Source organism: Adlercreutzia equolifaciens DSM 19450 (assembly GCF_000478885.1).
In the GTDB taxonomy this organism is placed as follows: domain Bacteria; phylum Actinomycetota; class Coriobacteriia; order Coriobacteriales; family Eggerthellaceae; genus Adlercreutzia; species Adlercreutzia equolifaciens.
On record NC_022567.1, the window covers coordinates 1785133 to 1841666 of the forward strand.

The window sequence follows — 56534 nt, forward strand, 5'->3', positions numbered from 1 at the left end:
TTCAAGGGGCCGGCGGACAGCAGCTGCTTGCAGTAGGGACCGTAGGCGGGGTTCGCCGCGATGGCGTTCACCACCTCGGCCAGATCCAGCGAGTCCGGGTACACCGTGTTGTCCACGCGGGGGTAGGAGATGTAGCCGTCCATGTACAGGCTCTCGGCGATGCGCATGCAGCGGGCGGGGCTGATGCCCTCGGCGGAGGCGGCGGCCATGAGCGAGGTGGTGTTGAAGGGCACCGGCGCCGGAACCTTGCGGCGCTTCTTCTCCACCGAGGCCACCCGCGCGCTCACGGCGCCTTCCACGCGGGCCATGGCGGCCGCAGCCTCGGCCTCGGCCTTGAAGCGGGCCGTGGCGTGGGGCGCCTCGAAGGCCTCGGGGCCGTCGCCGCCGGTAGGGCCGGTCGCAGCAGCGCCGTCAAAGGCGCCGCGGATGACCCAGTAGTCCTCGGGCACAAACGCCATGCGCTCGCGCTCGCGCTCGACGATGATGGCCAGCGTCGGCGTCTGCACGCGCCCGGAGGAGCGCACGTTGCCGTAGCCGGCGAACTTCACCAGCGTGAGGTAGCGCGTGAGCACCGCGCCCCAGATGAGGTCGATGTCGCGGCGCGACCCGCCGGCGGCGGCCAGGTCGTCGTCCATGGGCACGAGGTTGGCGAAGGCGTGGGTGATCTCCGGCTTCGTGAAGGCGGAGTAGCGCGCCCGCGACACCGGCGCCGTGGCGTTCACCTCGCGGCAGCACGACAGCGCATCCGAGCCGATGAGCTCGCCCTCGCGGTCGAAGTCGGTGGCGATGACGATGGAGTCGGCCTTCTTCGCCAGGTTCTTCAGAGAGCGGATGATGTCCTTCTCCTTGGGCAGCTTCTCGATGGGCGCGTAGATGAGATACGGCAGCGCCTCCATCTTCCACCCCTTGAGCTCCACGCCGTCGGCGGTGAAGGGCTTCTTCTTTTTGAAGGGGGGCTTGGCAAGGCTGTCCGGCACGACAGCGGGCAGCATCTCGCCCTCAGCGGTGACGCCCTCCCAGCCGCCGCGCTTCTTGTAGGTAAGGCTCGGGGTGAAATCGGGCTCCAGGATGTGGCCGCGCAGGCCGATGGTCACCCACTCCTCCCCTTCGACTTCGAACCGGTAGACCGGCGTGTTGAACACCTTGTCGGCTTTGGGCTTGGAAGCGCCCAGAAGATCGGCGATCTTCACCGCCGCGTCGTTCTTCTCCGTAACGACCAGTTTCACGGAACCATCCTCCTTCTCGGCCGCATGATGCGGCCCTCACGTTCGCACGATTTACCCCACCTTGAGATTTTTACGTGCGCGGGGTTTTGTCTGAGCAGCCGCGCCGCCCTGGGGCCGCGCGAATGCGTGGGGCCTAGGATACACGATTTGCCGCGAAGCCGTGCGAGAAAGTCGTTAAATCTGCGCGTCCCCGCATGCGGCTCCGTTTCGCGCTCGCGCGCCCCGCGCCTGAGATCCTTCGCCTGCACCGCATTCGCGCACGAAACCGCCCTCGCAAGGTTCCCGTAAGGTCGATGACCGTTTCATGGGCGTCCCGTAGTCGATTTATGAAGACGGATCCTGCGGGTTACCATAGATGCCGGACGCCGTCGAATCGCAGCATTCGACCCGCGAATACCGAGCATCAACGTACCCCCGGCGGCGCCTTCGCGCAACGTGACCCACCCCGAGGAGATTCCGTGGACAGCAAGATCATCAAAGCCTTCATCGGCCTCATTGCCGCCTTCATCCTCGTCATCGCCGTTTTCGGCATCCTGCCCCAACTGGGCATGAAGGGCCCCTTCGAGAACTTCCAGAACCCCCTGGCCGGCCTGTTCGAGGGCGGCAAGAACGCCGCGGCCAATGCGGCCCTGGACGTGTCGGGCCTGAAATCGAAGGCCGAGAGCGCCCTGCGCGGCAACGCCGATCGCATCGCCGAGGCCACGGGCATGTCCTCCTCCCAAGTGGACGCCGCCATCGACGCGCTGGACGTCCAAAGCTGGGAGGTGACGAGCCTGCCCGAGGGCGCCGAGAAGACCGGCTCGGCCAACGTCAGCTACAGCGGCACCGACGCCACCATCACCACCTACGACGACCCCTCCGTCGTCACCGTCACCGCCATGGGCCAAGACATCACCCTCGCCGTCCCCGATTCTGCCCAGACTTACCTGCCGTTTCTGAGCTATTTGGGATAGAGTGAAAACGCCGGGCGCGGTCGCCAAAACCGCAGAACCCGGTTAGTGCCGCCCGATATCGTCCGCAGCAATCCAGCTGCGTTCGCCAACTCCGCGAAATCAGGAGAGCATCACCTGAGATTGCCCCAAGCAACCCAACCGCGTTCGCCAACCTCACGAAATCTGGCAAGTTTTCCCCGGTTTGCGACATCGATCCTCCCAGAAACACCCCGATCAGGCCCGAATCGTCTCCGCCCATAATCCTGACCTGGCAAAATGCCACGGTAGCCCCGACGAACCTCCTCTCATCCCAGCCCCTCACGTCGAAAATCTCTAAAAACTCGCCACCCCAAGCCCCTCAAAACAGCACGCATCAAAATGGGTCACCCGCCCACAAGCGACCCACTTCCTCAGAGAACTATCTTTTTGCAACCGTCAGAAGCTCTCTTTCGCTTTTAGAACAGAACGGTGAACACCATAGTTTGCTGGCTTTCGCGGTAGCACTCTTCTTGCAGAGACGTACCGATCGACACCTTCAGCCCCCTCAATGCCGAGTCTATCTCGCTGGCACGAGTCTGAGCTAGCGTAGCAGATGACCGGCAGTCAATGTTCACCACATAATCCTGTATCGCATTCTTCGAGGCACCCGAGCAGCGCATTTCGATGAGGCCATTGATCTCCTTGTCGTTCCGATACCAGTTCAGCGGCGGACGCCTGACCTCATCGCTCCCGGAAAAATGACGCTCGAAGAGCATATACCTGTCTTCTGAAACTTGTTCACTGCGATCAGCGGAAATGCCCTCTGATTCTGAAGCCACAGCCGTCTTCTTCACCGAAGCCTTGATTTGCCTAGCTTGTTTCGAATCGGATACTTGCGTCTCACGCATCTCAAGCTTGCAGTATTTCGCTCCCAAGCAATAGGCGACATGCTGAAGCTCGGACATCTTCTCCTTTTGAATCTCCTGGTACAGGCTTTCAAGGTCGAGAAAACGATCCAGCCCGGATGGGTCGCGAACGTAGACTGCGCCCATCTGGGCAAATGGATGGAACGCCAGTCCGCTTTCCTCGGCAAAAGCATGGTACAGATGGAATATCTCCATCCCGTTCGATGCCTTCGTCAACCACCCGATAGCGCCTTCGCACACGTCGATGCCCTTACGTTTGTCCTCGTCTTCAATGATCACCATATTTGGTAGATCATAGTCTGGGCTCCAGAACTCGTCGGGGAATACGGGGGCATACTTGCGTCTCCGAGCTTCTAGCTGCGCATCGGCCGCCAAACGAGCCCCCTCCTTGGCTCGCTCCGCAACCGTCCCACCAGCAGCGGCCACCTTGCCGGCAACGGTGCCGCCAGCCTCTGCAGCCACCTCCGCCACCGACTCGCCCAACTCCTTAGCCTTATCCGCCACGTTCCCTAATTTGCTACGAATACCGCCCATAGTCTTTGATTCCTTCCTCTGCCTTGCGTCCAGACTAGCAGTTTTCCGTTGCCGTCCGCATTAGCTGACAGCTAACCAAATCTGCTATTCCGTCGTCTGGTTCTGCGCCGCCGAGCTGACTTCAATCGTGTACCCCTCCGGAAGGGCGGCACCGAGTAGCGCTTCAATGGACGAGACGGCGTTCTCCTGGGCCTCGTTGAGCACCTCGCCGCTGATGGCGGCAGCCTCCGCTTCTTGGCGCGACTCGTCGATGTACTGCGTGACGTCCTCGACGCCGATGGGGTTGAGGAAGTTGTTCTGTTCGTGCAGCACCTTGAAGCTGGTCGTGTCGATGGCATCCGACAGGATGGTCGCCTGCGGCAGCGACACCTTCACGGTCGTTCCCTCCAAAGCGACCTGAGCCTCATCCAAATTAACGCCCGCCTTCAACTCGCCCATATAGGTGAGAATGAAGAAGTTCTCCGAGAAGGGAATGTCAATAGTGTCGAACAGCTTGCTGTTGCTCTCAACTTTCTCGACGACGGTGTAGGTTTGAGAGGCGGTAGCCAGTTCGTTGATCTGCGAGATCTCGCTCATGAGAACGGCGACGTCAACATTGGGCTCCTGCTGCTTGTCCGGCGGGTTGTACGTGAGCAGCATGAAGACCGAGAAAGCGCCGACTACCAAGCCAATCGCCGCCCCGATTCCAATGAGCTTCGCCTTCTTCGAAAGGTTTGCGCGCGAACTTGCCATGCGGCCTCCTTCTTTCCTCGTCAGTCTCTCCATAAGCTTGTGGCTTCATATTTGAAGTCGGTTCGTTAATGGTAGCACATATGCTTTCCCCATGAACATCGAACAGAAAAGACAGGCCCTGGGAAAGCGTATCCGCGCGGTACGCGAGGAGCAGGGGCTTTCCCAAAGCCAGCTGGCCCTCATGATCGGCAGCAGCAAATCCCACATCTGGCGCATCGAGACCGGCCGGGTCGGCGTGGGCATCGACGACTTGGGCCGCATCGCCGACGCCTTGGGCTCGCCCGTGCGCGACCTGCTGACTTTTTAGCTACGCTCAGAGAAGAGCTCGACCTCTCGAGCAGCTCGAGCGGCCCTCTCGAAAAACGCTCCGTCGACAGCGCTTTCTCCGTCGGGATCAATGAGCGCCATCGTCTCCTCGTCTTCCAGGGCACTCCTCAGATACCCCGCCACCGTTTCGAAAAATTCCACCATGGTATCCCACTCGTCGCCATCGAGCTCCGCAGCCTCCGGGACGGGGTAGCCGCACGAACGGCAGACGAAATCGACGAGGGAAACCGCCCGGTTCTCAGAGAAGGACGATCCCATATCGTCCCCGGCCCCGGCCCCGGCTTCGATCATCGCCGAGAGTTCCAAGATCATCGACTTCAGCCACACGAGAAACACCGCCGACTGCAGAAAACCGGGAGTCGCCTCTCCGCCCACCTCGCCGGCGAACTCGGCCTCCTCGCTGCCATCCTCGAAGAGCGTCCAAATGCCCAGCAGGTCAAGATCGTCGATTTCGAAGAAATACGTGCAGAACCACGCCCTCAGTCGTCGCACCGTAGACTCTATATGGGCGAAGGGATCCTCGTCGTCGCCTCCCAGGAAATCGACGATGATCGCGCCCAGCTCGTCCCATAATTGCTCCAAGCCCGCATCGTCCATAGATTCCCACCCGATGGCTTTATCGGCATAGGCCGGCGAGCTTCGCATGAGCTCGGCGAACGCATCCACTTCGGAGGTGCCGAAGGCCAAGGTTTCGAAGAGGTCGTCGCCGACGATTTCGGCATAGCGCGCGAACAAGATGAGATGCTGCAAGTAGCGCTCCTGAGCACGCAATTCCTCGATGCGCTCTGCCAACGCGTCCGTCAGGCTCCTCTCGCCATCGAGAATCGGCGGCATATCCTTGAGCTCGAATCCATAGGAGCCGAGCACCACGATCTGCTTGAGCCGGTCGACGTCCTCGGGGCTATAGAGCTTGCGGTTGTTGGCCACGCCCTCCCCCGAACGCCTCGGGCACAGCAGGCCCTTTTCATCGTAATGCTGGAGCGCCCTCGTCGTCACGCCCGTCAGCTTCGACACCTGGCCCGCCGTCATGGGCCACCCGTAGTTCTCGCGTATCAGATCGTTGCTGGCTTGCATCTTCGGTTTGCGCGGCATAGTCTTCGCCCTTCGTTTCCTCTACCGGACTTCCGCCGCACAGCATAAACCTCAACCCGACGTTGAGGTCAAGAAGTTTTCTTCCCTACCGCGCGCCCTTGAGGCGGCGCTGGTAGGCGCGGACGATCTGCGACAAAGTGAAGCAGACGAAGAAGTAGATGAGCGCCATCAGGGCGAAGATGGCGAAGATCTGCACCGTGGAGTTGTAGCTGTTCATGAGGATCATGCCGCGGCCCATCAGCTCCTGCAGGGCCATGGCGCCCCACAGATACGACGTGTCCTTGATGGTGGTCACGAACTGCGAGAGCAGCGCCGGTACCATGTTGCGCAGGGCCTGGGGCAAGATGATGTACAGGTACATCTGCGGCGCCGAGAACCCCTGGGAATGGGCGGCCTCGTACTGGCCCGCCGGCACGCTCGCCAGGCCGCCGCGGACGATCTCGGCCACCGAGGCCGCGGTGAACAGCGTGAAGGCGAGCACCGCCGCGGGCAAGGGCGGCAGCTGGGCCACGAAGAACGTGAACATGATCCACAGAAGCAGCGGCGTGTTCTTGAACAGCTCCACATAGGCGATGGAGAAGCCGCGCAGCATGCGGGAGGAGGATCCGCGCATGATGGAGATGACGGCGCCGAGCACAACGGAGCAGGCGATGGCCAGCGCCGAGATGACGAGGGTGAGCCCGAGCCCTTCCAAAAGGAAGCGGATGTTCGTCCAGGTGAGCAAAGCGGCGATGTCGCTCATTTCTGGCCTCCTCTCCGGCCCTTGCCCTTGCGACGGCCGCCGGTGCGGCCGATGGCGCCGCGCACACGGGCGATTCCGCGACGGTTCCGCGGCGTGCGGGGCGCCACGGTGCGACGGTCGGGCCACGCCGGCGCGTCGATGCCGTAAAGCTCCGCGTACGTGAGGTAGCGGCCCTTGTCCATCACGGGAGGCACCAGCGTGCTCGTGCCCTCCACCATGGTCGTCACGCCGGCGGCCATGGCCTGGGCGGCCGCGTGCCCGGTGATGTCGTGGGTGCCCGGCGTCACCTCCAAAGCGTCGGCCGCAAGCGCCTCGGTGGCGTCACCGGTGGCCACGTGGCGGTGGGCGCCCATGCGATGCTCAAGATACACGGCACCGCGCGAGAGCGGGAAGCAGATAGCGAAATACAGCACGGCGGCGGCCACGTAGGCCGGCCCGTAGTAGCTCGTGTCCCCGGCGAAGGAGTTCGCGAAGTACATGAGCTCGCCGCCGGCGATGAGCGCGAGCACCGAGGTGTTCTTCACGAGGTTAGCGGCCTGCACGGCCAGAGGCGGCAAGATGATGCGCATGGCCTGGGGCAGGATGATGAGCGTCATGGTCTGCACCGGCGAGAAGCCCTGGCTCTTGGCCGCCTCGAACTGGCCGCGGTGCACCGAGCCGATGCCGCTGCGCACTACTTCCGACATGTAGCCGCCATGGTAGGCGCCGATGGCGATGACGCCGATCCAGAACGAGGCGATGGTGAGCCCGATCAGCGGAAACACGGCGTAAAGCACGAACACCTGCAGAAGCAGCGGAATGTTCTGCACCGTCTCCACGTAGACGCGCGTGAGGGCGCGCAGGATGTGGAAGCGCGACACCGCGAACACGCCGAAGACGAAGCCCAAAACGAGCGCGATGACGAGGGCCAAAGCCGAGATGGCCGCGGTCATGCCGAAGGCGGCCAGGATGTCGGGCCATCGCGCGAAGAGCGCTTCCCACTTGTAGGGCGCGAATATCTCCGTCATCGGGACGCGCCCCCTTCCGCGCCGCTCGCGCCCGCAGCGCCTTGGCCGCTCGCATCCGCGGCATCATCAGCGGGCGCCTCGGTGCCCGCAGCTCCCCCGTCGTCGGCCGGATCCCCCGCCCCCAGGCCCGTGCCGCCGGCGCTCTGCTCGGCTTCCACATCGGCCTCGGTGACCAGCGACAGGCCCCAGCGTTCCTTCAGCGCTCGCAGCGTGCCGTCGACCTCCATGGCCGCGATGGCGTCGTCGATGGGCTTGGAATACTCGCTGCCCTTCTTCGTGGCCACGCCGTACTCCTGGGGCGCGAACTGCGTCGGCAGCAAGTAGGTGGTGTCGTCCTGATAGCCCAGAAGGATGGAGCTGTCCACGGAGAACGCGTCCACGCGCCCGGCCACGAGCGCGATCTTGATCTCGGGATAGGTGGCGTACTCGGCGAACTTCAGCGTGATGCCCGCCTCGGCAGCAGCGGCCCCCAGCTTGTCCTTGGTGGTGGCCGACAGCGCCACGCCCACGGTCTTGCCATCGAGGCCCGAAAGATCGGTGATGCCCGACTTCTTCAGCACGAGCACGCCGATGTGATCGATGTAGTAGGGCCGAGAGAAGTCGTAGGTTTTCTTGCGCGCGTCGGTGATGGTGAAGGTGGCAAGCGTTGCGTCCAGGGTGCCGTTGTCCAGCATCGCCCCGCGGGTGGTCACGTTCACGCCCACGATCTCCAGGGCGTTCGCATCGCCTTTGAGCCGCGCGGCCAGCTCGCGGGCCACGTCCACTTCCAGTCCCTCCACGCTTCCCGTCTCGGGGTTCTGGAAACCGAAGCCGGGCACGTCGATCTTCGTGCCGACGCGCAGCACGTCGCCTGTGGGAGCGCAGCCGGAAAGCGGCAGCACCGCACTACCCAGGGCCGCACCCACTGCAGCGGCGCCGGCCAGCCGCACGAAGGCGCGCCGCGTGAGGCAGGCCCCGCCTGGCGCGGCCGCCCCGCTCATCCCGACCTTCCCGTCTGCCAGGCTCGTCACGTTCATCGCGCACCCCCTCACAGTATTTTGGAGAGAAACGCCTGCACGCGCTCGTTGGAATCGGGGCCGAAGAGGTAGGCCGGCGTGCCCTCATCCACCACGAGCCCGTTTTCCATGAACACCACCTTGTCGGCGGCATCGCGCGCGAGTCCCATCTCGTGGGTGACCATGACGATGGTCATGTTCGTCTCCGCCAGCGACTTGATGACGTCGAGCACCTCGTTGACCATCTCCGGGTCCAGGGCGCTCGTCGGCTCGTCGAGAAGCATGATCTTCGGGTGCATGTTCAGCGCCCGGGCGATGGCCACGCGCTGCTGCTGGCCGCCGGAGAGCTGGTCGGGGTACTTGTCAAGCTTGCTGGACAGCCCCACGCGCTCCAAGTAGGCGCGCCCCGCCTCCTCCGCCTCCGCCTTCGGCACCTTCAGCACCTTGATGGGCGCGAAGGTGACGTTTTCCAGCACGGTCTTATGGGGGTAGAGGTTGTAGCCCTGGAACACCATGGCCACCTCGCTGGCCAGCTTACGCGTGTCCACCTTCTTGGCCATCATATCGATGCCGTTGACGGTCAGCTCGCCGGAGTCGGGACGCTCCAGGCCGTTGATGGAGCGGATGAGCACGCTTTTGCCCGAGCCGGACGGCCCGATGACGACGACCTTCTCGCCTTCCGCCACATCGAGCGAGACGCCCTTGAGCGCCTCCACCTTGCCGAAGTTCTTCTTCAGATCCCGAGCGGAAATCAGCGGCTCCATGTTCCCACGCTCCTATCTGGGCCGTCGTTCCGAATAGCTACGTGGGAATTTTAACGTTCAGTCAATTTGTCGTGGTTTCGCCGGCGCTACGGGTTTGTCACAGCTTAGTGACGGCCCCGGCGGAAGGGAGCATGGCGGCGCGGGTCAGGAAGCAGCGGGCACGGGCTTTGCGGCCGTCTTCGCCTCCTCGGCGTCCTCGCGGGCGAGCACCGCCTGCATGGCGGCGATGGCGCACTCCATCTGGGCATCGTCGGGCTCGTGGGTGGTAAGGTACTGCATCTGCATGCCGGGCCAGAGAATCACCTTCACGAGCGGGTTGTCCGGGTGACTGCCGGCCCACTTCACCGTGATCTCATAGGAGATGCCGGCGATAACGGGCATCAGCACGATGCGCGCCACAATGACGAGTACGAGCTTCGGCAGCCCGTCGGGCACTCCGAAACCGGAGATGATGGCATTGAGGGGGAAGATGGTGTACACGAGAATGGCGATGACCATGACCATGATGAGGAAGGCGGTGCCGCAGCGCACGTGCAGGCGCGGGAACTGCCGGGCGTTCTCGGGGGTCATAGGCAGGCCGTGCTCGAAGCAGTGGATGGCCTTGTGCTCGGCGCCATGATACATGAACATGCGCTTGATGTCCTCCATGCGGCCGATGAGCCAGATGTAGAACACGAACACGGCCACGCGCAGAAGGCCGTCCACAATGTTCCAGGCCAGCGTGTGATCGTCGTACTCCCCCACGATGAGGTTCGTGATGGCCGCCGGCGCCACGATGAACAGCACCACGCCCAGCACGAGGCCCACCACCATGGAGATCACCATCTCGCGGTGCCCGAACTCCTCGCCAGCAGAAGAATCGCTGGATGCGTCACGCTTCCCCTCATCGCCGCCCTTCGCGGCCGAGGGGCGACCAAGGTCGCCCCCTACGGGATCATTCCCGGGATTGTCCGTAGGGGCGGTGCTTGCGCCGCCCTGGGCCCCGACCTGCGGCCGAGCCGGTGCGTCAGCTCCGCCCACCACCTCGAGGGTGCGCTGAGCACCCAGGCCGTCCACCATCTCGTCGGGGTTGCCGAAATCGCGCTTCCAATCGAAGCCGTCGCGGCCGGCAGCGCGTTCGCCGCGCTTCTCCTCCTCGGCCGCCACGGCCGCCGCGCCCTCAAGCTCGGCCTCCGCTTCCACGAAGGTCGCCTCGGCGGCGGCCTTCTGCTCGCCCTCCTCGTCGCCGAAGGCATGCAGGGCGGCAATCTCCAGGGCCTTGAACCCTAGCATGAGCGACTCCACGAGCGCCCGGCAGCCGCGAACGAGCGGCCAGTACATCCAGCCGTTTTTGTCCTTGCCGGAATTCAGGTCGTGCTCCTCCACGTAGATGGCGCCGTCCGGCTCGCGCACGGCCACGGCCCAGTTGTACTTGCCGCGCATCATGACGCCCTCGATGAGGGCCTGGCCTCCCACGTGGGTCTTTATCGCCCCGTCTTCGGAAAACGCGCGGGACAGATCGCTTTTCTGCTTGGTCATACAGCCGTCCTAAGCGTCGAGCTGCGAGCGGTCGACGCGCGGGTAGGGATTGCCGCAGGTCATCTTGCCCTCCGGACAGGTGCCGTGGATGCAGGGCGCGCCGGCATCGGCGAAGATGTACGGCGCCGTCGGACGGGCGAGTTCCAGCATCTTCCACGCCATCTCGCGAATCTCCCACTGGGCGCGGTTGCAGCAGCGCAGCTCGAAGAAGTGCAGAAGCTCGCGCACGTTCATGGTGATGACGATCTTCGTCTCGCAGGCGTTGGGCAGAAGATAGCGCGCGTCCTCGGCGGGAATGCCCGCCTCCACGAGCGCCCGGTAGGCCTCGGCCACGGCGGCGGCGGCCTCGTCGAAGAGGCGGTCGCACTCGGGATCGGCGGCCACGGTGGCGGGCTTCACCATGGGGATATCGCCCTTGAACTTCACGTAGCGCTGGGACTGCTGGTTGAAGCTGGCGATGCGATGGCGCACCAGCTGGTGCGTGAGCGCACGGGACACGCCGTCGACGGCGAAGGTGTAGCTGGCGTGCTCAAGCGTGGAGAAATGCCCCGAGCCCATGATGGTGGAAAGCACGCTGCGCACCCGCTCGGGCGGCATGGTCTCCATCAGCTCGCTCGCGCCCACCGGCGCATAGCACAGCCGCGCCGCCGTGGCGATGGCGCGCTCGGGGTCGGGCGTATGGTACAGAAGCTCTACCTGCATAACGTCTCCTCGCATCTCGATTTCGTTCCAGAGAAGTATAATGGCTGAACGACCGACGACACGGCTTGGAGGCCCCATGCACGACGAATTTACACCCTTGCTCACCGCAACGGATTGGAACGAGGAGTGGAAAGAGCTCCAGAAGGTGCGGCGCCATGCCGATGACGCGGCGTTCTGGGACAAGCGCTCCGCCACCTTCACCACCAAGGACGCCCCGAACCTCTATGTGGAGAAGTTCTTGGAATACGCGGAGATTCGCTCCGGCGAAACGGTGTTCGACATGGGATGCGGCACCGGAGCTCTGGCCGTGCCGCTCGGCGAGGCGGGGCACAAGGTAGTGGCCGCCGACTTCTCCCAGGGCATGCTGGATCAGATGCAGGCGCGGCTCGACGCAGCCGGCGTGCGCACCGTCTTCCCCAAGCTCATGAGCTGGGAGGACGATTGGCCGGCCTTCGGCGTGCGCGAGGGCATGACCGACGTGGCCATCGCCTCGCGCTCCATCGCCACGGCCGATTTGCGCGACGCCCTTTTGCGCCTGACGGAAGTGGCGCGCCGGCGGGTGTGCATCACGCTGGCCACCGGCTCCTCCCCCCGCGTCGACGAGCGCATCCTGGCCGCCGTGGGGCTGCCCTCGGTGCTCGGCCGCGACTACCTGTACGCGTTCAATATCTTGGCCAATGAGGGGATCAAGGCAGAGGTGCGCTATATCGACAGCACCCGCGACGACACATTCGCCACCCCCGAGGACGCCTACGAGAAGTTGATCGCCATGATCGACGACTCCGCAGCCGTGCGCGCTTCCGACGAGGAGCGCGAGCAGGCGCGCGCCAACTTGCGGGAATGGCTCGCCGCCAACCTCGTTCCCAACGAGACCGCCGGCGCTCCCGACCGCAAGGGCGTCCCCCAGCTCGCCTGGCGCCTCGCCGAGCCCCGCACGGTCACCTGGGCCTTCCTCGCCTGGAATACCCACTAGCAGCAAAAAGGGCCCGGGATTGCCCCCGGGCCCTTGGCGTCATGTCAGTTTCTAAAAGTTAGATACGTTCCACGTTGCTCGCCTGCAGCTTGCCGTTCTGGCCCTCGGTCACCTCGAAGGTAACGGCATCGCCCTCGTTGAGGGTCTTGAAGCCCGACATCTTGATCTCGGAGAAGTGGACGAAGAGATCCTCGCCGTCATTCTGGGAGATGAAGCCGTAGCCCTTCTCGGGGTTGAACCACTTGACAGTGCCTTCCGCCATGATACTTTCCTCTTTCCTCCCGCTCGTCTGACGAGCGGGTATAGCAATACGGGCGCGAAGCCCAGCTCCCTTTTGGGAGCGCGCTATAACTATACGCTAACTTCGGCCAATTTCCTCGGGGAATTTACGCTTCTCCATCACTTGCGGTCATAAGCGCCTCCAGAGCCTCGTCGCTGACGGGGTCGGATCCCAGCTCATGCCCGAAGGCGGCGGCAACAGCGCGACCCTGGGCGCGTCGCAGCTCGGCCATATCCGCACGTCCCGCCTCACCGTGGTAGCGGCCGGAGAGCATGAGGCTGCGGGCAATATACTCCGTAAGGTGCGGGTCGACCCCCGACACCTGCAGCACCGAGGCCAGCGATTCGGGCGCGAGGGAGAGCAGCGCCTCGCCATCCAGATCGGTGGCATCGCCCAGGGCCATATCGAGGGCCCGGGCGGCTCCGTCCGGATCCTCCTCGCCGGCCGCCCGCTCCATGGAGCGCCGAATGGCCCCCAGAAGCTGAGCGATGATGCGCATCAGATAGTCTTGCTCGAACACCGTTGTTCCTCCAATCCCTCCGTAGGGACAGACCTTGGTCTGCCCTCCCGACAGCGTCAACGCCGCGGAAAGGGGCGACCAAGGTCGCCCCTACGGAAACGACGACAGTCGAAATTGCCTCAGCTACGGCTAGCATCCCTCCGGCGGCACGAGGCCCAAATGCTCCCAAGCGCCGGCGGTGGCCTGACGGCCCTTAGGGGTGCGCATCATGAGGCCCTGTTGCATGAGGAAGGGCTCGTACACATCCTCCACCGTGTCGGGATCCTCCGCCAGCGCCGACGCCAGCGTGGTCAGGCCCACCGGACGGCCGCCGAACTGCACGCAAAGCACTTCCAAAAGGCGGTTGTCCACGGCATCGAGCCCCAGATGATCCACCTCGAAGAACGTGAGCGCCTCGGCGGCCACGTCCTCGGTAATGGCACCGTCGCCGCGCACCTGGGCCCAGTCGCGCACGCGCTTCAGCAGGCGGTTGGCCAGACGCGGGGTGCCCCGGGAGCGACGGGCGATCTCAAGCGCGCCCTCCTCGTCGATGGCCACGTTCAGAATGGAAGCCGAGCGGCACACGATGAGGGAGAGCTCCTCGGGCGTGTAGTACTGCAGGCGGAAGGCCACGCCGAAGCGATCGCGCAGAGGGCCGGTGAGCAGGCCCGTGCGCGTCGTGGCGCCGATGAGCGTGAAGCGCGGCAGATCGAGCCGGATGGAGCGGGCCGCCGGGCCCTTGCCCACAACGATGTCCAGCACGAAATCCTCTAGCGCCGGGTACAGCACCTCTTCCACCATGCGGTTCAGACGATGGATCTCGTCGATGAACAGCACATCGCCCTCTTCGAGGTTGGTGAGAATGGCCGCCAAGTCCCCTGTGCGGGCGATGGCCGGCCCCGAGGTGGTGCGGATGGAGGCGCCAAGCTCGTTGGCCACCACCGTGGCGAGCGTGGTCTTTCCCAGCCCCGGAGGGCCCGAGAACAGGATATGATCCGCCGGCTCGCCGCGCCCCTGGGCCGCCGCGATCATGATGCCGAGGGATTCCTTCACCTTCGTCTGGCCCAGATAGTCGTCGAGCCTTTTGGGGCGCAGGGAGAAATCCAGCTCCAGGTCGTCCTCGGTGAGCGTCGGGGCCACCGCGCGCTCGCGCCCCGGCGCCGACGCCGAGCCCTGCGCGCCCGTGCTGTCCCGTGCGGCCTCGAACACCATGCCCTCTATGTCCAGATCGAATGCCATGACTTCCTATCGACTTCCCAAACGTTTCAGGGCATATTGTAGCAGCGCGCCCTCGCTCGCGCCCTCGGGAGCCCCCTTCAGGGCGACCTCGGCTTCGGCGGAAGTGAAGCCCATGGAGAGAAGCGCCTCGGTAGCCCCCTGCACCGCCGCACTGCGCGCGGGTTCGGACGCGCCCTGGCTGAACAGCGATTCCATGCCCGCTTCCAACGTGCCCTTCAGCTCCAGGATGATGCGCTCGGCGGTCTTCTTCCCCACGCCGGGGATGTGGGACACCCGCGCGATGTCCTGGGAGGCGATAGCGTCGGCGAGCTCGGCCGGCGAGAACGTGGAAAGGGCCGCCAGGGCCATCTTCGGCCCCACTTTCGACACGCCGATGAGCTTTTCGAACAGCACTTTCTCTTCTTCGGAGAGAAAGCCGAACAGCGCAATGCCGTTCTCGGTTACGGACAAGTAGGTGAGCACGCGGGCCGTGTCCCCCACGGCCAGCTTCCCCAAGTCGCCCCCAGGCATGGCCACCGCGTAGCCCACGCCGGCGACATCGATATAAGCCGTCTGCGGGGGCAGCACCGCCGCCACGGTTCCGTTCAGAAATGCAATCATGAGAGCCTTCCGTTCTCGTGGGTCGTATAGCATATGGCCGCCGCCAGCGCGTCGGCCGCATGGTCGGGCTCCGGCGAGCGATCAAGGGAAAGCAGGTGCCGCACCATGTACTGCACCTGATCCTTCTCGGCCGAGCCCTCCCCCACCACGGCGAGCTTTATCTGGCGCGGGGTGTACTCGCCCACGGCAAGGCCGCCCTCGGCGCAGGCCACGAGCGCCGCCCCGCGGGCCTGGCCCGTGGCGAAGGCAGCCGTGACGTTCTGCCCGAACCAGACCGTCTCGATGCCGACGCACTCCGGACGGAAGCGCTCGACCACCGCGCCGATCTGGTGGTGGATCTTCATGAGACGCTCGGCCAACGGGCGGGACGCCGGCGTGGCCACGCAGCCGTAGGCCACGCACGCCAGATGCGGCCCGCACTGCTCGATGACCCCCCAGCCCGTATGGGCGAGCCCGGGATCGATCCCCATCACGATGCGCGTCTTGCCAGCCAAAAGATAAGCCCCACTTTCCAAATTCGAGAGGGGCTCATTTTAGAACATATGTTTGTGAAAGGCAAGCAGAATTACGGGCGCTGGCCCATGCCGCCTTCCAACGTGAGGGTCTCGCCGCTCATGAACTTGAAGTCAGGGCTGGCAAGCTGCACCACGACACGGCCGATCTCGGTCTCCACGTTGCCGTAGTGGCCCATGGGGGGCATGTGCACGTTGGCCGTGAAGGCGTCGGGATAAGCTTCCTGGAAGTTCTCCAGAGCGGCCGTCCAGGCCAGCGGGCACACCACGTTCACGTTGATGCCGTCGGGGCCCCATTCGGTGGCGGCCACGCGGCTCATGCCGCGGATGCCCTCCTTGGCGGCGGCGTAGGCGCACTGGCCGAAGTTGCCGAAGAGGCCTGCACCGGAGGCGAAGTTGATGACCGAGCCCTTGGTCTCCTTCAGGTAGGGATAGCACGCCTGCATGTAGTAGAAGGTGGCGTACAGACCCGAGTAGATGGCCAGGTCGAACTGGTCGGTGGTGTGGTCGGCCAGCGTCACGCCGGAAGCGGAGGCCTGGGCGTTGTTCACCAGCACGTCGATGCGGCCGAACTTCTCGATGGCCTGGTCGATGACGTTCTGCACCACGGCCTGGTTGTCGGCCCCGGCATTCACGTCGGCGGCCACGCAAAGCACCTGGATGCCGTATTCGGCCTCCAGCTTCTCCTTGGCCGTCTCCAGCTTCTTCACGTTGCGGCCGGTGATGACCAGGTTCGCGCCCTCCTTGGCGTAGGCGGTGGCGATGCCGTAGCCGATGGAACCGGCGGATCCGTCCTTGAGCGCCGCGAACCCAGCGCCGGTGATGATGGCGGTCTTACCTTCGAGAAAACCCATGGAGCCTCCCTTTTCGTCCTGCGCGGGGCTCCCTCGCTGCTGCACAAAGAGCCTATCGCGCGCTTACCTAAGCTTCACCCTATCAGATTTCCTCGCGACTATGTTTCCAGAATGTTGCGCGGCCCCGTTACGTCCCCGAAAGGCAAAAGGCGCCGAGCCCTGCGGCCCGGCGCCTTCCCTAGCGCGATTGGCTTTAACGCTCGCGAAAACTACTCGTCGAGCGCCTCGGCGATCTCGTCGGTGATGTCCATGGTGTGGTACACCGCCTGCAGATCCTCCAGCTCCTCCAGCTTGTCGATGAGGCGCATGACCTTCTTGGCGTCGGCCACCGACACCGCCGACGGCGTGTTGGCGATCATGGTCATCTCGGCGCCCTTCACCTGGATGCCCTGGGCCTCGAGCTCCTTCACCACGGCCATGAGATCGCCCGGCGCGGTGTAGACGATCCACTCCTCGTCGGCGTCCTCGTAGTCGTCGCCGCCGGCCTCGGCCACGGCGAGCATGAACTCCTCCTCGTCGGCAGCGGCGCCGTTCGGGCCGATGGGGTTCTTCTTGTCGCCGGTCTCGACCTCCTTGGACACCATGATCTGGCCCTTGCGATCGAACTGGAAGGCCACCGAGCCGGAGGTGCCCAGGTTGCCACCGGAATGGGAGAAGGCGGCGCGCACGTCGGCGGCGGTGCGGTTGCGGTTGTCGGTCAGCGCCTCGCAGAGCACCGCCACGCCCGCCGGGCCGTAGCCCTCGTAGACGACGGTCTCGTAGTTGGCGGCGTCCTTGCCGGAACCGAAGGCCTTGTCGATGGCGGTCTTGATCTTGTCCTTGGGCATGGAGTAGCCCTTGGCCTTCTCGATGGCGGCGGCCAGCGACGCGTTGTTGTCGGGGTTCGGGTCGCCACCCTCCTTGGCGGCCACGGTGATGTTGCGAGCCAGCTTGGAGAACAGAGCCGAGCGCTTAGCGTCCTGCGCGGCCTTGCGATGTTTGGTGGTTGCCCACTTAGAATGCCCTGACATGAATACGTCCCTTCGAAACACGAATACAACAGCGGCTTATGGTACCACAAGGGATAAACGCGGGAAATACCCGCCCATTTCCCCTGCACGTTTTTTCTACGGGGGACAAAAGCGAGCGGGCAGCGGGGCGTCCCACGCGCAGGTTGCGCCGCTACTCTTCGCTCACCTTCGACACGAGCTCCTCACGGGAGTTCACGCCGAGCTTCTTGTAGATGCTCTTCACGTGGGTGCGCACGGTGCTCTCCGATATCACGAGCGCATCAGCCACAAAGGCGATGCCGTGACCGCGGCCCAGATACCCCAGGATCTCGCCCTCGCGCGGGGTGAGGCCGCAGGCGCGGGCCAGCTCCTCGCAGCGGGCGGCCACATCGCGCACGGGCGCGGCCTTGGCAGCATCGGCGCCCTCTTCAAGAACGATATCGCCCCTATCGCGCTTCCATGGGGCCAGGAGGGCCGAGGCAAGCAGGTACACGAAGTACAAGGTGCTCACCACAAGCAGCGCCGGGCCGCCGCCCTCAATCTGGAACAGAACCGTCTGGGCCGCTATCACACCGAGCAAGGAGCAGCCCGAAAACCCGGCCACCGTCGTACCGAAGATGAGGCCCGGAGAGAACTCCGAGGCGTGAGCGGCCGCCACGAGACCCGCCAGCGCCAAAATGGCCACGGCGCCGTAGAACACGTAACTCATCCAGGCGGCGAACCACAGGGGGCCGGTCGATGCGGGAAAACAGTTCAGGAAGATGAGCAGCAGCGCGAACAGGGGCACGAGCACTCGGTAGATAAGCGGCATGAGCGGCACGCGCGTGCGCATGAGACAGATGGGAAGCACCACCACGGCGCCCAGCACGCAGCCGAGCACCTCCATATGCACCACGTCGAACAGGACGAACTTGCGCGCCCCCATCATGAAGGCGAACACCATAAGGCCCACAAACGGCATGGCCACCACCTGCGCCATCTGCCTCAGCTGGGCCATGGCACCGAGCGTCGGCGCCGACCTCGATTCCGCCTCCCCTGCTTCCCTGACCGCAATCAAACGCCCGCGCCATGCCAACCAGCAGGGCACCAAACACGAAAGCGGAACGAGCACCGCGAACACGATAAGCCCCACGGCGAAGGTGACCGATGAGAGCAGCAGCTCCACCAGCGCCGCCACGCCCACCATAACCGCCAGCCACAAAAGCGCCTGGCGCAAGTTGAACTGCGCAAGATAGGCCCCCCAAGCAACTGAGAGCACCACCGTAGAGACGGCAAGCAGAAGCCCCGCCGTTACGCCAAAAATCGGCTGGGCAAAGCTCTCGAGCCCTGCAGCCAAAGCGAACAGCGCATAGCCCGCAACGTAAGCCACCGATGCGGCCAGCACGACACCCCCACGCAGGATCACGGCCAAGCGCCCACGCGCCGAGACGATAGCCACCGCGACGCCAAGCACCACGGAAGCGCCCAGAAGCGTATTGGCAAAGGCCGGCATATAGGCCGCTCGTTGCAAAAGTTCCGTTTCGAACAGCAGCTGGTTCGGAGAATAGATGGGCAATGTGGCCAGAAAGGCCGCGAACATGAGCGCCTCTGGTTTGAAATACTTGGAAATCTGCAACGCGGGACCCTCCCTGCCTCGACGCGCTTTGCGTGGGGTAAGTATATCCGATTCGCGCGCGCTTCGAGCACCGTAACCGAACCGTTATTTTCGAAGAGTTTATCTTGACCTGGGGTTTATCTGCGTCTACCCCATTTCCGCGAGGGAAAAAGCCCTCGAAATCCCCCAGCCCGACGATTACTCGCGCGCCCCTTTGGCACTTAGGATGGCACTGCGCGCCGGCCCCAAGGAGGCCGAGGCCGCCACCAAGGAGGGGCGAGCCGCAGCGCGCGTATTTGTTCCCCGAGACATGGGAGGATTAGGGATTATGAGCAAGGCAACGAATCAGGGCATGTCCCGCCGCTCGTTCATCGGTATGGGCGCCGTGGCCGCCATGGCCGCCGGCGCTGCCGGGCTGGCCGGCTGCGCGCCGTCCGGCAGCAGCGCGGGCGGCAGCGAGAGCGCAGGCGACGCCAACACCCAGGCGACCGCCCAGGGCGCCGGCGCGTCCGACGTGCACATCCACAACGTCACCGACACCAGCTGGATGACGCCGCCGGCCGAGGTCACCGACTTCGCCAAGGAGCTGACCTGCGAAGCCGTCGTCTGCGGCCACGGCTTCGCCGGCATCACCGCCTGCCGCGAGCTGGCCGAGCAGGGCAAGAAGGTCATCCTCATCGAGAAGCAGCCCGAGGACACCTACGCCGCCGTGGGCAACGAGTTCGCCGCCCTGAACGCCAAGATCCTGCAGGAGCGCGGCGTGCCGCACATCGATCCAGTAGAGTTCTACCAAAACTTCATGAAGATTACCTCCAACATGCCGAACCCCACGCTCGTCATGAAGTTTGCCCAGAATTCTGAAGAGAACTCCAACTGGTATCTCGACCGTTTGACCGAGGAAGATTTCGCCACCATGACCACGGCCTTCTTCCCGCCCACCGAGCATCAGCTAACCGAGCTTTCCGGCATCAAGTTCTGGCCGAGCGTCTGCTCCTTCTACGGCGAGTGCAACCAGACGAAGATCCAGATGTACAACCAGGCCGCGGCCGAGGAGGCGGGCGCCGAGTTCTACTTCGGCACCACCGCCGAGTACATCATCATGGAGAACGGCGCCGTGGCCGGGCTTGTGGCCTCCGACGCCGACGGCTACGTGAAGATCACCTGCAAGGCCGTGGTCTGCGCCTGCGGCGGCATGGGCGGCAACCCGGACATGATGGCCTACTTCATGCCCGATATGGCCCAGGCGCTCGTCGAGGGCGAGTCGCTGAACTCCATGTCGGCCAACGACGGCCGCGGCGTGCAGATGGCCTACTGGGCCGGCGCGCACCTGGAGACGACCCCCATCCCCGGCATGAACATGAAGGGCCTCTCCGTCCCCGGCAAGATGAACTGCCTGCCCCAAGCCGTGTGGATCGACGAGAACGGCAAGCGCTTCTGCAACGAGTTCTACCCCACCAGCGAGCAGCGCGGGTATCAGACCACGTTCATGAGCCGCAAGACGAAGTACGCCGTGTGCGACAACAACTTCACCGAGTACCGCCAGTACACCCTGCCCCAGCACGCCGGCTTCAACGCCACCGAGGAGAACATCGCCGCCCTGCGCGAGTCGCTGGACAAGGCCTACGCGAAGTTCAAGGGCACCTACGAGGAGCCCGAGCAGACCGAGGGCGAGGGCGGCCCGGGTGGCCACGGCCCCATGACCGAGGTGGAGTTCATCGCCGACGACACCCTCGAGGGCCTGGCGGGCCAGCTGGGACTCACCGGCGACGCCGCTGCCGAGTTCGTCGCCCAGATCGAGCGCTACAACGGCTACTGCGAGGCCGGCGCCGACGCCGAGTTCGGCCGCGCCGCCGAAGTGCTCTTCCCGGTGAAGGACGGTCCCTTCTACGCCTGCACCTTCGACCCGGTTCTCGGCGAGACCATGGTGACCATGGGCGGTATCATCACCGACGGTGACATGAACGCGCTCGATGCCAACTACGAGCCGATTCCTGGCCTGTACATGGCCGGCAACGACTGCGGGCGCCGCTTCGGCACCGAGTACATCACCCCTATCCCGGGCGTGTCGCTCGCCTTCGCGCTGGTGCTCGGCCGCGAGTGCGGCAAGTCCGTGGCGAAGTTCCTCGGCTAGTCGTCCCTACATCCTTCCCGCTGCGGGCCTGATCCCTCCCGGCTCCGCAGATCATCAACAAAGCTCCCGGCCCTCCCCTCCCTGGCCGGGGGCTTTTCTCTTACTCTTCGCGCAACCAGAGACCGGTCTTGCCGCCGTCCTTCTTCAGCAGGCGCACGTCGGCGATCTCCATGCCGCGATCCACCGCCTTGCACATGTCGTACACGGTGAGGCACGCCACACTTGCCGCCGTCAGCGCCTCCATCTCGATGCCGGTCTTACCGGTAACCCCGCAGGTGGTGATCACGTGGATGCCCACGCGGCCGTCGGCGCGCTCGCCCTCGCGCACCGGCTCGCACTCCACCTTCGCCTTAGTGATGTTCAGCGGATGGCACATGGGAATAAGATCGCTCGTCTTCTTCGCGGCCATGACGCCGGCCACCCGTGCGCAGGCGAGCACGTCGCCCTTGGCTGCCTTGCCCTCCACGATGAGCGCCAGCGTCTCCGGCTTCATGGAGATGAAGCCCTCGGCCACGGCCACGCGCTCGGTGTCGGCCTTCTGCGACACGTCCACCATCCGCACGTCGCCGTTCTCATCGATATGGGTCAGCTGTTCGGTCATAGGGTGCTCCTTGCTCTTTCTTCGGTTGGGAGGGCAGACCAAGGTCTGCCCCTACGGTTTCAACGCGACGCCCTTGGGGCTGCGATCTCTTTAGCCGCCGATCTGGCTCATCTTGCGGTCGGTGCCCACTTTGTCATGGTGGTCGTCGGGCTTGGCGCCGAGAGCCGTCAGCAGCACGTCGCGCACTGCGGCGTCATCGCCCTCGCGCAGGGCCGTGCGCACATCGTACTCGGTATCCGAGAACAAACACGGGCGCACCTTGCCGTCGGCGGTCACGCGCAGGCGGTTGCACTCGCTGCAGAAGTGGCGCGACAAGGGGCTGATGAAGCCCACGGTGCCCAGCGCGTCGGGGAACTCGAAGTAGCGGGCCGGCCCCCAGCCCAGAGGCTTCGTCGCCCCGGCCGGGCGAAGCGCGGGCAGCCCCGCAGCGGCGGCCCGCTCGTTGATGATGTCGAACAGCTCCTCGGAGGGGATGACATCGTCCTTGCCCCAGCCCGTGCCGGCATCGACGCTTGTATCCCCCACGGGCATGTACTCGATGAAGCGCACGTGCAACGGGCGATCGATAGAGAGCTTGGCGAACTCCAGGAAATCCTGGTTCAGGCTGCGCACGGCCACGGCGTTCACCTTCACCGGATTCAGCCCCGCCCCGAGAGCCGCATCGATACCGGCGAGCGTGTCCTCTAATCGTCCCGTGCGCGTGATCTCGTGGAACTGGTCGGCGTCAAGCGTATCCAGCGAGATATTCACGCGCGAGAGCCCCGCCGCCTTCAAGTCATCAATCATACGGGGCAGAAGCACCCCGTTGGTGGTCATGGAGACGTTCTCGATGCCCTCGATACCGGTGATGGTATCGACAAGATCGACCACCCCCTTGCGCACCAAAGGCTCGCCCCCCGTGAGACGGACCGAGCGAATGCCAATCCCAGCGGCCACGGCCACCAACCGCTCGATCTCCTCGATGCGCAGGATCTCGTCATGGGACATCGCGCACACGCCCTCCTCGGGCATGCAGTAGACGCAGCGGAAATTGCAGCGATCCGTCAGCGATATGCGCAGATAATCGATAGTGCGACCATGCGAATCTTTCAAGTCAACCCCTCATAACGTGTTTTGACTGCTCATTATAGCGAACTCGAAATAAATCGCAATCAACACCGAGGGACGCGCTATCCCTCACCCGCCGTGACGTCATCCACCATGGCAATCAACTCCTGCTGGGAATGAACGCCCAGCTTGCCGTAGACGTTGCGCGTATGGGTGCGCACCGTGTTCCAGGAGATGCTGAGCTTGCTTGCCGTGGTGGACGAGTTGTAGCCCATGGCCAGACAGCGCAGCACGTCGGTCTCCCGGGGCGAGAGCTGGTAGTCTGCGGCCAAAGCCTCGATCGCCAGACCGAAGCGTCCCTTGCGCACCGGCTCGTCCTCGCGGGCCGGCCCCTCGCTCTCGGCGGCAAGATCCCTCATCAGCAGCTCGTCAAGCGAAGGGGCGCCCTCCTCCCCCGGCGCGAAGAGCCGGTCGAACTCGCGCTCCGAGAAGATGAGGAAAGCGCAAGCGAGCACGATGAGCGCCATAATCATATAAGCGAAGGCCTCGCCGACGGCGCCGAACAGCGTCCCCAGAAGTTGCGCGCCGAAGAGCCAGCCGATGCCGTTGCCGAGCTGGTAGGCGCCGTAGCCGTAGCCGAACACGATGACCGCGGAGGTACGCCGCTGGAATACGATAAAGGCGAGAATGCACCACAGGAACAGCTCGAACACGACGCTGGACAGCGACACCACCTGGGCGAGCACGGTATGCAGCACCGTCACCAAAGGCAGGCAGGCGACAAGCGCCACGGAGGCCACCATCACCACCGAGTACAGCTTCCCGAAGTTGAGTCGATCCCCCTCGGTGCCCACGGCCACCACCGCCAAAACCAACGCCAGAAGCATGCGCGCGAGCATGACGAGACGCGACCCGGACAGCGTCGTCTCGATGGAGGACACCGCCACCGTGGACGCGTACACCGAGGACACGATGCAGGAGAACACGAAGACGACGGCCAGAAGCTTCCAAAACGATTTCGGCAGCGACCGGCGCGAATGGTCGCGCGCGAGCGTGGGTGTCGGCTGCTCGATATAGCGGGAGAACGACGCCAAGATGCCGGCCGCCAAGGGCAGCAGCACGAACGCGGCCATGCCCGCCAAGCTGGGACCGCCAGGGACCGGCGCCCAGGCGGGAGACCCCAGCACAATGAAGAAAGAAGCTCCCACAACGAACTGGGAGTAGGCCACGTACAGGACGACCTGGCGCGGCGGCAGCGCACCGTAGAGCTGCCCGCAACGCAGGGCGATCGTCCCGAGCCCCACGCCGAAAAATATGCCGCCGACGAAGAAAAGCGAACGAATGACGGAATAGGGCAGCATCGGCGTCAAATAATAGGGCCCGATAAGTATGACGATGAGGGCACCGAGCGAGGAGACCGCCCCCGCCCAAAGGCACGCCGTCGGGCGCTCGAGCCACGAGCGCACCCGGGGCACCGCAAACGTGGACAGGAGCATGAGGCCGCCGGCCGACAGGCTCGTGGTCACCGTCAGCACCGAAAGGTTTCCGCCGTTGGTCTCGCTATCAGACAGCCACGCCGTTCCCGAGCTGGCTATATATACCGAAGCCAGCAGGGCCCCCAAGGCCATGTACGGCAATGCCGGCCAAGCTCGCACGAGCTTCGCCATGAAATTTTTCGTCTCGGCCATCACTGCCCTCCCTAGCGCAAGGAGCGCCCAGCAACAGCCGAGCGCTCCTCGATGTGATCCGATTGGCCTACGATACCATTTCCGGTTCGTCGGAGATGGCGGGAGTCGGGTCGTTGGCCGCGGACACGGCATCCTCGGCGCGCCGGTCGACCAACGCCCGGCCCATGCGGCAGAGGGCATAGCCGACGAACACCACCGAGTACACGGCCACCGAGGCCTGGGCGGCGAGGCCGCCGTGCAGGGCCGAGGGCAAAAGCATCAGCAGCAGGTGCACGTACACCAGCCCGAAGAACGGGTAGGCCAGCTTCTGCACCTTCTTCCACGAGGCCGTGGACATCTGCCGCTTCACGAAGGCGAAGGAGGTCACGCCGAGCACGACGAGCAGCACGAGCAGCACGACCGCCAAAACGAAGGCGCCTATGACGTTGCCCCCGATCTCGCCGCCGCCGAGAAGGCGCGGCACATAGCTCTCCAGGTACACGGCCATGTGCCCGAGCGAGAGGAACCACGCCACGATGGACAGCTCGCTGCGCACGGGCTTCAGCCAGTGATAGGCGCGGCCGCCCCGGTTCAGGCATCCGATGAACATGACGACCACGAACAGGGCCAGCGACAGCTCGCACTTCTGGATGAGGACGAACAGCGGACTCCAAATGGCGCGCGGCAGGCCGAAGAACACGCCGTACACGTAGACGACGTCGATGACGATGGCGGCAGCGTAGAACGCGACCGGAAGCGCCTTCAAGGGGTTGCGCAGGGCGAAGCAGCCGACGACGGTGACTGCAAGGATGATCGCGAAGTCCATGTTACCTCTCCTCTCGCGCCTCGAGGCGCTGCTCGAGCTCGACGGCGATAGCATCCAGAAGCTCGGCATCCTCGAGGAAGAAGCCCTTGGAAATCTTCAAGACACCCCGATAGAAGCGCGTCTCCAAAAGCAGAAGCGCCAGATCCTGGAACGTGTCGAACCACGAGAGGATGTGGTCGGCGAGAAACGCGCGGGAGACGCGCACCTGGCGCAGGGCCTCCGCGTCGTCGCCAGCCTCAAGAGCGGCAATGATGCGATCCGAGAGCACCACGAGGAACTCGCACATGAACGACAGGTGATCGTGGGGGAAATCGTAGCCCTCGGCCTTGGCCACGTGGTTGGCCTTGTACAGCTGGAAGACCTCGTGGTAGGCGTCCTGGAACATGAGCCCCTCTTCGCTCGTGTGCACGCTCTCGTAGGGCACCGCGTAGCGGCCCTTCCACGAGGAGGTTCCGGCGAAGGCGGAAGTGAAGTCCACGGCCAGCGCCTGGCGCGTGCCGGAGTTTCGCTTGCGCAAATAGCGCGTGATATCGTTCACCCCGTCGGCGAACAGCTCGTTCACATCGGCATATTCCGACCAGTCCATCTCGGCGATATTATCGATCTGCTCAGCCGTCAACGGCCGGAAGTAGATGGCCGCCAAAAGGTCGTAGAACGCCGCGCGACCCTTGAGGGCCGCGATCATGTCCTCCGTCACCACAGCCTCATCTGCCGCGGCGACGCTCATCTCATCTACCATGTATCCCCTCTCCTCTCAGACTCGCCCGTCCTCGTTGGGCACAAACCGCGTAGCGCCAGAGCGCTCCGCAGGACAGGAACTGCGACCTCGAAAAAGCGGCGCACCGGCGCACCAAGGCAGCAGCCCCCGTCCTGCGGATTCAAATTGCGAACCCGCAAGAGCGCCCGACCGCCAAAAGGGAGGGAGCGACGGTCGGGGCAACCGAAAACCGAGGAGCGCACCTACGGGCTGGTGCAAACGCACCCCTCACGCAAAATGGCTACTTCTTCTCATAGCGGGTGACCTCGACGGGCTCCTCCTGCCACTTGGCAGTCTTCTCCGAGAGGATGTAGACCGTCGTGGGATGCAGGTCGGCCGGATCGAACAGGTAGTGCGCGTTCTCGCCGGCGGCCGCCACGACCTTCGCGGCCTCGGAGTTCGGATCGTCCAAGTCTCCGAAGGTGCGAGCGCCGCAGCAGCAGTTATGCACGCAGGCCGGCACCCAGTTCTCGTCGTTTTTGCGCTGGAAGCACAACGTGCACTTCTCGATGGTGTTGGTCTTCGGGTTCAGCTGGCGCACGCCGTAGGGGCAGCCCGTCAGACAGCTCTCGCAGCCGATGCAGTCCTCGGCGTTCACGAGCACGATGCCAGTCTCCTCGTCGCGGTAGGAGGCGCCGGTGGGGCACACCTCGATGCAGCCGGGGTTCTCGCACTGCTGACACTGCATGGGCAGCCAGTACATCTCGATATCGGGGAAGGTACCCACAGGGCCCACGGCCGACACGTGGTTGCGCACCACGCCCAGGTTCATCTGGTTCTCCATCTTGCAGGCGGCCACGCAGGAGTCGCAGCCCGAGCAACGGTCCAGGTCGATGACAAGCGTATTTTTCATTAGAACACATCCTTCGTCTGGGCTTCAGCGAGCATTTCCTGAGTGGGCATGAAGGGCTCGAACTCCTCGGCCTCCACCCAAATGTTGGCAGGACGCTCGGACTTCTCGATCTTCACCGTGAAGCCGCGGTTGGTATAGGAACCGTACACCTCGTTGAAGGGGGCGTCGTTCTTGGTGAGCACGTTGACGTTGCACTCGCGCCAGCCGCCGGTGGGGTTGGCCTGGGAGGCGTCGTAGCACTCGGGGTTCCAGAAGCGCTCCATCCACACGGTCTTGGGATTCACGCCCTCGGTCAGATAGGCGCGGGCATGCACCTCGCCGCGGCGGCTGGTGACCTTGACCCAGTCCATGTGCTCGATGCCCAGCTCCTTGGCCGAGGCCGGGTTGATGCGGATCTCGGCGCAGGGGAACAGCTCGCGGCTGAAGGGAGCATGGCGCATGGTGCCGTGGTGGAAGTAGGGCACGCGGCCGCTCGTGAGCACGAACGGGTACTCGGGATCGTAGCCCGGCATACCCTCGTAGGGAGACTCGACCGGCTCGATGGGCACGCAGATGGGGCTGTAGTCCTCGCAGGCCTCCTGGGGCTCCGGATAGCAGTACGGGTACCCGTTGCGAGCCATGCGGATGAGCATCTGGCAGTAGGTCTCCACCTTGCGGGACTCGGTGGCGAAGCCGGAGGGCAGCCCGTCGTCGGCGATCTGCTCGTGCTGGTTGTAGTTCCAGTAATCGGGGGTCACGAACGGCACGTACTCGTCGGTGTTCGCCTGCAGGGTCTCCCAGTCGGGAGCGCCGAGCGTGTCGGCAACGCCCTGCTTGACCTCGGCCTCGGTGGCGCTGCCCAGATAAGCCGTGCCATCGCCCAGCTCCAGGCCGTTCGGGATGTGGCCGCCCCACATCTCGCGGCACTTGGCCACCACCTGGGCCGCCGGGATGGAGTGCGACACGGTCTCGCCGATGTGCACGCACTCGTTCTGCAGCCACTGGGTGTCAAGCTGGGTCATGTTCACCATGGGCTCTTCCAGCCACTCGCGCAGCGGGAAGACCAGATCGCACGCCTCGATGTGGAAGGAGGTGAGCATCGGGTACTGGCCGATGATGTAGTCCACCTCGGGGAACACGTCGTACCAGGACTTCGCGTTGCCGAGCATGGCCAGCTTGTTGCCGGACATGTCGAACCACACGCGCGGCTTGAAGGGCTCGCCAGTGGCGATGGCGTTGCGCACCGTGGGAATGTGGGAGTGGCACCAGGCGTAGAGGCCCTTGTGGTCCTTCATGCCCAGACGATCCTGCAGAAGCTTGTTCAGGATGCGCTGGGAGTCGGGCATGGCCTCGCCGAGTTGCTTGATGCGCGCCTCGTTCTCAGCATCGGACATGCCGATGACCGCGCCGACGCCGTACATGTCGGAGAACATGCCGCCGAAGCCGTTGTTGTAGGTGACCGGGCGCACCAGCTTGGTCTCGCCGGTGTCGGTCATGGTGGCGAAGTAGCCGCCGCCCTTCTGGGTCATGGTGACGCCGGGCTTGTTGATGCGGCCCATGATGGAGTCGAGGCCCATGCAGCCGAGCGGCACCTGGGAGGCGGACTCGGTCATGTCCGACGCCACGCCGTTGGCGATGCCGCCGTTGTTCTCGACGTAGAGCTTGATGGCCTCCTCGATCTTGTCGGCCTGAAGCCAGCACTCCTCGGCCGTCTTCTCGAGCGTCCAGGGGTCGGCCTCCTCCTTGTAGATCTGACCGGCGGTCTTGTACTGCTTGCCGTTGAACTCACCGGCCCAGAAGATCTCGGGATCCACGGCCGAATCGGCGGGAGCGGAGTACTCGAAGGGCGCTACGGCGTTCGTCTTCAGATCGAAGCACACGTAGGCCGGGGTGTTCTCGGGCGTCGTCTGCTGGAAGTCCGGGAACAGCTCCTGGGCGCGCACCGGCAGCTTCGTGTCGGGGTCGATGAGGAACGGCAGGTTCGTCCAGTACTTCGTGAACTCCTCGTCGTAGAGCTTGTTCTCGAAGATGTAGCGGAACCAGGACAGGAGCAGCTTCGTGTCGGTGCCGGGACGCACGGGCAGCCACACGTCGGCCTTCACGGCGTCGGGCGAGAAGTTCGGATCGACGACCACGGTCTTCACGCCGGCGGCGCGAAGCTCCGCCATGCCGCGGCCGGACTCGGCGGTCTCGGACACGGAGGGCTGGGCGCCCCAGATGACCACGATCTCGGTCTTGTTGTCGTTCACCTTGAAGATTTCCTGCACGGCGTTGTCCGCGATGGACTGGTCGTCACCGCCGTAGAAGAGCTTCGAGAGGGCCCAACGGGGCAGGTAGCACTGGGCGCAGCCGGGCTCGAACACCGTCGGCGAGCCGAACGCCATGGGCAGCGTCATGGCCTCCATGAACGAGTAGGATCCGCCGCCGCCCACGCTGGCGAAGAAGGCGTAGTTGCCGTACTGGTCGATGGCGTCCTTGATATGGGTCGCGGCCTCGGTGATGGCCTCGTCCCAGGAGATGACCTCCCACTTGTTCTCTCCGCGCTCGCCGGCACGACGCAGCGGATGCAGGATGCGGCGGGGGCTGTACATGGTGTGCAGCTGGTTCAGGCCCTTGATGCAGAGGCTGCCGCGGGACACCGGAGCCTCCGGATCGCCCTCGAGCCGTACGACCACGCCGTCCTTCAGGTAGGCGATGGCCGGGCACATCTGAATGCAGCCATGGCAGCTCGTGCGCATCTTCGTCAGGCCCTCGGTGCTCGAGACGCCCACCTCGCCAGTACCGGCGAGCTCCTCTTCCGGCGCAGCTTCCTGCATGCAGCCGGCCATGGAGGCGCCCACCGCAGCGGCCGCGCCCGCGAGAGCGGACACTTTGACGAAGCTGCGACGTGTCAAATTCGTTTTTGACATATTGTCTTCCTCTCCTCTTGCTTACACGTGATTACGCTTGTCCGTTCACCTTCAGATCTTCCAGAAACTCCCTTCCCTCCTCGGTCAACGTCCAACCTTCTTTCCAAACCAGAGCGCCAGCGCGCTCGAGCTTGTCCACAAACACCGACGGCTGCATGGTCTCGACGCGACCGTCGATCACCGTCTGAAGAGCGGGCCTGCCCAAGAGCAGCTCCTCGATCTGCCCGTAGGAGCGCGGTGCCGCCTCGACGAATTCCAAAAGTTCGATGTAGGTATCGGTGCGCTCGGGCACAAGATGGAGCAGATCCACGAGGCGCGCGGACGGCTTGTTGTAATCGACGAACCAGTCGCCCACATCCGTGCTCTTGAACGAGATCTCGACCACGAGATCGTCGACCTCGTCTTCGGAGAGCCCCTCCTTCTGCTCGGGCAAAACGCGGTTGCCTTCCTCGTCGCGCTCGATCATGTCGAGGCCGTAGGAGCGAACGAGGGACATCAGCATATAGAACTGGTTCTGGGTGGCGCGCTCGAACTGGGGGAGCGCCGCGATGAAGTCCTCCGCCTCGCGAAGCGGGCGCTCCTCGGCGCAGAAGGCGAGGGTCTTGTACAGGATCTCGCGGTTCAGGGGATGACGCATCACCGTGCGGTTCAGCTCCGCGAGCTTCTCCTCGAAAGTGAGTTCGGCGGCGTCGGACAAATCGTCGGCAACAAGCGCGGCAACATCCATCGCCGCCTCGGCGGCTGCCTCGTCGTGCTCCTGGGAATCGTCTCGCGGCATTTCGCGGGTTTCAAAATCAGCCATGCATGCTTCGCATCGCAGCGGATGCGACCCTCCCCTCTTACCTATTTGGTTCTCCTCCTTGCCGCTTCGCCTCCTCGCACCAACTATGTCTCGGAGGCCTTCGAAGCGGTTCCACGGGTCGGAACTATAGGGGATGGAAGCCGAAAACGACTACCCGCAGACTGCCTGAAATTGAGAAAATGGGCGCAAAAATCTCACGCAGGCTGGGTGAGTGACCCGTTTTACCTGCGCTTTTGCTCGCACTTTTTGATGAATAGAGTTATCGACTCACCAGATACACCTTGTCCGGAGGGATGCGCACCCACAGCTTCTCCCCCACCTCCGGCAACGCAACGCCTTCGCGCATGCTCACGCGCCAGAACATGTGCTGGTGCAGATAGCTCATCTCGTTCGCCTCGAAGGCGACGGCGGCGCCATCCGCGTCGTCGCGATCGAGAAAGCCCAGAAGCGCCATACGCTCGAAGCAGGCATCGCTCACGCGGTCGACGCGGACGCGATAGCAGTTCTCGCCGGGGCCCTCCGCCCGCTCGACATAGAAGGCGCGAAGGCCCAGGCACTTCACGTCTCGCGGCACTTCCTGGGCCGTATGCACGTCAATGCCCCACGGGGGGACGTGAACCGCGTGCGGCCCAGCGTACACGGCCGCCGGCGCGTTCTTGCAGCCCGACAGCTTCAGCCCCGCCACCGACTGGGGGTTGTTCATCAGCTCGCGCCCGGCATCCATCTCCACGATGCGGCCGGCATCCACCACGGCGATTCGGTCGCAGAACCGCAGTGACTCGTCGATGTCGTGGCTGACGTACAGAATCGTTCCCTCGAAGGCGTCGAATAGGCTCACAAGGTTCTGCTCCAACACGCCCTTCAAATGGGAGTCCAGAGCGCTGAAGGGCTCGTCCAACATGAGGATGCCCGGGCGCGCCGCCAGCATGCGGGCCAGGGCCACGCGCTGCTGCTGGCCGCCGGAGAGCTGGGCCGGATAGCGCTGCCCGAAACCGCGCAGGCCGAAGCGCTCCAGCTCCTCGGAAATGATGCGCTCCCGTTCCGCCTTCGGCACCTCGCGCCCGATGCCCGCGCCGATGTTGTCCGCCACCGTCAGGTTGGGAAACAGCATGTAGTTCTGGAATAGAAGGGCCGTTTTACGTTGCTGCGGCGTTAGGTTGATCTTCTGCTCGGAATCGAAGAACACCTTGCCGTTCACGACGATCCGGCCCTCATCCGGCGTCTCGATGCCCGCAATGCAGCGCAGCGTGAGGCTCTTGCCGCAGCCCGAGGCCCCCAGAAAGCCCAGGGTCTCGTCTCCGGCCGCAAAAGCCACGTCCAGAGTGTAGTCGCCGAAGCTCTTCTTGATGCGCACGTCCAGGCTCATCTAGGCCACCCCCTCTCCCAGAACGTCGGCACTTCCGGTGCCATCCTCCCGAAGGCCCTTCGCGCTCCTCCTTCGACCGCCGCCCCGCGTGCCGTTTCTCCGCGGCTTGGGCGAGCGCCCCTCGTGGCTGCTCTTCTGGCGATAGCGCGTGGTATGCCGGCTCCATAGGTTGATGAACAGAATGACGAGGAAGCTGAACACCAAAAGCACGATCGTCCAGAACCAGGTGGCCTCGGTGTTGCCGTTCATCCACTCGAAGTAGATGGCGATGGGGATGGTGCGGGTGCTGCCCAGTTGGTTGCCCGCCAGAAAAAGCGTGCACCCGAACTCGCCCAAGGCCCGGGCGAAGGCGAGCACCGTGCCCGAGGCGATGGACGACCAGGCCAAGGGTAGCATGAGGCGCATGAAGATGCGCCCGTTGGACCAGCCCAGGGTGCGGGCCGCGTCGAGCATGTTCGGATCCAAGCTCTCGAAGGCGCCTCGGGCGCTGCGGTACATGAGCGGGAAGGCCACCACCACCGCAGCGATGACCGTGGCCTGCCAGCTGAATACGAGCGGGAATCCGATCTCCTGGAAGAAGCGCCCAAAGGCTGTGTTGCGCCCGAGCGCCGACAGCAGAAGGAAGCCGCAGACCGTCGGCGGCAGCACCATGGGAATGGTGAAGACGGTATCGAAGATATCCTGGGCGCGCTTCGAGATGCGCAGCGTGAAATATGCGGCGGCCAGCCCCAGGAAGAACACGAACACAATGGCCACGCCGCAGGTCTTGAGCGTCACCCATAAAGGCGAGTAGTCCATGGTGGCGAGAAACTCTCCCAACTGCTCAAGCGGACCGCCCTTCTGGGCGATGACGGCGCCCTCCGCCGGCACAAGGCGCCCACTGTCCATCTGCGCCGGACGCACCTCGCTCTTCACGTCGAAAGCATCGTCGGGGCCCTCGACGGTCACGTAGAAGCGGTCTTCCGAGATCTCGCGCCCGAAGGTGAAGGTTGCGTCGCCCACAGCGAGCGATGCTCCCTCAGCGCCTTCCGCATCAGCAATGAGCACTTTCCATTCCTCTTGGCTCGCCAGCGGGTTCACCCCCGTGGAGAAGTTCTCATCCAGGGCCGCCAAGTAGGTCTTTATTTCCTGAACCTGAGAGCCGCCCTCGTCCTCGATGCCGAACTCGTCGGCCACCGTCCGCGGAATGAAGAGCACGGCGTAGTCGGCTGTGTTGACGACGGCCACGCGGTCGGTGCCTGAAAGCCGGTAGGTGTAGCCGTAGCTGAGTCCGTCGATGTCGCGCGAGGAGCCCGTACGCGAGCATTCGAAGCCTTCCACAGCGAAGTCGCAGCCCTCCATGCGGGCCGCATCGCCGTCAGCGGAGATGTCTATCTCGGCATCTTGGACAGCCTGCTCCGCATCGGCAGCCCAAGCCGAAGAGGGCGCCACGATCCCACTGCAGATCCACAGCACCGCACCGGCGAGGATCGCAGCTGCGACCGCCCTGAGCACCGAAGCCGCGAGCCCCGTCGCAGATCGCCTTGCACCGGCCGCTTTCGCTGTTTCCATAGCCACCACTCTCATTGCCGTCCTACACACCAGGCGGGCGAGGCCTTGCGCCCCGCCCGCCCGACGAGATGCTCTTGCGTACCAAGATGCGCTTTGCAGCTCGTAGTTATTCTACCGCGAATGCCTTAGTTCTGGGCGAGCTCGAAGCCCCACTTCTCCCAAATCTGGTTGGCGTCCTCGTCGGTCATGCACCACTCGAGGAAGGCCTGGGCCGCCTCGGCGTTCTTGCTTTCGGTGCACACCGCGCCCGGATAGGTAATGGCCTTGTGGGTGTCGTTGGGCACCACCGAGCAGATGGCGACACCGCCCATGCGGTACACATCGGAGGTGTAGACCATGGCGATATCGACCTCGCCGGACTCGGCGTACTTGCACACGTCGCCCACTTTGCCGCCGAGGGTCACCTTCGGCTGCAGAGTCGCGGAAAACTCGCCGCCCTTGCCCGTGGCATCGGCACCGGTGGCCCCGTCGGGCTCGATGTAGCCGCCGACCGTCGTCAGGGACTGGCAGGCATAGTTGCCAGCCGGCACATTCTCATCGCCTACGGCCAGCGTGTACTTGCCGGCGGCGATGTCCTCGAGGGAGATGTCCCGACCGGCCAGGTCACCACCCTCCTTGGTGACGATGACCAGGTCGTTGTTGAACATGGTCTGGCGGGTGTCCTCCTTGACATACCCGTTCTCCGCGGCATCGTCCATCGTGCCCTTGGAGGCTGTGATGAGGATGTCAGCGTACTGCCCGGCGCCGAGCATCTCGTTCAAGGTACCGGAGGCCTCGTACTGCGTATCAGCGAAGGTGACGTTGGGATTCTGCTGAGTGTAGAGTTCCTCGGCCTCGGCCATGGCCTTGGTCAGGGAATTGGCGGCGAAAATCTGCAGCTCCACGGCCTCGCCCTCAGGCTCGGCCGCCTCGGGGGTCTGGGTTTCCGTCTGGGGGGCAGCCGGCTCATCGCCCTTCTGCTCTGTGGTATCGCCACCAGAGCAGCCGAACAAGCCCAGAGCGGCTACAAGGGCCACCGAGACGGCACCAAGTTTCCAACTTTTACGCATCGAGGCAATCCTCTCTAATAGGTTATACTTCCACGCGAATAAATCGCTTGGAATATATTATCCTTGTTCTCATATATTCGCAAGCCCTATTATTCTCATTCGTGTATATGGTTTGGAATCCTTCGATATACCGCTCAGAGGCGAACCCGTAGGAGCTGACCTTGGTCAGTCCTCCCCGCCACCGCATCCTCCATAGCAACTGGCCTTGGCCAGCCCTCGCGAGAAAGACGCCCTCGCATGACAAAAACAGGGGCGACCAAGGTCGCCCCCTACGGGAATTCCCCCATGCCTCTTCTGTGGCTTCTCTACAAACTCGCTCCTACAGCTTGAAGCCCAGTGAGTCCAGCACGTACTTGGGCACCATGAAGCGGATCGTCTTCTCCGGATCCACCATCTGGCACACCTGCACATCGCCGACAAGCGACAGCAGCATGACAACCTTGTCGGGATCCTCGGCCGTACGGTCGCAGATGAGATCCAGCATCTCGTGCACAGCCCGATCTGCCGCCGCATCCAATGTCTCGGCCGAGGCGATGACCCCGAAATGCGTCGCATTCTCGATCAGCGGATCGACAAGCTTCAGCTCGGGCATCGCCGTCAGCGTAACCGTAGCCCACCCAGCTGCCTCGGCGCCAGAGACGCTGATCTCGCCATCGCCCATAACGGCATGCATATCCCCGCATCCAAAAAGCGCCCCATCGGCGAAGACGGGGAAGTAAAGGGTAGCCCCTGCCGTGATAGCCGTGTTGTCCATATTGCCGCCATGGCTGCCCGGCGTGCCGCAATTGATCGGATCGCCCTCGGGAGCCACGCCGATAACGCCGATCATCGGCCGCAACGGAATGCGCAGGCGCTCGTCCCAAACAAGCTCATCGCCGTCGATTTCACACACCTGAGTGCTCCAAGCATTGAAACGATCGCCGCAAACGCCCTCGTTTTCGCCCGTGCAGGAAACCGACTTGTTGTCGAACTCGATGGCACCGACGCTCACCTTGAGCGCGCCGCCCGGAACCGCCCCCTCCACGAAGATGGGGCCCGTAGCCGGATTGGTATGATCCCAGTCGATTCCATCGAGCTCGTCTTCGGGCTTTTGAATCTGGTTGCCGAAGCAGTCCTTCGTGCGAACGCGCACCGTCGTCCCGGAGGGTACGACCATGGCAGGCTCCAGCGTTTTATCGAAAGCGTAAAAAACCTTCTCGTCATCTAGCTCGACCATACACTCCTCCTAAAATAAAAAAGACACCCTTCCAGGTGTCCAAATTATAATATAAAAAGCGCCCCCTGCGAGCGGAACGACCTGTCCTCCCGCGGCCTGGCGCCGCAGTACTTTCGGCGAGGTGGGGCTTAACTGCCGAGTTCGGAATGGGATCGGGTGATCCCCCACTCCATGGTTCCGCTCGCGGGAGGCGCTCCCGCGGCAACGATGTGCTGCCCGCCGGGGGCCCGGGGATCCCCCGCGCCACCCTGGCGGTTGCATGCGCGCGACACGTCCATCTCTCGATCTCGATCGTAGTCTTGGCAATGAAGAAGAGCTCGGGCTATTAGTAGCGCTCGCCTGAGCAGGTCGCCCTGCTTGCAGCTGCGCCCTATCGACCAGATAGTCTATCTGGGCCCTTACCGGAAAGGGAGCTCATCTCGGAGGCGGCTTCCCACTTAGATGCCTTCAGCGGTTATCCGTGCCGGACGTAGCTAGGCGGCGGTGCCGTTGGTCGACAACCGCGTCACCAGAGGTCCGTCCACCCCGGTCCTCTCGTACTAGGGGCAGATCTCCTCAACTCCCTTGCGCCCGCGGAGGATAGGGACCGAACTGTCTCACGACGTTCTGAACCCAGCTCGCGTACCGCTTTAAATGGCGAACAGCCATACCCTTGGGACCGACTTCAGCCCCAGGATGCGATGAGCCGACATCGAGGTGCCAAACCTTGCCGTCGATGTGGACTCTTGGGCAAGATCAGCCTGTTATCCCCGGAGTACCTTTTATCCGTTGAGCGACGGCCATTCCACTCTGTGCCGCCGGATCACTAGAACCGACTTTCGTCCCTGCTCGAGGTGTCTCTCTCGCAGTCAAGCCCGCTTGCACTCTTGCGCTCTCGGGACGGTTGCCGACCGTCCTGAGCGGACCTTTCGCGCGCCTCCGTTACGTTTTGGGAGGCGACCGCCCCAGTCAAACTACCCGCCTGGCACGGTCCGCGCGCCGGATCACGGCCGCGCGTTAGGCAGCCGGCACGACGAGGGCGGTATTCCAAGGTCGCCTCCACGGGGGCTTGCGCCCCCGCTTCAAAGGCTCCCGCCTATCCTCTACGCGCCGTACCAGATGCCAATGCCAAGCTGCAGTAAAGGTTCACGGGGTCTTTCCGTCCTTCCGCGGGTAGTTCGCATCTTCACGAACAGTACAATTTCACCGGGTCCACGGTTGAGACAGCGCCCAAATCGTTACGCCATTCGTGCAGGTCGGAACTTACCCGACAAGGAATTTCGCTACCTTAGGACCGTTATAGTTACGGCCGCCGTTTACCGGGGCTTGGCTTCAGCGCTTCGCCTTTCGGCTGACGCATCCGCGTAACCTTCCGGCACCGGGCAGGCGTCAGACCCTATACGTCGCGTTACCGCTTTGCAGAGTCCTGTGTTTTTGATAAACAGTCGCTTGGGCCGTTTCGCTGCGGCCGCCAGCCGCTCCCGCCGCGAGGGCGTTCACAGCCGGCGGCGCCCCTTCTCCCGAAGTTACGGGGCCAGTATGCCGAGTTCCTTAACCGTGGTTCTCCCGATCGCCTCGGTATGTTCTACCCGCCCACCTGTGTCGGTTTTGGTACGGGCGCCGACGGCACTCCCTAGAGGTTTTTCTCGGAAGCATGGGCTCACCGGCTTCGCTCAGTCGCTTCGTCTCGCGTCTCAGGCCCCATGCGCAGCTGATTTCCACGCTGCGCGCCCTACGCGCTTTCACGGGGACGTCCAGAACCCCGCCCGGCTACCCTTCTCCGTCGCCCCATCGGTAATGCCGCGCCGTCGGCGGTGCGGGAATGTCTGCCCGCTGCGCATCGGCTACGCCTCTCGGCCTCGCCTTAGCTCCCGACTGACCCTGGGGGGATTAGCCTCGCCCAGGAACCCTTAGGCTCACGGCGCCAGGGTTTCTCGCCCTGGTCTCGTTACTCATGCCAGCATTCTCACCTCCGCGCGGTCCACAGCAGGTCGCCCTGCTGCTTCGCCCCCCGCGGAGAGCTCCCCTACCACTGAATTCTCAGTCCGCCGCTTCGGTGCATCGCTTAGCCCCGTGAATTGTCGGCGCATGTCCACTCGACCAGTGAGCTGTTACGCACTCTTTAAATGCATGGCTGCTTCTAAGCCAACATCCTGGTTGTCTGGGCAGACGCACATCCTTTGCCACTCAGCGATGACTTGGGGACCTTAGCGGGCGGTCTGGGCTGTTTCCCTCTCGAGCGCGCAGCTTAGCCCACGCCCTCTGACTCCCGGCCTCTCGACCCGCGGCATTCGGAGTTCGGTTCGAGTCGGTAGGCGGTGAAGCCCCCTCGTCGATCCGGTGGCTCTACCACCGCGGGTTAACGGCCGAGGCTAGCCCTAAAGCTATTTCGGGGAGAACGAGATATCTCCGGGTTTGATTGGCCTTTCACCCCTATCCTGGGGTCATCCCCTCCGTTTTCAACCGAAGTGGGTTCGGCCCTCCACGGGGTCTTACCCCCGCTTCAGCCTGCCCCAGGATAGCTCACCCGGCTTCGCGTCTGCAGCGTGCGACTCACTCGCCATCTTAAAGGCTCGCTTTCGCTGCGGCTCGTTTCCAAACTTAACCTCGCCGCACACCGCAACTCGCTGGCTCATTCTACAAAAGGCACGCCGTCACAGCGCAAAGGCTGCTCCGACTGCTTGTGGGCGCACGGTTTCAGGTACTGTTTCACTCCCCTCTCGGGGTGCTTTTCACCTTTCCCTCACGGTACTGGTTCGCTATCGGTCACAGGAGAGTGTTCAGCCTTGGAGGGTGGTCCCCCCGGCTTCGGACCGGGTTTCACGTGCCCGGCCCTACTCGGGATACTCGTCAGCGGTCCGCATGGTTTCGCGTACGGGGCTCTCACCCGCTGCGGCCGGCCCTTCCATGCCGTTCCGCTACCATGTGGATTTGTAACCGCTCCCAGGTGGGCAGCACCTGGACGCGAGTCCCGCAACCCCCGGGCGGCAACGCCTGCCGCTTACACGCGCCCGGGTTTGGGCTGGTGCGCTTTCGCTCGCCGCTACTCGCGCAATCTCGGTTGATTTCTCTTCCTCGGGGTACTTAGATGTTTCAGTTCCCCCGGTTGCCTCCCTGCGCCCTATTTTATTCAGGCGCGGGTAGCAGGGCATGACCCCTGCTGGGTTCCCCCATTCGGAGATCCCCGGATCAAGGTGTGTTTGCCACTCCCCGGGGCTTATCGCAGCTTGCCGCGTCCTTCGTCGACTTCCTGTGCCAAGGCATCCGCCGTGCGCCCTAGATATCTTGTCCATTACCTAGGTCGCCAAAGAAGTAATTACTTCTAATGGTTTCGTCCGTTGGATATAAATGAGAATTTATTCCGTCGTATAACATACGTTCGCGATCGTGATGAATCGTCTATTCCATGATGCGAGCACCCATCGAGAACCTAATCAGCTTAGGAAATTGATGTTGGTGTTGATCATGTTGACATTTTCATGTCACGCGCTATGCAACTGTCAAGGTGCGCGGGGACTCTCGCTCGGAGCCCTCGCAGCCGGATGCTGGGGAGGATGAGAGCGGCTCTAGGTTGTCTCCCTAGAAAGGAGGTGATCCAGCCGCACCTTCCGGTACGGCTACCTTGTTACGACTTCACCCCCCTTACCCTCCACACCTTCGACGCCTCCGCCCCAGAAGGGTTCGGCCGGCGGCTTCGGGTGCAGACGACTCGGGTGGTGTGACGGGCGGTGTGTACAAGGCCCGGGAACGTATTCACCGCGGCATGCTGATCCGCGATTACTAGCAACTCCGACTTCACGCAGGCGGGTTGCAGCCTGCGATCCGAACTGGGACCGGCTTTCCGGGATCCGCTCCCCCTCGCGGGGTGGCAACCCTCTGTACCGGCCATTGTAGCACGTGTGCAGCCCAGGGCATAAGGGGCATGATGACTTGACGTCGTCCCCACCTTCCTCCGGCTTGACGCCGGCAGTCTCCCGCGAGTCCCCAACTGAATGCTGGCAACACGGGACGGGGGTTGCGCTCGTTGCGGGACTTAACCCAACATCTCACGACACGAGCTGACGACAGCCATGCACCACCTGCGCGAGCTCCTCTCGGCCACCGCGTCTCCGCGGCTTCACTCGCATGTCAAGCCCTGGTAAGGTTCTTCGCGTTGCTTCGAATTAAGCCACATGCTCCGCTGCTTGTGCGGGCCCCCGTCAATTCCTTTGAGTTTTAGCCTTGCGGCCGTACTCCCCAGGCGGGACGCTTAATGCGTTGGCTGCGGCACGGGGGGATGGTCCCCCCACACCTAGCGTCCATCGTTTACGGCTGGGACTACCAGGGTATCTAATCCTGTTCGCTCCCCCAGCTTTCGCGCCTCAGCGTCAGTGGCGGCCCAGCAGGCTGCCTTCGCCATCGGTGTTCTTCCCGATATCTGCGCATTCCACCGCTACACCGGGAATTCCGCCTGCCTCTACCGCACTCGAGCCGCCCAGTCCGGAACCCGGCCCGAGGTTGAGCCCCGGGATTAGAGGTTCCGCTTAGGCGGCCGCCTACGCGCGCTTTACGCCCAATGAATCCGGATAACGCTCGCCCCCTACGTATTACCGCGGCTGCTGGCACGTAGTTAGCCGGAGCTTCTTCTGCAGGTACCGTCTATGTCTTCCCTGCTGAAAGCGGTTTACAACCCGAAGGCCTTCGTCCCGCACGCGGCGTTGCTGCGTCAGGGTTGCCCCCATTGCGCAAAATTCCCCACTGCTGCCTCCCGTAGGAGTCTGGGCCGTATCTCAGTCCCAATGTGGCCGGTCGACCTCTCAGTCCGGCTACCCATCGCGGGCACGGTGGGCCGTTACCCCGCCGTCTACCTAATGGGCCGCGACCCCATCCCGCGCCGTCAGGGCTTTCCCGGGGAGGCCATGGGGCCTCCCCGGAGCATCCGGTATTAGCCGCCGTTTCCAGCGGTTGTCCCGGAGCGCGGGGCAGGTTGGTCACGTGTTACTCACCCGTTCGCCACTCTATACACGGCCGAAGCCGTCTTAATCGTTCGACTTGCATGTGTTAAGCACGCCGCCAGCGTTCATCCTGAGCCAGGATCAAACTCTCCGTTCGAACAGCGCCCGGAGGCGCCGTCAGATCGATGTGAGTCTCGATTCTGTTTTTAAAACTCTCCGTCGGGGCCTCGGGCCCCTGACAGGGAAAAAAGTTAAGCTTGCTCTCTCGAATGTCCGTCTGACATCCGAGAAGACGTTTGTCCGTCTCTCGAATTCCATCCTCAGTATCCGGTTGTCAAGGTTCCGCGGGAGGCTTCCCGCCCCGCCGCCCTCGCGAGCGGCGCAAGGAAATACTTTACAGGGACTCGCATCCCCCGTCAAGCGGTTCACGAAATCTCGACAACTTCGCTTTCCCGCCCGACGCGACCCCCGGACCGCCGGGGGCGCCGCCTTCCGCACTTCCGAAAAAGGCAGCTCGCATATGATACAGCTCCCGGGATTTCGCGCAAGGGGTTTTTTGAAATTTATTAAAACTTTTTGCCCAACTGCACCACGCTGCATCTTCTTATCTCGCAAAAGCCCTGTATAATAGGGATAAATCACCGATCCTAAGGACAAGTTCTATGACTCCCGTTCACCGCAACCCCAACACATCACCGCGTCCTTATCGCTTCTCCAACGACACACCGCAGCCTTCAGGCGCGGCGAAGCCTGACGAAACGGTCGCTGGCCGTGCTGGACGTGAAAACAAATTTGCTTCCAGCGAAGCGGTTCGGAGCGATCTTCCCCAAACGCTCCCCCTTCCTCTTGTCGCCCATGATGCTCTGGAAATCATCGAGGAGGCCGGAGGAGAGGCATGGTGCGTGGGCGGCTTCGTTCGCGACGCTCTGCTCGGGCGACCCATCCACGATGTGGACATCGCGACGAGCCTGCCGTGGCCCGCGGTGCAAGAGGCGTTCCGACGCGCCGGCTGGGGCACCGTGGAAACCGGCGTCGCCCATGGCACTCTCACCGTGGTATGCGAAGGCGAGCCGCTGGAGATCACCACTTACCGCACCGACGGCGTTTACAGCGACGGGCGCCATCCCGACTCCGTGGCTCCGGCTTCCTCTATAGAAGAGGATCTGCAGCGGCGGGACTTCACCATCAACGCCCTGGCCTACCATCCTGCCCGCGGGATCATCGATCCCTTCGGCGGCCTGGACGACATGGAGCGCGGCGTGCTGAGGTGCGTGGGCGATCCGGCGACGCGCTTTTCCGAGGACGCGCTGCGCATCCTGCGAGCCTGTCGCTTCGCCTCACAGCTCGGCGTGGCCATCGACCCTGCCACCTTCGACGCTATGGTCGCCGGCAAGAGCCTCCTGCGGAAAGTGTCCGGCGAGCGCGTCTACCGTGAGCTGGAGCGCTTCGTCTGCGGCGACTACGTTCACGATGCGCTTATGGCCTGCGTCGATGTACTGGCCTTCGTGCTGCCGGAGCTTGTGGCCATGAAGGGATGCGCCCAAGTGACGAAGTACCATATATACGATGTGCTCGAGCACACCGCCTGGGTGGTGCAGCGCACGCCCCCCGAGCCGCTGCAGCGCTGGAGCGCCCTGTTCCACGACATGGGCAAGCCCGCGGCGGCGTTCTTCGAGGAGACGGACGAGGGGCCGGTGGAGCATTTCTACGGACACGCCGTCATCAGCACGCAACTCGCCTGCGGCATCATGCACCGCCTCCCCTTCCCCGCCTGGCTGCGCCGGGACGTGCCGTCTCTCGTGCGGGCCCACGACGACGTGGTGCCCCCCAATGCCCGAGCCGTGCGCCGCATGCTGGGGCGACTCGGGGGACGCACCGACCTCTTCGCGGCCCTCTGCGATATCAAACGGGCCGACGCCCTGGCCCAGGCGCCGTTCTGCGCTCCCCGAGCCGATACCGCCGACGAGCTGCGCGCCCTTATGGAGCAGATTCTGGAAGATGAGGCCGCATTCACCGTGAAGCACCTCGCCATAAACGGCCGCGACATCATAGCTCTCGGCGTCCCCGCCGGCCCGGAGGTGGGGCGCCTGCTGGACGCGTGTCTGGACGCCGTCATCGACGAGCGCGTCCCCAACGAGCACGAGGCGCTGCTGGCCTTCGCGGAAGAGCTTCGCAAAGAGGCGTCCTAGGCCAGAAGGTCGGTGACGAGGCGAATGGCGAACAGGACAATGACGACGAGCATGATGGGGCGCAAGATGAGCGCCCCTTTCTTGTCGAAGAAGGTGGAGCCGAGCCAATTGCCGGCGATGTTGAAGGCTGCGGCGGCGAGTCCCAAGGGGATGAGCACCGCACCGTTGACGAGAAACACCGCCAAGGCGGCGACGTTGGTGGCCAGGTTGATCGCCTTGGTAGTGCCGGCGGCCGTGCGAACGTCCTGATGAGCCATCGCGGCGAGCAGCAGCATGAGGATGGTGCCCGTCCCCGGCCCGTAGAACCCGTCGTACACGCCCACCGCCAAAGCGATGAGGGCCGTGGCGACCAGGGCCCGGCGCGGAGGCAGAGGATGCTCGGCGAAACGGTCGAGGTTCTTGGAACGGAACACGAGGAACGCCACCGGAGGCAGCGCCACGAGCATCGCCACGGTGAGCACGGTGGCGTCAGCTAGAAGCGCCAGGTTCGCGCCGATGGCCGAACCGACCAGGCCGCAGGCGACGCCCGCGACAACGAAGCGCTTCACCATGTAACCGAACAACGCATAGCGCACGGTGGCCACCAGCGTGCCCAAGGTGCTGGAGAGCTTGTTGGTGGCGATGGCGGCATGGGGCGGTAGGCCGGCAAAGAAGTAAGCGGGCAGGGAGATGAGGCCTCCCCCGCCGGCGATGGCGTCCACGAAACCGGCGATGAGCGCCAACGGGCACACGATGAGAAACTCCATATCGCCCTTTCTTCCGTGCTCGACCCTGCTCGCAGCCGGAGCCTTCGGGGCCGCCGTCCTAACCGCCCCTCGCGCCTTATAGATGCAAAAAGAGCCGCCCGAGGGCGGCTCGTAAGTTCTTGGTAGCTCCGACCGGATTCGAACCGGCGACCTCCGCCTTGAGAGGGCGGCGTCCTAAACCGCTAGACGACGGAGCCACATGGGCGCTTCATGAAGCCGGGAGACATGGCGCCTCCCGGCCCGGATTCCTTGGTAGCTCCGACCGGATTCGAACCGGCGACCTCCGCCTTGAGAGGGCGGCGTCCTAAACCGCTAGACGACGGAGCCACGAAATGCCACGCGAGAAAATGGCTGGGGTGGAAGGAGTCGAACCCTCACATACGGCACCAGAAACCGCTGTCCTGCCATTAGACGACACCCCAACAGAACTTTCTCGCTCACACCGCCCGAAAGCGGCGAGCGCAAGTGAGTATGTTACGGAAGCGAGCGCCCCCCGTCAAGCCCCAATTTTGGGAATTACGAAAAATGCGGGGAGCGGCCAAAGATCCGCAAGACTCCCGGCGTCGCAAGGGCGCGGTCGCAGATGGGCAGCCATCCGAAAGACAGCCAGCCGCATCACGGCTCAGGCGTGCGCCACTCGCAGGGATCGGGAGCCGCCAGCGCTCGAATGCCCTGGATGATGATCTCGACACCATGGGCGAAGGCCTCGTCGGTGTAGGCCGCCGCGACGACGCGCTGCCAAGGGAGCGTATCGTCGTCCGTGCAGCTCGCAGCGCCTTCCCCTTCAGCCGCGCGCCCGCTCGAGACGCCGCGGACACCGGAGGGCCGATTCGCCCGAACCGCGATGGCATTGCCGATAAACCCCGTCAGATAGGCATCCACGAGGGCCCATGCCTGGGTCAGCACCGGCTCGGGCATCCCCTGGGCCAGATGCAGGTTCACGATCTTGTCGGTGTGCTCGGCCAGACCGTTCTCCCCTGTTTGGGGCACCACCTCGATGGTGGCCAATTCCGGATGAGCCATTTCCAGCCGATAGATGGAGGTCATGGTGCGTCGCAGCGTGTCGTCCCAAGCCTCTCCGGGCACCGGATCGGTATCCATGGACGCCATGAGACGCTGAAGGACGGCCACAAGAATGGCATCCCGGGAGTCGAAGTGGCTGTAGACGGCCATGGCCGACACGCCCAGCTCGCGGCCCAGGGAGCGCATGGTGAACGCACCGAGGCCGTCGCGCTCGATGAGATCGGAGGCCACGGCGACAATGCGCTCGCGGGTGAGCGCCGGACGCGCCTCGACCGCAGCTTTTCGGGCCATACCCCCTCCTTTCTCGCTCATTGCGAACCGGGTTTCTATGCTCTCGTCTCCCAGTATAGAGAAACGACGCGCCCTGCCGGACGCGCCGCCTTCTTCGCCATTCGAAATCCAGAGCCGAGCGCAGCCCTCCTCCAGGCCCCTAGTTCAGCGCCACGCCCGGACCGGTTTCGGGATTGTGCGGCCAGCTGTGGCACTTGGTGCACTGATTGTCGGTGAGCTCCTTGTCCTTCGCGTGGCAGTTCACGCAGGACACCGGGGCACCGTGGATGGATCCGTGGGGATTCGAGAGTCCATAGTCGGCCGTGGTCTCGGCCAGAGCCTCAAAGGAGCCTCCGTGGCAGGACAGGCACTGCTCGTCGGACACATAGGCGCCAGTCCCGTCGCCGGTTTCGGCCATCTCGGTAGCCGCATCACCCGACTCGTCGCCGGCGGTTTTGGGCTCGGCGGCCGGGGCGCAGGCGGCCAGGGCCATGCACAGCGCCACAATGCAGGCCAAACCGGTCAGCTTGATCGCGTTCTTCTTCATGAGATTACTCCCCCTTCACCGCGTGCTCGGCGGCCACGTACCCGAAGGTGATGGCGCGGCCGATGGACGTTCCCGGAATATGGCGCGGGTAGTTGCCCGCAAAGAAATTGCCCGAGGCGTTGCCCACCGCGTACAAGCCGCCGATGACCTTGTCGTCGGTGTCGAGTACTTGGCAGTTGCCATCGATCGTGAGGCCGCCCACCGTGGCCAGCACGCAGCTGTTGGTGGTCAGCGCGAAGAAGCGCTTGCCCGTGAACGGCATGGTGACCGCCAGATCGCGGTTGAAGTCCTCGTCGACGCCGCCGGCGAAAAAGCCGTTGTAGCGCTCGATGGTGGCGGCGAGGTTTCCCCCGTCGATGCCAGCGGCCTGGCCCAGCTCCTGGGGCGTGGCGCCCTCGAACAGCCAGCCCTTATCCTTGAACTCCTGGATGGTGGCATCGTCGTTCATGCCCTCCATCATGTTCTCGTCGAACACCTGGAAGCAGCCGGCGCCGTAACCGGGCTGGGCATTCTGCGCGTTGGACACGCCCTGGAACGGCAGATCCTCGCGCACGAAGCGCTTGCCCTCGGGATTGATCATGAGGCCGAAGTAGATGGCGTTCCACGTGCGGGCGTCGAAGAACGAGTCGGGGTTGCCCCAACGGAAGTTCATGACCGGCTGCGGGCACGGATCCATCTGGGCGCCCACCTTGATGCCCATGAGGTGACCGTCGCCGGTCGTGCCCCAGCCGGGATTCCACCAGCTGGAGGTAGCGTAGTCCTCGGGACGGGTCCAGGCCTCCATGAGCTCGGGGTTGGCATCGTAGCCGCCCGTGGCGAGGATGACGCCCTTGCCGGCGTTGATCCGGCCGTAGCTGCCGTCGGGGTTCTTCACGATAACACCGGCGACGCGGTCGCCCTCGCGGATAAGCTGCACGGCCGGAGTGGAGAAGCGCAGCTCGAGATTGTCGTACTGCTTGGCCACTTCCTGCATTTCCAGGCACACGTAGATGCCCGAGTAGCCGGAGCGTACGCCGGCATCCGGCGGTAGACAAGGACTGTCGTAGAAGCCGAGCTCGGTATCGATGAGCGGGGTAACGGCGGGCATGCCGTTGCTGGACGGCGCCTGCTCCACCTTGGTGATGACAAAGCCGTTGGCGCCCTTGTCGAGCATGGCCTGCCAGAAATCCGTGGCCTCGCCGGAGCGATCCACGTAGGTTCGAATCGGTTCGGGGCGCACGCGCCAGTAGGCGGCACGGTGCATCTCGTCAATCAGGTGCACCTTGTTGATCTCGGTGCCCTCCTGGCACTTGGCGTTGACAGCGCCGAAGCACTCGAAGCAGCCGCGACCTCGGGTCATCTTCTCCACGCAGATGACGCTGGCGCCTTCCTCGGCGCCCTTAAGCGCCGCCATGAGACCGGCGATGCCTGCACCAACCACCACAAGATCGCAATCCTCGGTGGCGGCCAGCTCGTCGGCGGCAATCTCGCGATCCTCAAAGCCCACCGGCCCGCGAGGACCGGGGCAGGCCGCCTTCCTTACGGGCACCCAGGTGGTGTCGCACGCAAGGCCGTAGGCGTTCTCGCCGGCTTCGGCAGCCTCTTCGGCGGCAACGGCCACACCAGCGCCGCCGAGGGCGGCCATGGCGCCCGCAGCAACGCCAACGGTGCCAGCGCCGCGCAGGAAATCGCGCCGAGATACGCTTCTTTCCTTCATGGTTCCTCCTTCTCTCCCTGAATCCGCTTTTCGGACTCATCAAGTTCCCAGCCCGTTCAACATGGGATGTTGCACGTGCTTTACACTGTAAAGCAACAGTGCGGGAGGAATCATAGCACCTTAACTTTACATTGTAAAGATTGAAAGACGACAGACTGTCAAACCGAAGGCGCGTTGCCCGCTAGGAAAGGGCCGTCAGGGAGAGAGCGACGCAAGTAGAGAGCTAGCAGGGCATCGCTAGCAGGGCATCGGGGCGCCGTACTGCCACATGTGGTCGAGGGGGCCCGAGCCGCGCCCCAAGTTCAGACCGGCCGCCAAGGCACCGGCCACATAGGCTTTGGCGTCGCGCACGGCCACGTCCACGGCAAAGCCCCGGGCCAGGCCGCAGGCGATGGCCGAGGAGAGGGAGCAGCCGGTACCGTGGGTGTTGTCGTTGGTGATGCGCTTGCCGCGCAGCCACACCGATTCGCCGCTGGCCATGCGCAGGTAGTCGTCGGCGGCATCCGGCTCGCCCACGCCATGGCCGCCCTTGATAAGAATGGCGGGGACGGAAGGCGCCGCGTCCGCGAAAGCCGGCTCGTTCTCCCAAACGGCGATGCAGCGGTCGGCGATCAGCGAAGCGGCCGTCTCCACATCCTCCAACGATGCGATAGCCATGCCCGAGAGCACTTCGGCCTCGGGGATGTTGGGAGTGATCACCGTGGAACGGGGGAACAGCCGGCGCACCAGCGCGTCCACGGCGGCATCGGCGATGAGCGCCGAGCCCGACGTGGCCACCATCACGGGATCGACCACGACGTTGGCGGCTTTGTGACGATCGAGCCCGTCGGCGATGGCACCCACGATGGCCGGCGACGACACCATGCCGATCTTCACCGCGTCGGGCCGGATATCGTCGAAGACGGCATCGATCTGGGTGCCCACGAAAATGGGATCCACCTCGAGCACGCCGGTGACGCCGAGCGTGTTCTGAGCCGTGAGCGCCGTAATGACGCTCTCCCCAAACAGATGATGGGCGGCGATGGTCTTCAAGTCGGCCTGGATGCCCGCTCCCCCACTGGAATCGGATCCGGCAATGGTGAGAACCGCTTTCATGGACGCTCCTTTCGCAATGGCGGCCGCCTTTCCGCGGGCCGCGCGCAAAGCCATCATTTCACACGAAAGGGGCGCGCCCGCATGGCCGCCCCTTTCTGGCAATCAATCGTTGATGAGGCGGGACGCTACCCCTCGATGAGCTTTATGGCCTCGTCGGTGTCGATGATCTTGGCGGCGTAGCACACCTTCATGTACTCCAAGCCCTCCTCCTGGTTACCCACGAGGAACGTGGCCGTGGCGTCGCCCACCACGATGATGTTGAAGTTGTTGAAATAGGCGTCGGCCACCGTGTGCTTCACGCAGATGTTCGTGTCCATGCCGCAGCAGATGAGCGTGTCGACGCCCAGCTCGTTCAACAGCAAAAGCAACCCCGTCTGGAAAAATCCGCTGTAGCGGCGCTTCTCCACCACGTAATCGGTGGGCTGAGGATCGAGCAAGGGCGACGTTTGGGCCTCGGGGGTTCCGGCGATGCCGTGGGCGCCCCACAGGGCCAACTCGCGATCGATGCCGGGAAGATGGGCGTCGTTGGTGAAGACGACGGGCATACCGGCGGCGCGGGCGGCCGTCGTGAGCTTGGCCGTCTGCTGGATAGCGGGCAGCAGCATCGGCTCGAGCGGGCCTCCCGTGGGGTCGCCCAGCTCGTCGATGACGAGCAGCGCGCACTTCGCGCGATCGATGGAACTAAGGTCGATGAGGTCGTTGTTGTTCTCGTCGCCGAGCATGGATGTTCCTTTCTCTTGCCGTCCGTCTCCCTGGCACCTCAAAATGTGCAAACGATGACTTAAATGCCTAAGGTCTCATCGATGATACGCGAAAGCTCGCGAGTCGCCGCTTCAATATCGTCGGCGGCAAATATGGCGCTCACCACGGCGGCGCCGTCCACATTCAGCTCGGACAGGCGCGGCATCGTGGCGGCATTCACGCCGCCGATAGCCACAACGGGGATGTCCACGGCGGCGGCGATGGCGCGGAACTCCTCGGGGGCGAGCACCCCGGCCTCGGGCTTGGTGGCGGTGCCGGTGACGCCGCCGACGCCCAGGTAGTCGGCCCCGGCTGCCTCGGCGGCGCGGGCCTGCTCCACCGTCTGGGTGGACACCCCCACAATGGCATCCGGACCGAGCAGCGCCCGCGCCCGCTCGCAGGCCATGTCGTCCTGGCCCACGTGCACCCCGTCGGCACCCACGGCCAACGCACATTCCACGTCGTCGTTCACGACGAAGGGCACGCCGGCCGCGCGACAGAGCGCGAGCAGCTCCGCGGCCTCGGCCTGAAGCGCCTCGCCAGTTGCCTGCTTGTCGCGCAGCTGCACGAAGGTCGCACCCCCCGCGAGCGCCTCTTCCACGCATTCCGTCAGCGTCCGCTCCCCCAGCCACGCGTTGTCCGTCACCGCGTACAGCTTCAAGGCACGGCGAATAGCCTCCGCCGACCACTTTCCACGTTCCCGTGCAGGCATGTTCACTCCTCGTTCCAAATTGGGTACCCGTTTCGATCGCTTTTTTCGAGTTGTTAGACATCACGCAAGCGCGATGCCGGACAAGCAAGCGAAAAGCGCTGCGAAAACACCTGGTCGGGCCTTTACGATGCAGCGTTTCCGCAAGTTGCTCTGTCAGAAAAGTCTAACAACTCGAATTTCTTGCCCTAATCGAGCGAGAAGGACGGCCCGACCCCGCTCCTTGTGCCCGAGGGGCGTCTATTCCGCGTCCAAGTCGACGACGAGCCCGTCCATGATGTCGTTCACCGTCTTCATGGCGCACATCTTGCCGCACATGGTGCAGGTGCCCTCGGTAGAGGGCGGGGCGCTCTCGAAAACGGCACGGGCGCGGGCCGGATCCAGCGACAGCTCGAACATCTCATCCCAGGCCACGCGACGCCGCGCATCGCTCATACGGTTGTCGCGATCGCGCGCGCCGGGCACGCCCTTGGCGATGTCGGCGGCGTGGGCGGCGATCTTGGTGGCCACGAGCCCCTCGCGCACATCGTTCGCATCCGGCAGGCGCAGATGCTCGGCCGGCGTCACGTAGCAGAGGAAATCGGCGCCCGAGGAGGCCGCAATGGCCCCGCCGATGGCCGCCGTGATGTGGTCGTAGCCAGGGGCGATATCGGTCACGAGCGGCCCCAGCACGTAGAAGGGCGCCTGGTGGCACAGCCTCTTCTCCAGCTTCATGTTGGCGGCGATCTCATCGAGCGCCATATGCCCGGGGCCTTCTACCATCACCTGCACGCCGGCGTCCCACGCGCGGCGCGTGAGCTTGCCGATCTCGATGAGCTCGGCGATCTGCCCGGCGTCCGTGGCGTCGTAGCCGCTGCCGGGGCGCATGGCATCACCGATGGAGATGCACACATCGTGCTCGTGCAAGATAGCCAACACCTCGTCGTAGTACTCATAGAAGGGGTTCTCGCGACCAGTGGCCTCCATCCAGGCGAAGATGAGCGACCCTCCTCGCGATACGATATTGGTAAGTCGCCCCGTCTCTTTGAACGACTCGATGACCCGGCGGTTCATGCCGGCGTGAATGGTGACGAAATCGACCCCGTCCTCGGCGTGGGCGCGCACCACTTCCAGGAAATCCTCGGGCGTAATGGCAATGAGCGCCTTTTCCAGATAGCCGATGGCGTCGTACATGGGCACCGTGCCGATCATGGCCGGCGACTTTTCCACGAGCGCGCGGCGAAAGGCGCGGGTCTTGCCGGAGTTGGACAGATCCATGATGGCGTCGGCGCCCAGCTCCAAAGCCACGTCCACCTTCTCCCATTCCAGGGCCTCATCGGCCAAATCGCCCGAGATGCCGAGGTTCACGTTCACCTTCGTGGAAAGCGGCACGCCCTCCAACGTGGAACCGACGCCGGCCGGCGCGAGGCTTGCGTGATGGATGTTGGCCGGGATGGCGATGCGCCCGGCGGCCACGGCGGCGCGGATGGCCTCCGGCTCGCGGCCCTCGGCGGCGGCAACAGCGGCCATCTGCGGTGTGACGATGCCGGCGCGGGCGAAATCGATCTGAGTGATTGGCCGAACGTCGCTCGATGCAGCGCACGTGCGAGCGACGTCCGGCGCAGCAACGGCGCCGGCAGACTGGCGGTCAGTCATGGAAACTCCCTTCGTTGGCATTACCCATATCAGGTTCGGCGGGTCGGGGCGTGCACGGCGCCCCCTCTCAGCCTGCCCGGCCGCCGCGCGGCTGCAAGCTCCCCAGGTATATGGTTGTGCGATCAGTATAGAAAACCGACCGGCGCTACAGCGGCAGAAACACTGCCAGCGTGCCGCTTTCCAGGGCAATGCGGGCCGGGGTTCCGATAAATTCGTTGGAAAGGCCCCAGCTCGTGCGGTTCGTGAGGGCCACGCCATCAAGGCCGTATTTCAGGCCCTCCTCCACAACTCCCGTTGAAACGTCGGTGAGCGAGAACACCGACACGATGCCCGCACCCGCCGCATCCAAGCGCAGCTCGCCAGGGCCGACGAGAAATGCAATGCGCTCACGCTCCCCCACCGCCGTCACTGTCAGGCCACGCTCGGCGAAAGAGGCGAGAAGTTGCAAATTCGCCAATGTATGATCGAGCCGGCCGCCGAGCGCCCCGTAAACCTCCACGGCATCGGCGCCGCGGGCGACGGCCTCGCCGAGGCCCAGCTCCATGTCGGAGGCGTCCTTCTCCGGCGGGAACGCAAGCACTTCCACCCCCTCGGGCACGTATCCCAGCGAGTCGAAGTCGCCGATGGCCAGATCGGGCGCGCAGCCGACAGCCGCCAGGGATGCAAAGCCCCCGTCCACGGCGATAACGGCATCGAAGGCACCCGCCCCGTTGCGGGCGGAAAACTGCTCGGAACTGAATTCCGAGGCCCCGACGAGGGCGTACGTGGTCATCATTTCTCCTCTTCCTTCCAGGGCGAACCAGAAAGCCCAACGGCAGAGCCGGGCTGAGCGGAAAGATTTGAGCGCCGACGGCCCTTCTGTGGAATCCGCAGCAGCGCCGCTCTTTCTGCTACAATACCACAGGCGAGCGGGCCAGACGGTCGCGTACCCCCTCAGGGGTGCGAGGAAAGTCCGGGCTCCGCAGGGCAAGATGCCAGCTAACGGCTGGGCGGGGCGACCCGACGGAAAGTGCCACAGAAAAGAAGACTCCCCTGCTCGGAACATGCGGTGCGAGCCGCATGCGCGACACAGGAGAAAAGCTGAAACGGTGCGGTAAGAGCGCACCAGCGCGGCGGCAACGTCGCGGCTTGGCAAACCCCATCTGGAGCAAGCGCAAATAGGAGCGCCATACGGTGGCCCGCCGTGCGCTCGGGTTGCGTGCTAGAGACGCGGGGCGACTCGCGTTCGAGATAAATGGCCGTCCCCGACAGAACCCGGCTTACAGGCCCGCTCGCCTCTTTGTTTCGTTTGCCTGACGGCAAACGAACTACGTCGATGCTGCGGTTCCGACAGGCACCTCGCTGACTTCCTTGGGCGAACGGGTAAGACAAAAGATCAAGTAATAAGAAGAACCGCCCAATAAGGCGGTTCTTACATACCAGATAGATTTTCTCGGCTGATTAATCGATTTCCTCGAACTCGAAGTCGTCGGCGTCGCCGAAGCCGGAGAGATCCTTCTCGTAAGGAGAGGCAACCGGGGTGGCGGCGGCCACGACGGCGGCCGGAGCCTGAGGCGTCACATAGGCGGAAGGCGCCACGTACTCGTCGATCTCGAAGTTGCCGGTGAGGCCGGGCACCACGTCGTACTCGCCATCCAGCGCCGTAGCGGCAGCCGGCACGTTGGCGCCGATGTCGGCCAACTTGCGCGAGGCGTCGGAGATGATGTCCTTCAGCAGGTCGGCGTACTCCTCGCGGGCGTCCTCGCGATCGTCCTGCAGCTTGCGGATGGCGTCGATGACGTCCTGGCGGTCGGTGTTGGCGCGATCGATGATGCGCTGGGCCTCGTCGCGGGCGTCCTGAATGGTCTCGGTGGCGTTCGCGTTGGCCTTGGCGAGAATCTCGTCGGCCGAGCGCTGGGCGATGATGAGAGCCTGGGCAATGGCGTTGTCGTCGGCGCGCTTGTCGGAAAGCTGGCGCTCCAGATCGGCGATGATAGCGTCCTTCTGGGCGAGCTGAGCGTCGTACTCGGAGGTGTCGACGGTCGCCGCGGCCACCTCGGTGATGGCCACCGTGGAGGCGGCAGGCGCGTCGAAGCCGCTGAAACGATCGGCCTCCAGCTGATCCTGAAGGTGCGCGATGGTGTCGTTCAAAATATCGATCTCGTCGGCGACATGCTCGAGGAACACGTCCACTTCATCCACATCGTAGCCTTTGCGGTCGATGGAGAAGCTCTGATTGTGGATGTCGGAAGCGGTGATTGCCATGTAGGTACCTCAGTTTCTTACGATGTTACGTCGCTGACACGTCGGAATGCCGGCCGTCTGAATTTAGAAAATCATCACCAGCAAACGTACCCCGAATTGTAATACAAGCAGAGCGATGATGGGAGTCACGTCCACCATTCCTCCAAGGGGCGGGATCAATTTTCGGAACAAGTTCAAATACGGGTCGCACAACTTGCCCAAAGCGCGGTAGATGTCGCCGATGATGCCGCTTTGGGTGTTCGGCAGCCAGGACATCATCACGTAGATGAAGATGATCATGGAGTAGGCGTCGGCCAATCTCACGAGGAGGTAGGTCAGCATAGTTAGCAAGCTCCTTTATCGGAAGGTCTTGAGGGCGTGTCGGGCGCTAGATGATGCCCTGGGTGCGCAGGTAGGAGCGCTCGGCCTCGGTGAGCTCGTCGATGCGAGTGAGGGCGAACACCTTGTTGCCCACGCATTCCACGTTGGCGTCCAGAGCGCTGGCCACACCGAAGGAGAAGTCCAGGATGCGCTTGGCCAGCGCATCGGGAGTCGCTGCCAGGTTCAGCACCACGGCATTGCCGAGCTTCAGCGCGGTGGAGACGGCCTCGGCGTCGTTATAGGCGCCGGGAGCCACCACCTTCAACGTGCGCGACGGCGTGAAGCGCGAGCTGGAAGCAGAGGAGCCCCGCGAGCTCGTCGAGCGTGTATCGGCCGGAGGCGTGGTGGATTCGAACAGTGAGTTCAAACCCTCGGAGCGGGCGTGATGCACCGCCGAGGCGGCGGCCGAGGCAGCGGCCGTGCCCTCCGGGGTCATCTGCGGCGGCAGCGATGAGTCGACCATCGTGCGGAACGAGCTGGAAGAGCCGCGCCGGGTCGCGGGCGCGTCATCGTCGGGCAGCGTGGGCACCGCTGTGCGGGCGCGCACATCATCGATGGAGACGAGGCGCGGCATGGAGGAACGGCTGCGAGAGCGCTCGCCGGGCTCGCGCGTGGTCACCGAGTCGTAGGGATCGTAGGCCGAGCCGGACGTGCGCTCGTAGGACTCGTCGTAGCCGTACTCGCCGTAGTCGTCGCCCTCCTCGAATTCCTCGTAGTCCTCGTAGAACTCCTCGTAATCGTTCTTACGGCCGAAACCCAGCTTCGACTTGATGTCGCCGAACATGCTCTTGCCGTCCATGGAGCCTCCTGCTTCGTGTGGGCGGTGACGCCCGCCGTGGTTCTCAGTCTAAAGGGGCGCTTGCGGCCCCGCAGTGTTCTCGATCATCATACCAGCTTGAAGGCTACTCCTGATAAGATTCACTAAAGATGGCCCGTCCAACGCGAACAATGGTGGCCCCCAGAGGCACCGCCTCGCGCCAGTCGTCGCTCATGCCCATGGAGAGCTCCGTGAAAACGGCGGCGTCCTCGGCGGGAAGCTGAGCGCGAATCTGAACGGCCAGCTCGGCGAGTCCTGCGAAGGCCTCGCGGGCCGCCTGCGCGTCGCCGGCAGGAGCCATGGTCATGAGCCCGCGCACGGACACGTGGGACAGGGCGGCCACCGCGCGCACCAAATCGGCCGCCTCGGCCGGCGCCACCCCGCTCTTCGACGCCTCGCCCGACACGTTCACCTCGATGAGCACGTCCTGCACCTTGGAAAGCTCGGCGGCTGCATGATCGATTTTCTCGGCATGGCGTCGTTGGCACAGGGAGTGGATAAGCGTTGCAGAGGCGACGATTTCGGGAATGCGGCGCGACTGGATGTTGCCGATGAAGTGCCAGCGGGCCTCAGGGAACGCGGCGGACTTCGGCACGATCTGGTCGGGGCGGTTCTCGCCGAAATCCCGGGCGCCCCCCTCGATCGCCTCGGCCACGCCCTCGGGCCCAACCGTCTTCGACACGGCCACGAGGAGCACGTCCTCGGGCGCGCGGCCCGCAGCCACCGCTGCCTCGGCCACCTCCGCGGCCACCTTCTGATAGCGCTCGGCAATACTCACAAGCTCATTCCTTTCGACCGGCGAAGGCGCTGTGGCGTCCGCAGCGGCCCCCGCTTTTGCGATACGAGAAGTAAAGGTCATCGCGGCAGGCGGTGCACTCCCCCGACGACGCGATGCGCTCCGGCGCGATACCGGCCTCGGCGAGGCTGGCGCGCACGGCAGCTTCCAGATCCAGGTGATCGGCGCCGCGGGCGCACGAGGACCCGAAGCGCTCGACGAAACGGCCGACGAGGTCGGGGCCGCACTCGTAGCACTCCGCGCCGATATGCGGGCCGACGTAGGCGTTGTATTCGGAAGGATCGACGGCTCGTCCCGCACGGACATCGAGGGCTGCCAGCGCCGCCACGGTCTTGGCGGGAATGCCGGCGAGCGCCCCGCGCCACCCCGCGTGGGCCACGGCGTAAGCCCCCGACGGGGACACGACGATGACCGGGGTGCAGTCGGCGAAGCACAAAAGCGCCGTCACATCCGGCGCGGCCACGGCCACGCCGTCGGCACCGGCGGCCCCGGCGCGCGCCACCGCTTCCCATGCGGCAGCCGCATCGTCATCCAGAGAGAGCACGACATCGCCGTGCACCTGGTTGAGCGTAAGCAGCCGAGTACTCCCAAGGCCCGCGGCGTCCAGGAGGAGCGCACGGTTCTCAGCCACGGCCATCGGGTCGTCTTCCACATGATCGCCCAAATTGAGACCGTCGTAAGGGGGCTCGCTCACCCCGCCCTGACGGCGAGAGAAGCCCAGGCGCACGCCTGTGGCCGCAAACAGGGACTCGTCGGTTAAAAAGGACAGGCCCGCTGACGGGCGGGCCTGCAATGTCGGCTTGGGAAGTGCCATGGGATTCGAACGTCGGCCTCTCCCCTAGCGGGCGCGCTTCAAGAAGTCGGGGATGTAGTCCTCGTCCGTGAAGCGGCTCGTGGGTGCGGGAGCCGAAAAGGTGACCGGCGCCTGCTGAACCGGCTGGGGCGCGGGCTCAGTGGAGGCGAACAGGTCCTTGCGCGGCGCG

Annotated in this window: 50 protein-coding genes, 3 tRNA genes, 3 rRNA genes, 1 other RNA gene and 1 riboswitch (2 of these 58 only partly in view); of the genes, 6 read left to right on the forward strand and 51 right to left on the reverse strand. The window is 64.1% G+C overall.

The window, feature by feature from the left end:
- Positions 1-1226, reverse strand: the 5' end (the start) of a protein-coding gene (locus tag AEQU_RS06955) for a DNA topoisomerase I (RefSeq protein ID WP_022740226.1). Its footprint begins 1294 nt before the window's first position; the window shows 1226 of its 2520 coding nt (coding positions 1-1226); the start codon lies at positions 1224-1226; its stop codon lies beyond the left edge, outside the window.
- A 458-nt stretch (positions 1227-1684) separates the two neighbouring features.
- Here AEQU_RS06955 and AEQU_RS06960 point away from each other — a divergent pair, with 458 nt between their 5' ends.
- Positions 1685-2179: a hypothetical protein gene (locus AEQU_RS06960; protein WP_022740228.1), complete on the forward strand. Its 495-nt coding sequence runs from the start codon at positions 1685-1687 to the stop codon at positions 2177-2179.
- 434 nt (positions 2180-2613) lie between these two features.
- Here AEQU_RS06960 and AEQU_RS06965 read toward each other — a convergent pair whose 3' ends face one another.
- Both AEQU_RS06965 and AEQU_RS06975 read right to left on the reverse strand, forming a co-directional pair.
- Entirely contained in the window at positions 2614-3597 is a 984-nt protein-coding gene (locus AEQU_RS06965) for a hypothetical protein (RefSeq protein WP_022740229.1), read from the reverse strand.
- Positions 3598-3681: 84 nt separating this feature from the next.
- Positions 3682-4329, reverse strand: coding sequence for a DUF4230 domain-containing protein (locus tag AEQU_RS06975; RefSeq protein WP_022740230.1), 648 nt, complete (start codon positions 4327-4329; stop codon positions 3682-3684).
- A gap of 91 nt (positions 4330-4420) precedes the next feature.
- Here AEQU_RS06975 and AEQU_RS06980 point away from each other — a divergent pair, with 91 nt between their 5' ends.
- Positions 4421-4636 (forward strand): helix-turn-helix domain-containing protein, encoded by a 216-nt coding sequence (locus AEQU_RS06980; RefSeq protein WP_022740231.1) that lies wholly within the window; start codon positions 4421-4423, stop codon positions 4634-4636.
- Here AEQU_RS06980 and AEQU_RS06985 read toward each other — a convergent pair.
- The 7 genes from AEQU_RS06985 to thyX all read right to left on the reverse strand — a co-directional run bounded on the left by AEQU_RS06985 (position 4633) and on the right by thyX (position 11476).
- On the reverse strand, positions 4633-5748 hold the full coding sequence (locus AEQU_RS06985) for a MerR family transcriptional regulator (protein ID WP_022740232.1): 1116 nt from the start codon (positions 5746-5748) through the stop codon (positions 4633-4635). The genes AEQU_RS06980 and AEQU_RS06985 overlap by 4 nt on opposite strands.
- 85 nt (positions 5749-5833) lie before the next feature.
- A complete protein-coding gene (locus tag AEQU_RS06990; RefSeq protein WP_022740233.1) occupies positions 5834-6490 on the reverse strand; it encodes an amino acid ABC transporter permease in 657 nt (218 codons plus the stop codon).
- Positions 6487-7497, reverse strand: coding sequence for an amino acid ABC transporter permease (locus AEQU_RS06995; protein ID WP_022740234.1), 1011 nt, complete (start codon positions 7495-7497; stop codon positions 6487-6489). Before AEQU_RS06995 ends, AEQU_RS06990 begins: the two co-directional genes overlap by 4 nt.
- Positions 7494-8513, reverse strand: coding sequence for a transporter substrate-binding domain-containing protein (locus AEQU_RS07000; RefSeq protein ID WP_022740235.1), 1020 nt, complete (start codon positions 8511-8513; stop codon positions 7494-7496). The genes AEQU_RS06995 and AEQU_RS07000 overlap by 4 nt, the downstream gene beginning before the upstream one ends.
- A gap of 11 nt (positions 8514-8524) precedes the next feature.
- On the reverse strand, positions 8525-9256 hold the full coding sequence (locus tag AEQU_RS07005) for an amino acid ABC transporter ATP-binding protein (RefSeq protein WP_022740236.1): 732 nt from the start codon (positions 9254-9256) through the stop codon (positions 8525-8527).
- 144 nt (positions 9257-9400) lie between these two features.
- On the reverse strand, positions 9401-10774 hold the full coding sequence (locus AEQU_RS07010) for a DUF1385 domain-containing protein (RefSeq protein ID WP_022740237.1): 1374 nt from the start codon (positions 10772-10774) through the stop codon (positions 9401-9403).
- A 9-nt stretch (positions 10775-10783) separates the two neighbouring features.
- Positions 10784-11476 carry an FAD-dependent thymidylate synthase gene (gene thyX, locus AEQU_RS07015; protein ID WP_022740238.1) on the reverse strand — a complete coding sequence of 231 codons (693 nt, stop codon included), beginning with the start codon at positions 11474-11476 and terminating at the stop codon, positions 10784-10786.
- Between the two features lie 76 nt (positions 11477-11552).
- Here thyX and AEQU_RS13035 point away from each other — a divergent pair, with 76 nt between their 5' ends.
- Positions 11553-12449, forward strand: coding sequence for a class I SAM-dependent methyltransferase (locus tag AEQU_RS13035; protein WP_022740239.1), 897 nt, complete (start codon positions 11553-11555; stop codon positions 12447-12449).
- Between the two features lie 58 nt (positions 12450-12507).
- Here AEQU_RS13035 and AEQU_RS07025 read toward each other — a convergent pair whose 3' ends face one another.
- From AEQU_RS07025 to AEQU_RS07060, 8 genes are all read right to left on the reverse strand, one after another.
- Positions 12508-12711, reverse strand: coding sequence for a cold-shock protein (locus AEQU_RS07025; RefSeq protein WP_022740240.1), 204 nt, complete (start codon positions 12709-12711; stop codon positions 12508-12510).
- A 124-nt stretch (positions 12712-12835) separates the two neighbouring features.
- Entirely contained in the window at positions 12836-13249 is a 414-nt protein-coding gene (locus AEQU_RS07030; protein ID WP_022740241.1) for a hypothetical protein, read from the reverse strand.
- A gap of 129 nt (positions 13250-13378) precedes the next feature.
- Positions 13379-14467: a Holliday junction branch migration DNA helicase RuvB gene (gene ruvB / locus AEQU_RS07035; RefSeq protein ID WP_022740242.1), complete on the reverse strand. Its 1089-nt coding sequence runs from the start codon at positions 14465-14467 to the stop codon at positions 13379-13381.
- A gap of 6 nt (positions 14468-14473) precedes the next feature.
- Positions 14474-15067 carry a Holliday junction branch migration protein RuvA gene (ruvA, locus tag AEQU_RS07040; protein ID WP_022740243.1) on the reverse strand — a complete coding sequence of 198 codons (594 nt, stop codon included), beginning with the start codon at positions 15065-15067 and terminating at the stop codon, positions 14474-14476.
- A complete protein-coding gene (gene ruvC, locus AEQU_RS07045) occupies positions 15064-15537 on the reverse strand; it encodes a crossover junction endodeoxyribonuclease RuvC (RefSeq protein WP_041715224.1) in 474 nt (157 codons plus the stop codon). The genes ruvA and ruvC overlap by 4 nt, the downstream gene beginning before the upstream one ends.
- A 95-nt stretch (positions 15538-15632) precedes the next feature.
- The gene (locus tag AEQU_RS07050) at positions 15633-16433 is read right to left on the reverse strand and encodes an SDR family NAD(P)-dependent oxidoreductase (RefSeq protein ID WP_022740245.1); all 801 of its coding nucleotides are present in this window, start codon (positions 16431-16433) and stop codon (positions 15633-15635) included.
- 209 nt (positions 16434-16642) lie between these two features.
- Positions 16643-17443 carry a YebC/PmpR family DNA-binding transcriptional regulator gene (locus AEQU_RS07055; RefSeq protein WP_022740246.1) on the reverse strand — a complete coding sequence of 267 codons (801 nt, stop codon included), beginning with the start codon at positions 17441-17443 and terminating at the stop codon, positions 16643-16645.
- A gap of 151 nt (positions 17444-17594) precedes the next feature.
- On the reverse strand, positions 17595-19037 hold the full coding sequence (locus AEQU_RS07060) for a helix-turn-helix transcriptional regulator (protein WP_041714595.1): 1443 nt from the start codon (positions 19035-19037) through the stop codon (positions 17595-17597).
- A 307-nt stretch (positions 19038-19344) separates the two neighbouring features.
- On the opposite strand from AEQU_RS07060, the gene AEQU_RS07065 reads away from it, so the two are divergent.
- Positions 19345-21147, forward strand: coding sequence for an FAD-binding protein (locus AEQU_RS07065; protein WP_244874817.1), 1803 nt, complete (start codon positions 19345-19347; stop codon positions 21145-21147).
- Between the two features lie 100 nt (positions 21148-21247).
- Here AEQU_RS07065 and moaC read toward each other — a convergent pair whose 3' ends face one another.
- From moaC to AEQU_RS07140, 15 genes are all read right to left on the reverse strand, one after another.
- Complete coding sequence (moaC, locus tag AEQU_RS07070) at positions 21248-21748, reverse strand: cyclic pyranopterin monophosphate synthase MoaC (protein ID WP_022740249.1); 501 nt, start codon at positions 21746-21748, stop codon at positions 21248-21250.
- A 90-nt stretch (positions 21749-21838) separates the two neighbouring features.
- On the reverse strand, positions 21839-22840 hold the full coding sequence (gene moaA / locus AEQU_RS07075) for a GTP 3',8-cyclase MoaA (RefSeq protein WP_022740250.1): 1002 nt from the start codon (positions 22838-22840) through the stop codon (positions 21839-21841).
- Positions 22841-22917: 77 nt separating this feature from the next.
- The gene (locus AEQU_RS07080; RefSeq protein WP_041714597.1) at positions 22918-24483 is read right to left on the reverse strand and encodes a helix-turn-helix transcriptional regulator; all 1566 of its coding nucleotides are present in this window, start codon (positions 24481-24483) and stop codon (positions 22918-22920) included.
- 67 nt (positions 24484-24550) lie between these two features.
- Positions 24551-25288: a ferric reductase-like transmembrane domain-containing protein gene (locus AEQU_RS07085; protein ID WP_022740252.1), complete on the reverse strand. Its 738-nt coding sequence runs from the start codon at positions 25286-25288 to the stop codon at positions 24551-24553.
- Between the two features lies 1 nt (position 25289).
- Positions 25290-26027 carry a TorD/DmsD family molecular chaperone gene (locus AEQU_RS07090; protein ID WP_022740253.1) on the reverse strand — a complete coding sequence of 246 codons (738 nt, stop codon included), beginning with the start codon at positions 26025-26027 and terminating at the stop codon, positions 25290-25292.
- A gap of 259 nt (positions 26028-26286) precedes the next feature.
- Positions 26287-26898: a 4Fe-4S dicluster domain-containing protein gene (locus AEQU_RS07095; protein WP_022740254.1), complete on the reverse strand. Its 612-nt coding sequence runs from the start codon at positions 26896-26898 to the stop codon at positions 26287-26289.
- Positions 26898-29786, reverse strand: coding sequence for a molybdopterin-containing oxidoreductase family protein (locus tag AEQU_RS07100; RefSeq protein ID WP_022740255.1), 2889 nt, complete (start codon positions 29784-29786; stop codon positions 26898-26900). Before AEQU_RS07100 ends, AEQU_RS07095 begins: the two co-directional genes overlap by 1 nt.
- 31 nt (positions 29787-29817) lie before the next feature.
- Positions 29818-30588, reverse strand: a complete 771-nt coding sequence (locus tag AEQU_RS07105) for a hypothetical protein (RefSeq protein ID WP_022740256.1) — start codon at positions 30586-30588, stop codon at positions 29818-29820.
- Positions 30589-30847: 259 nt separating this feature from the next.
- A complete protein-coding gene (locus AEQU_RS07110) occupies positions 30848-31954 on the reverse strand; it encodes a sulfate/molybdate ABC transporter ATP-binding protein (protein ID WP_022740257.1) in 1107 nt (368 codons plus the stop codon).
- Positions 31955-33505 (reverse strand): molybdate ABC transporter permease subunit, encoded by a 1551-nt coding sequence (gene modB / locus AEQU_RS07115; protein WP_084280895.1) that lies wholly within the window; start codon positions 33503-33505, stop codon positions 31955-31957.
- Positions 33506-33630: 125 nt separating this feature from the next.
- Positions 33631-34554, reverse strand: a complete 924-nt coding sequence (gene modA, locus AEQU_RS07120) for a molybdate ABC transporter substrate-binding protein (RefSeq protein ID WP_022740259.1) — start codon at positions 34552-34554, stop codon at positions 33631-33633.
- Positions 34555-34873: 319 nt separating this feature from the next.
- A complete protein-coding gene (locus tag AEQU_RS07125; protein WP_022740260.1) occupies positions 34874-35770 on the reverse strand; it encodes an acetamidase/formamidase family protein in 897 nt (298 codons plus the stop codon).
- A 68-nt stretch (positions 35771-35838) separates the two neighbouring features.
- A 5S ribosomal RNA gene (gene rrf / locus AEQU_RS07130) occupies positions 35839-35953 on the reverse strand.
- Between the two features lie 122 nt (positions 35954-36075).
- Positions 36076-39040, reverse strand: a 23S ribosomal RNA gene (locus AEQU_RS07135).
- Between the two features lie 292 nt (positions 39041-39332).
- Positions 39333-40840, reverse strand: a 16S ribosomal RNA gene (locus AEQU_RS07140).
- Together the 16S, 23S and 5S rRNA genes form the textbook arrangement of a ribosomal RNA operon.
- 745 nt (positions 40841-41585) lie before the next feature.
- Between AEQU_RS07140 and AEQU_RS07145 the strand changes: the two genes are divergently transcribed.
- Positions 41586-42872 (forward strand): CCA tRNA nucleotidyltransferase, encoded by a 1287-nt coding sequence (locus tag AEQU_RS07145; RefSeq protein ID WP_225885471.1) that lies wholly within the window; start codon positions 41586-41588, stop codon positions 42870-42872.
- On the opposite strand, the gene AEQU_RS07150 is transcribed toward AEQU_RS07145, so the two are convergent.
- The 12 genes from AEQU_RS07150 to AEQU_RS07205 all read right to left on the reverse strand — a co-directional run bounded on the left by AEQU_RS07150 (position 42869) and on the right by AEQU_RS07205 (position 52109).
- Positions 42869-43618, reverse strand: coding sequence for a sulfite exporter TauE/SafE family protein (locus tag AEQU_RS07150; RefSeq protein ID WP_022740262.1), 750 nt, complete (start codon positions 43616-43618; stop codon positions 42869-42871). The genes AEQU_RS07145 and AEQU_RS07150 overlap by 4 nt on opposite strands.
- 120 nt (positions 43619-43738) lie before the next feature.
- Positions 43739-43815: transfer RNA gene (locus AEQU_RS07155), tRNA-Glu, on the reverse strand.
- Positions 43816-43868: 53 nt separating this feature from the next.
- Positions 43869-43945 (reverse strand) — tRNA-Glu (locus AEQU_RS07160).
- Positions 43946-43966: 21 nt separating this feature from the next.
- Positions 43967-44040 (reverse strand) — tRNA-Gln (locus AEQU_RS07165).
- 193 nt (positions 44041-44233) lie between these two features.
- Complete coding sequence (locus tag AEQU_RS07170; RefSeq protein WP_022740263.1) at positions 44234-44932, reverse strand: TetR/AcrR family transcriptional regulator; 699 nt, start codon at positions 44930-44932, stop codon at positions 44234-44236.
- 139 nt (positions 44933-45071) lie between these two features.
- Positions 45072-45458 carry a cytochrome c3 family protein gene (locus tag AEQU_RS07175; protein ID WP_022740264.1) on the reverse strand — a complete coding sequence of 129 codons (387 nt, stop codon included), beginning with the start codon at positions 45456-45458 and terminating at the stop codon, positions 45072-45074.
- 4 nt (positions 45459-45462) lie between these two features.
- Positions 45463-47154, reverse strand: a complete 1692-nt coding sequence (locus tag AEQU_RS07180) for an FAD-dependent oxidoreductase (RefSeq protein ID WP_022740265.1) — start codon at positions 47152-47154, stop codon at positions 45463-45465.
- 237 nt (positions 47155-47391) lie between these two features.
- Positions 47392-48249: a bifunctional hydroxymethylpyrimidine kinase/phosphomethylpyrimidine kinase gene (gene thiD, locus AEQU_RS07185; RefSeq protein ID WP_041715236.1), complete on the reverse strand. Its 858-nt coding sequence runs from the start codon at positions 48247-48249 to the stop codon at positions 47392-47394.
- A gap of 125 nt (positions 48250-48374) precedes the next feature.
- The gene (locus AEQU_RS07190; protein ID WP_022740267.1) at positions 48375-48971 is read right to left on the reverse strand and encodes a cysteine hydrolase family protein; all 597 of its coding nucleotides are present in this window, start codon (positions 48969-48971) and stop codon (positions 48375-48377) included.
- 59 nt (positions 48972-49030) lie between these two features.
- Positions 49031-49702, reverse strand: coding sequence for a thiamine phosphate synthase (gene thiE / locus AEQU_RS07195; RefSeq protein WP_041714600.1), 672 nt, complete (start codon positions 49700-49702; stop codon positions 49031-49033).
- 237 nt (positions 49703-49939) lie between these two features.
- Entirely contained in the window at positions 49940-51334 is a 1395-nt protein-coding gene (gene thiC, locus AEQU_RS07200; protein ID WP_022740269.1) for a phosphomethylpyrimidine synthase ThiC, read from the reverse strand.
- Positions 51324-51449: riboswitch (TPP riboswitch) on the reverse strand. It overlaps the preceding gene by 11 nt.
- A 30-nt stretch (positions 51450-51479) precedes the next feature.
- Positions 51480-52109, reverse strand: coding sequence for a thiamine diphosphokinase (locus AEQU_RS07205; RefSeq protein ID WP_022740270.1), 630 nt, complete (start codon positions 52107-52109; stop codon positions 51480-51482).
- A gap of 130 nt (positions 52110-52239) precedes the next feature.
- On the opposite strand from AEQU_RS07205, the gene rnpB reads away from it, so the two are divergent.
- An RNA gene (gene rnpB, locus AEQU_RS12080) (RNase P RNA component class A) lies at positions 52240-52612 on the forward strand.
- A gap of 162 nt (positions 52613-52774) precedes the next feature.
- Here the strand turns inward: rnpB and AEQU_RS07210 are convergent.
- The 6 genes from AEQU_RS07210 to ftsZ all read right to left on the reverse strand — a co-directional run.
- Positions 52775-53578, reverse strand: a complete 804-nt coding sequence (locus AEQU_RS07210; RefSeq protein ID WP_022740271.1) for a DivIVA domain-containing protein — start codon at positions 53576-53578, stop codon at positions 52775-52777.
- Between the two features lie 63 nt (positions 53579-53641).
- Positions 53642-53899: a YggT family protein gene (locus AEQU_RS07215; RefSeq protein WP_022740272.1), complete on the reverse strand. Its 258-nt coding sequence runs from the start codon at positions 53897-53899 to the stop codon at positions 53642-53644.
- Positions 53900-53945: 46 nt separating this feature from the next.
- Positions 53946-54737 (reverse strand): cell division protein SepF, encoded by a 792-nt coding sequence (locus AEQU_RS07220; RefSeq protein ID WP_022740273.1) that lies wholly within the window; start codon positions 54735-54737, stop codon positions 53946-53948.
- Positions 54738-54840: 103 nt separating this feature from the next.
- Positions 54841-55533 (reverse strand): YggS family pyridoxal phosphate-dependent enzyme, encoded by a 693-nt coding sequence (locus AEQU_RS07225; protein ID WP_022740274.1) that lies wholly within the window; start codon positions 55531-55533, stop codon positions 54841-54843.
- Between the two features lie 4 nt (positions 55534-55537).
- A complete protein-coding gene (locus AEQU_RS07230; protein WP_041714602.1) occupies positions 55538-56365 on the reverse strand; it encodes a purine nucleoside phosphorylase YfiH/LACC1 family protein in 828 nt (275 codons plus the stop codon).
- A 24-nt stretch (positions 56366-56389) separates the two neighbouring features.
- On the reverse strand, positions 56390-56534 hold the 3' end of the coding sequence (gene ftsZ / locus AEQU_RS07235; RefSeq protein WP_022740276.1) for a cell division protein FtsZ. 977 nt of this gene lie beyond the right edge of the window; only the last 145 of its 1122 coding nucleotides appear in the window; the start codon falls outside the window, past its right edge; the stop codon is at positions 56390-56392.

Bases quoted from the DNA above. Each gene is read 5' to 3' on its own strand.
- thyX (WP_022740238.1), bottom strand. From the start codon at position 11,476: ATGCAGGTAGAGCTTCTGTACCATACGCCCGACCCCGAGCGCGCCATC.
- AEQU_RS07010 (WP_022740237.1), bottom strand. From the start codon at position 10,774: ATGACCAAGCAGAAAAGCGATCTGTCCCGCGCGTTTTCCGAAGACGGG.
- AEQU_RS07050 (WP_022740245.1), bottom strand. From the start codon at position 16,433: ATGGGTTTTCTCGAAGGTAAGACCGCCATCATCACCGGCGCTGGGTTC.
- AEQU_RS07170 (WP_022740263.1), bottom strand. From the start codon at position 44,932: ATGGCCCGAAAAGCTGCGGTCGAGGCGCGTCCGGCGCTCACCCGCGAG.
- moaC (WP_022740249.1), bottom strand. From the start codon at position 21,748: ATGACCGAACAGCTGACCCATATCGATGAGAACGGCGACGTGCGGATG.
- thiE (WP_041714600.1), bottom strand. From the start codon at position 49,702: ATGCCTGCACGGGAACGTGGAAAGTGGTCGGCGGAGGCTATTCGCCGT.
- AEQU_RS06990 (WP_022740233.1), bottom strand. From the start codon at position 6,490: ATGAGCGACATCGCCGCTTTGCTCACCTGGACGAACATCCGCTTCCTT.
- AEQU_RS06975 (WP_022740230.1), bottom strand. From the start codon at position 4,329: ATGGCAAGTTCGCGCGCAAACCTTTCGAAGAAGGCGAAGCTCATTGGA.
- AEQU_RS07205 (WP_022740270.1), bottom strand. From the start codon at position 52,109: ATGATGACCACGTACGCCCTCGTCGGGGCCTCGGAATTCAGTTCCGAG.
- AEQU_RS07025 (WP_022740240.1), bottom strand. From the start codon at position 12,711: ATGGCGGAAGGCACTGTCAAGTGGTTCAACCCCGAGAAGGGCTACGGC.
- AEQU_RS07080 (WP_041714597.1), bottom strand. From the start codon at position 24,483: ATGGCCGAGACGAAAAATTTCATGGCGAAGCTCGTGCGAGCTTGGCCG.
- AEQU_RS07175 (WP_022740264.1), bottom strand. From the start codon at position 45,458: ATGAAGAAGAACGCGATCAAGCTGACCGGTTTGGCCTGCATTGTGGCG.
- thiD (WP_041715236.1), bottom strand. From the start codon at position 48,249: ATGAAAGCGGTTCTCACCATTGCCGGATCCGATTCCAGTGGGGGAGCG.
- AEQU_RS06980 (WP_022740231.1), top strand. From the start codon at position 4,421: ATGAACATCGAACAGAAAAGACAGGCCCTGGGAAAGCGTATCCGCGCG.
- ruvA (WP_022740243.1), bottom strand. From the start codon at position 15,067: ATGATTGCATTTCTGAACGGAACCGTGGCGGCGGTGCTGCCCCCGCAG.
- AEQU_RS07125 (WP_022740260.1), bottom strand. From the start codon at position 35,770: ATGGTCGAGCTAGATGACGAGAAGGTTTTTTACGCTTTCGATAAAACG.
- AEQU_RS07220 (WP_022740273.1), bottom strand. From the start codon at position 54,737: ATGGACGGCAAGAGCATGTTCGGCGACATCAAGTCGAAGCTGGGTTTC.
- ruvC (WP_041715224.1), bottom strand. From the start codon at position 15,537: ATGGGGATCGATCCCGGGCTCGCCCATACGGGCTGGGGGGTCATCGAG.
- AEQU_RS07230 (WP_041714602.1), bottom strand. From the start codon at position 56,365: ATGGCACTTCCCAAGCCGACATTGCAGGCCCGCCCGTCAGCGGGCCTG.
- AEQU_RS07065 (WP_244874817.1), top strand. From the start codon at position 19,345: ATGAGCAAGGCAACGAATCAGGGCATGTCCCGCCGCTCGTTCATCGGT.
- AEQU_RS07215 (WP_022740272.1), bottom strand. From the start codon at position 53,899: ATGCTGACCTACCTCCTCGTGAGATTGGCCGACGCCTACTCCATGATC.
- AEQU_RS06965 (WP_022740229.1), bottom strand. From the start codon at position 3,597: ATGGGCGGTATTCGTAGCAAATTAGGGAACGTGGCGGATAAGGCTAAG.
- AEQU_RS07095 (WP_022740254.1), bottom strand. From the start codon at position 26,898: ATGAAAAATACGCTTGTCATCGACCTGGACCGTTGCTCGGGCTGCGAC.
- AEQU_RS07180 (WP_022740265.1), bottom strand. From the start codon at position 47,154: ATGAAGGAAAGAAGCGTATCTCGGCGCGATTTCCTGCGCGGCGCTGGC.
- ruvB (WP_022740242.1), bottom strand. From the start codon at position 14,467: ATGGCATTCGATCTGGACATAGAGGGCATGGTGTTCGAGGCCGCACGG.
- AEQU_RS07085 (WP_022740252.1), bottom strand. From the start codon at position 25,288: ATGGACTTCGCGATCATCCTTGCAGTCACCGTCGTCGGCTGCTTCGCC.
- AEQU_RS07055 (WP_022740246.1), bottom strand. From the start codon at position 17,443: ATGTCAGGGCATTCTAAGTGGGCAACCACCAAACATCGCAAGGCCGCG.
- AEQU_RS07005 (WP_022740236.1), bottom strand. From the start codon at position 9,256: ATGGAGCCGCTGATTTCCGCTCGGGATCTGAAGAAGAACTTCGGCAAG.
- modB (WP_084280895.1), bottom strand. From the start codon at position 33,505: ATGGAAACAGCGAAAGCGGCCGGTGCAAGGCGATCTGCGACGGGGCTC.
- AEQU_RS07210 (WP_022740271.1), bottom strand. From the start codon at position 53,578: ATGGCAATCACCGCTTCCGACATCCACAATCAGAGCTTCTCCATCGAC.
- AEQU_RS13035 (WP_022740239.1), top strand. From the start codon at position 11,553: ATGCACGACGAATTTACACCCTTGCTCACCGCAACGGATTGGAACGAG.
- AEQU_RS06985 (WP_022740232.1), bottom strand. From the start codon at position 5,748: ATGCCGCGCAAACCGAAGATGCAAGCCAGCAACGATCTGATACGCGAG.
- AEQU_RS07100 (WP_022740255.1), bottom strand. From the start codon at position 29,786: ATGTCAAAAACGAATTTGACACGTCGCAGCTTCGTCAAAGTGTCCGCT.
- AEQU_RS07110 (WP_022740257.1), bottom strand. From the start codon at position 31,954: ATGAGCCTGGACGTGCGCATCAAGAAGAGCTTCGGCGACTACACTCTG.
- thiC (WP_022740269.1), bottom strand. From the start codon at position 51,334: ATGACTGACCGCCAGTCTGCCGGCGCCGTTGCTGCGCCGGACGTCGCT.
- AEQU_RS07090 (WP_022740253.1), bottom strand. From the start codon at position 26,027: ATGGTAGATGAGATGAGCGTCGCCGCGGCAGATGAGGCTGTGGTGACG.
- AEQU_RS06995 (WP_022740234.1), bottom strand. From the start codon at position 7,497: ATGACGGAGATATTCGCGCCCTACAAGTGGGAAGCGCTCTTCGCGCGA.
- modA (WP_022740259.1), bottom strand. From the start codon at position 34,554: ATGCGTAAAAGTTGGAAACTTGGTGCCGTCTCGGTGGCCCTTGTAGCC.
- AEQU_RS07000 (WP_022740235.1), bottom strand. From the start codon at position 8,513: ATGAACGTGACGAGCCTGGCAGACGGGAAGGTCGGGATGAGCGGGGCG.
- AEQU_RS07150 (WP_022740262.1), bottom strand. From the start codon at position 43,618: ATGGAGTTTCTCATCGTGTGCCCGTTGGCGCTCATCGCCGGTTTCGTG.
- AEQU_RS07105 (WP_022740256.1), bottom strand. From the start codon at position 30,588: ATGGCTGATTTTGAAACCCGCGAAATGCCGCGAGACGATTCCCAGGAG.
- AEQU_RS07190 (WP_022740267.1), bottom strand. From the start codon at position 48,971: ATGCTCGGCGACGAGAACAACAACGACCTCATCGACCTTAGTTCCATC.